The sequence below is a fragment of the Streptomyces sp. NPDC034670 genome, assembly GCF_055574875.1.
Genome location: NZ_JBVITR010000054.1, coordinates 1 through 44,634 on the forward strand (window position 1 = coordinate 1; position 44,634 = coordinate 44,634).

Below are 44,634 nucleotides of genomic sequence, written 5' to 3' on the forward strand. Positions count from 1 at the left end.
GCGCGATCCGCTCCCGCGCGGTCAGCTTGCCCTTGGCGTGCTGCGCCGCCGTCGCCCTCTCCCCCGGCCCGGCCAGCGCCTGCCGGCGGATCCCCCGCAACTCCGCCACCCGCCCACGCGCATCGGCCGGCTCCTCCGGTGCGGCGTGCGCGGCGGGGGCCGTCGTCCTCGACATCTCCTCGGGTCCTTCCTGCCCGCCGGGCCGACCGGTCAGCGCCAACTGGACGGTGCGGTGTAGGGCTTCAGTCCGTGCCACCACCGGGGCCGGCCGGACGGCCGGCCGGCCGCGGGCGTCCGGTCCGGCGTCCCGGCCCTCGCCGCGAGCAGCACGAGGGCGAGCGCGGCCAGTTCCGCCTCGTCCGCCCGCCCGTGCTCGACCCGCAGGCGGAGTTGATCGCGGTCGCCGTCGCCCATCGCGCCTCCCTCGGTGCGTCCCCCACACCGTCGGGCACGCCGCTCGAGTCCCGCTTCAGCGCCGCTCGCGGGCGGGGCGGCCCCGGGTCACCCGGGACCGGCGGCCGTGGTGTGCGGGGAGGCGGAGGGCGGCGAGGCCGCCACCCGGGGGAGCAGGAAGGACCAGAACTCCTCCAGGCGCTCGGGAGTCAGCCAGTCGTCCTCGCGGTCGGCCAGCTCCTCGAGGCCGACCGTGGCCGCGACGACGGCGACGGTGGCGGCCCGGGGCGAGACGTCCTGCGCCAGTTCGCCGTCCCGGTGCGCCTGCGCGATCAGGTCGTGGACCCAGGAGTGCCACCAGCCCCGGAGTTGCGCGCCCTTCTTGCGGGAGGGGTCGCCGCTGAGCTGGAACCCGGCCCGCACCACGGGATCGGAGGCGGCGGCGAGCAGCAGGCGGCACATCATGGTCGTCAGCAGGTGCAGGGAGTTCCGGGCCGTCGAGCGGCAGTGCCGGGCCAGTTCCTCGGCGTGCGCCACGGCCGCCCTCTCGACCTCCCCGGCCAGCGCGTCCTTGCTGGCGAAGTGGAAGTGCAGGGCTCCCGCGCTGACACCGGCCCGTCTGCTGATGGCGGGCAGGGAAGCCAGTGCGTACCCGTCGTCGGCGAACGCCTCGGCGGCCGCGCGGATGAGTGCCTGCCGCGTCTGTGCCGCCCGCTCCTGTTTGACCATCACGCCCTCCCTCGGGACCCCGCGCAGAAGCGGAACCGCTTCGTACGCCTCCCCGGGTACGGACATCCTCAGTCCGCACAAAACCGCACGCCGGGTATTTTTCATACCAACGGCGAGGACCGTCCCCTGTCGTCATCCACTGCCTTACCGTCCACCCTTCCCCCTGTCACCCCCCTGACCGGCCAATCAGGTCGCGGGCGCCGGCGGACGGGCGCGCCGGCGGGGAACGGATCGCCGTGCCCCGGCCCCGGCATCCGGTGATCTTAACAAACCGTCCGCGTGGTTTGTCATGCCCCTGCCAAGAGGCTCTCTGCAGGCCCGCCCCGGGGCCGGGAGCCGCCGGAGGCCGCGTCCCACCATGCGGAACGCCGGGCTCCACCATCCATGGTAGGACGGTGGAGCCCGGCGACGGGCGGGAAGGGCGCCGTACGGCTCACCCCTCGGGGCGCGGCACCGTACGGCTCAGCTCCCGGGGCGCAGCACCACCGGAAGCGCGCGGTGTCCGTTCATCAGGAAGGTCGGCAGGGGCTCGAGTTCCTGCGGGGCACAGGCCAGCCGGAGGTCGGGGAACCACTCGAAGAGGGCCGAGAGGGCGGTGCCGGCCTCCACCTGGGCCAGTTCCGCCCCCAGGCACCGGTGCGGCCCGTGTCCGAAACCCAGGGTGTCGCGGTCGGTGCGCAGCACGTCGAAGCGGTCCGCGTCCTCGCCGTAGCGCGCGGGGTCGAGGCCCCCGGCGGCGAAGGAGACGAGGATGGGGTCCCCCTTCCGGATCGTCACCCCGTCGAGGTCGATGTCCTCCACGGCGAACCGCATCGGGGAGTACGCCCCCGGCGTGTGCGCCCGCATGGTCTCCGCGACGACGTCGTCCCAGGTGGCGCGCCCCTCGCGGACGTGCCGGAGCTGGTCGGGGTGGCACAGCAGGGCGCCCGCGGCGTTGGTGATGAGGGTGGCCGTGGTGTCCTGGCCGCCGGCGATGACGAGGAACAGGGTGCCGAGCAGTTCCTCCTCGGTGAGCCGGTCCTCCTGGTCCCGCGCCTCGATCAGCGAGGAGGTCAGGTCGTCGCCGGGCCGCCGGCGCTTCGCCTCCACGAGCGCGGCCAGCATCCCCAGGGCTTCCTGACGCGCCGTCGCGATGTCCCGCGCGGGCAGCGTGGTGCTGAACATCTTGTGCAGCGCGGCGCACAGGGCGTCGGTCCGCTCGCCCTGCGGAACGCCGAACAGTTCGCAGATGACCCGCATCGGCAGCAGTTCGGCGAACGACGTCCGCAGGTCGGTGGTGGCGCCGGGCGGCAGGTCGGCCAGGGTGCCGAGCAGGTCCGCGCAGATCTCCTCCACCCGGGGCCGCAGGGCCCTGGAGCGGCGTGCGGTGAACGCGCCCGCCACCAGCCGGCGCAGTCGGGCGTGGCTCTCCCCGTAGGAGAAGAGCATGTTGCGGTTGGCCACCCACGGGTACAGCGGCCAGTCCTCGGTGATCTTCCCCTCGATGAACGCCGGCCAGTGCAGACGGGCGTCCTTGGAGACTCTCGGATCGGTCAGCAGCCGTTCGACGTCACGCTGCCGCACGACGGCCCAGGCGGTCACTCCCCCGGGCAGTTCCACCTCGCTCGCGGGCCCCTTCTCCCGCAGCATCGCGGCCTCCCCGGCGAGGTCGCGACCCGTCACGTCCAGGGCATAGGGGCAGGCGGTCTTGTTCATGAGTGCGCTCCATGGGTAGGTCCTGCGTCACCTTCGATTGCGACGTGCCCATGGGGAAGGTCCCGGCTTCCCACCGCCTCCGGCGCCCGCGCGGGACGCCGGGGCGCCCACCGGTCAGCCCGCGGTCCCGGCCGCCTCCGCTGCCCGGCTCAGTTCCTTCATCTCCTGGTGGACGCGCTCTCCCCGGTCCGCTGCCATGTCCAGTCGCACGAGCACCGCCGGGACCGCGACGCTCGCCATCAGGTGACGCTGCAGATCGGCCACCCGATCCGCCAGATCGGCATGGTCGGTCATCACCTTGGACAGCACCTGCACTCCGGTGAACGCGCCGACGAACATCTTCGCGGCCGCGTCGACGTCGACCTGGGGCAGCAGCTCGCCGTTGTCCCTGGCCGCCGAGAGCGTGGCGGCGTTGTGCTCGATCCACGCCGCCATCGGCACGCGCCGGTCCAGTCCGTCCCGCGGTGCTCCCTGTTCCACGGTGAGGCGGACGCTGCCCCGCACCAGGGGGTCGCCCTGCTGCAGCAGGTGGGCGAGGAGGAACGCCTCGTCCAGGCCCTGCTGGAGCTTCAGTTCGCGCGGTGGGGTCGGCGGCATGCCGGTGAGCTGATTGGCCAGCACCGCCTGGGCCAGCTCCTCCTTGGAGGAGAAGTGGAAGTACAGGGCCCCCTTGGTGACGCCGGCCCGGCGCAGGATCTCGACGATCGTCGCCGCCTCGTAGCCGACCTCGGCGAAGACCTCCGCGGCTGCGGCCATGATGGCCTGCCGGGTCCTGATCGCCCGTTCCTGCAGTACCACCGAACACCTCCGCACCCCGGGACCACCGCAGCTGCACCGTAAAACCAGCCCGGCGGTATGTCAACGCTCCCCCGGTGCCCGCGCATTAAGCGGAATCGATGCCCTTCAAATGGACAAGTGCCCTGCCACTTTCTCGCCGAGGGGTAAGCCAAATGCTGATGAAAGACCATCAAACACCGCGCACTTTTCGCCGACGGGGCTTGATGAGAAAACCGGTAGGTACGTATCTTCTGGCCCGGCGCATCCCACTCTTTCGGACTGCGATCTGGAGAGGGCCATGACCCTGCTGCGAACCCAGGAGTTCCCCGCACTGCTCACCCTCACCGCCGACCCCGGCGGCCGGCCGTCCGGCGATCCCGCACCGGTGATCGAAGACCTCACCCGTGACCGGATCCGCACCCCGCACGGCACGGTCGCCGGCGAGCTGGCGCACCTGCTCTTCGACCGTGACGACCGGGCTCGCCTGCACGGTCCCTGGCGGAAGCTCATCTGCGACGAAACGTTCCGCCACCGCCCGGGCCTGTCCCCCGAGGACCTCATCGCCCTCCCCTACGAACGGCTGCGCCTGGTCAACGACGCCGTGGGCGGCGACGCGGAGGGGCTGGCACGGGATCCGGCGCTGCTGGCGAGCCTGCACGAGTGGGCGGCCGTCGTGGACGGCGGCGGAAGCCTGTGCACGGTGGCGAGCATCCACTACAACCTCTTCCTCGGAAGCCTGCTGGACCACGAGGGGGGCGAGAGGCGCGACCTGTCCGACTTCGTGTCGCTGCGCCGCACGGGCACCTTCCTCTGCACCGAGCTCCAGCACGGCAACGACGCCTCGGCGCTGGAGACCACGGCCGCCTTCGACCCGCACACGGGCGGCTTCGTCCTGCACACACCGCACCCGGGCGCGCAGAAGTTCATGCCCAACACCAGCACCACCGGCGGCCCCAAGAGCGCCGTGGTGGCCGCCCGGCTCCTGATCGAGGGCCGGGACCAGGGCGTCTTCCTGTTCCTGACCCCGCTGAGCGACGAGCGGGGGCTGCTGCCGGGCGTGCGGGTGCGCCGGCTGCCCCTGCGCAGGGGCGCCCCCGTGGACCACTGCCTCACCTCGTTCGACCGGGTGCGCCTGGGGCGCGAGGCCCTGCTGGAGGCGGAGCACGGCCGGCTGTCCGCCGACGGGACGCTGCACAGCACCCTGGGCAACCGCCGCAAACGGTTCCTGCGGTCGATCGGCCGGGTCACCGTGGGCAAGCTGTGCATGAGCGCGGCCGCCGTCGGCGCCTCCCGGGCCGCCGTCGCCCTCGCGGTGCGCTACGGTCACCACCGCCTGGTCAGCGGGCCGAGGTCAGGCGAGCGCGTACCGGTGAACGCCCACCGCAGCCACCACGGCAGGCTGCTGCACTCGCTCGCCACGGTGTACGCCATGACGTTCCTGCACCGTCGGGTGCTCTCCCGCTTCCTCGACCCCACCGACGAGGACAGGGCCGGCGCGGAGCGCCTGGTGGCCGTCGCCAAGGGATGGATCACCTGGCAGGCCCGCGACATCACCCTCGAGTGCCGCGAGCGGTGCGGCGCCCAGGGGCTGTTCTCGGTGAACGCGCTGTCCGACTTCCCCGAGTACGTCGAGGGCACCATCACCGCGGAGGGGGACAACCTCGTCATCTGGGTGAAGGCCGCCGCCGAGATGGTCTTCGGCCACGACGGCGCCGACGCGGCGCCCGGTGCCCCGCGCGCGTCCTCGCTGGCCGACCCGCGGAGCGTGCGCGACCTGCTCGCCCGGGTGGAGGCCGTCTGGCAGGAACGCGCCCGCGCCGCCCTGCGCCGGGGGCCGTCCAAGGATCCGGTGGGCCGCTGGAACACCGCCTGCCCGGCCGCCCTGGAGATGGTCTCGGTCCACGCCGTGCTCCAGGCCGCCGACGCCTTCCTGGCCGCGGCGGCGCAGGCGGCCGGCCCCCGGACCCGGGAACTCCTCGAGCAGATGTGCCTGCTGTTCCTGCTGCAGAGGATCGCCCCGTACACGGGCGACCTGCTGGCCGACGGACACCTGTCCGACGCGCAGGTCCGCCGGCTGCCCGAGGTGCGGGAGGCGGTCGTCGCCCGCCTCGCCCCGCACATGATGACGCTCGTCGAGGCCTTCGACCTGCCCGCCGAGTTCCTCGACGCGATCCCCATCGCCACCGGCGGCTGCGTCCCGCTCGCCGACCACGCGGCCGGCGCCGGACGCTGACTCCCCTCCCGTGCCCGGGGCGGGGCCGCCGGGCACAGGACGCGGTCCCCGCGCCCGCCCCGCCCGCGAGCACCTCATTGACCGCCCGGGAAGGAAGGGCGTCCCAGGAACCCGACCTCATTGACGTGAAGTACATGAGGTGCGTTCGGCGGGACGCCTCAGGTCGCGCGCCGCAGCGCGACGACGACGTTCTCGCCGGTGGCCTTCGGGCTGAGCCGGTAGTACTTGATGTGGGCGAGGCGGTCGGACTCCTCCAGCCACCCGGCCTCGACGACCTGCCGGCGGGTCCGGGAGAACACCGACGGGGACATCCCGACCAGCTCCGCGAGGTTGGCCGCGGTCTCGACGACCGCCCCGGCCCGGTCGGTGGGATGCAGGGCGTACAGCATGACCACCAGGCGCTGGTTGGCGGTCATGCCCGCCGTGCGTCGCAGCAGGTCCAGGTTCCTGTGCTTGTCGTCGCTGGTCATTGAACCTCCCACCGCGCAGGGGTGTTGTCGTCGAATCCCGGGATGTCCGGCGGGTTGCAGGTCTTCACCGCTTCACGCTGCTCGGCCCCCGTCCCGTGGAAGGAGATGTACGGGCTGATGCGGTAGAAGTTGTAGTTGCCGATGCGCCCTCTGACGATCAGGATGCGGTGCTTGGCCAGCTTCCTGTTGATCTTACCGACGGCATCGGCGGACATGCCCACGCGCTGGGCGATGTCCGCTCCGGTGGCCCGCAGCGGCTCCATTCCTTCCGGTGAGACACCTATCCACCACAGGACGAGGAACTTCTGGCTGGGCGTGAACGCCTTGCTCACGGTGATCGCTTCGACGCGTGCCTTGTCCACCTGGGTGTGCCGCCCGGAGAAGGCGTACGGCACGTAGGGGACGGCCTCACCGGTGTCGGCATCCACCAATCTGCGTGCTGCTCCCAAGGGGTCCCCCGTAAGTATCGATGCGCAGCGCGTTGCCCACGGCTCTCCAGTCGACCACATGAACCTAACGCACATGTGCAGGGAGTCAATCTGCTCAGCCTGTCGTCCGTGTCCCTTGTTCCTCCGGTCATGAGCCGGGGCCCGGCGGCCGAAGTCCCACTCCCCCTTTCCTCATGTACCTCACGTCAATCTGGTGCTGTTCCAGAACAGTGGCACCCGGTTCCCTGGGACGTGGTGGCGGTTCCTGTGACCGCAGTGCCAAGACCCCAGGAACCGGGCACTCGGATCCACCGATCGTGCTCCACGACCGTACGATCTGGGTGCCAGATCGTACGGTCGTGGTCCGATCGGTCATCTCCGCAGGTCACAGGACTTATGGCGGAATCGCTCTCTTATGTAGTCCAGCAGCGCGCCGTCCGGGTGACCGGGCGACCGCGGAACTCGGTGAAGGTTCGTCACGCTCCTTGTCCCGGTGGGCCTTTCACGGGGTCGAACCCTTCCTGTGCCCCCTCCCCCGCCCGGCCACCCCCCGTCGACCCGGTCCGGCCCGCCGGGGGCGATCCGGGCCCGTCCCGCGTCCCACCGCGACGGGCGCGGACGGCCGGCACGCACGACCCCGTCGCTTCCCGGCGCGCACGGACCCCGGCACCGACGAAACGGGCGCGCGCCGGGAAGTGACGGGGCCAGCGGGGTCCAGGGGCCGGCGAAGGCCCCTGGTACCACGCCGCCCGGCCCACGGGGGTCACCCCGGACGGCATCAGGTGGGGAAGGAGGCGTACTTGCGGCGGCCCTGCCGGGGAAGGGGTGACCACCGGAGGACGCCCACCGGTCCGGGGGGACGGGCGGGTCGGCCCAGGCCCCGCGAGGAGACTCCTTTCCCCGGCTCCGTGATTTTCCTGGGTGTTGGAGCCCTGGTCTTCACGGCGTCCGTCTCGCGGGTGTTCCGTCGCTGCACCTCCCGGCCCCCGGTGCTCCGATGAGTTTTCCGCCCCGCGGGGGTCTCAACGGCAGCAGCACGCGTCATAGCAGTACGGCCCGCCCCCCATGCGAACGGGAGAGAAGGACATGTCAGCGACCCGAAGGCAGACGGCCGAGGCCGGCGCCCGCGTCGTCTCCGCCGACGGCACCGAGATCGCCTTCGAGAAGTCGGGCAGCGGGCCGGCCGTGGTCCTGGTGGCCTCGGCCCTGGCCGACCGCTCCGACACCGCCAAGCTCGCCGCGCTCCTCGCCGAGCACTTCACCGTGATCAACTACGACCGGCGCGGCCGCGGCGCCAGCGGCGACGCCGCCTCCTACGCCGTCGACCGCGAGATCGAGGACATCGCCGCCCTGATCGAGCACGCCGACGGCCGGGCGTCCCTGTTCGGCTCCTCCTCCGGCGCGGTCCTCGCCCTGCGCGCCGCGAACGCCGGCCTGGACATCGACCGCCTGGCCCTGTACGAGCCGCCCTTCGTCGTCGCCGACGGCGACGAGGGCCCGCCCCGGGACCTGGCCCGGCAGGTGGAGACGCTGCTCGCGCAGGGACGCGGGAGCGACGCGGTCAAGTACTTCATGACGAAGGTGCAGGGCATGCCCGGCGCGGCGGTCTTCTTCATGAAGCTGATGCCGAAGGTGTGGCGCAACCTCGTCGGGCTGGCCCCCACACTGCCCTACGACATCGCGGTCATGGGCGACACCCAGCAGGGCAGGCCGCTCGACGCCGCCGAGTGGAAGGGCGCGGGCATGCCCGTCCGGGTGCTGACCGGCGGCAAGAGCCCCGCCGCCTTCCAGCGCGCCGCCCGCGCCGTCACCGAGGTCCTCCCGCAGGCCGACCACCGCACCCTGCCCGGCCTCAACCACGGCGCGGTCGTCATGGCACCGAAGAAGATCGCCCCGCAGGTCGTGGAATTCCTCAAGGGCTGACCGGGCTTCGTCTTCCTCGCTCGTGGGCCCGGGCCCGGGCCCCGGAGGGTTTCGATGTCCGGGGTGCCCCAGGTGCCGGGCTGCCGTCGGACAGGCCACCGCCGGGCCGGCTGGACAGTCGTCCAGCCGACCCGGCGTTCGCGTCCCCGGCCTTCGTGTTCACGGCCGGTGCTTCGGCAGGCGCATCGCCATCGGTAGCGCCAGCGCCATCAGGCCCGCCCCGCACAGCAGCGTCGTACGGAACCCGTCCGTCGCCGTCAGCAGCAGGGCCGTCAGCGCCGTGCCGACGGACGCGGCCACCTGGGAGATGATGTTCAGCGCCGTGCTGCCGGCGGCGACCTCGGTGTCCGCGAGGCCGCGCGTGGCGGAGGCCATGACGGGCATGTTCGTCATGCCGACCCCGGTGCCCATCACGGCGAGGGAGGCGACCAGGCGCCAGTACGGGGCGTCGGGGCCGGCCTGGACGGCGAAGGCGAGGAAGCCCGCGACGGCGACCAGCACGCCGGGGACGACGATCGCGCGCGGTGCCACGCGGTCCGAGATCCGGCTGGCGACCTGCATCACGGTGCCGCTGCACAGGAACTGGGGGACCATCAGCAGCCCGGCCTGTGTGGCGGACAGACCGCGCTCCTGCTGCCAGTACAGCGGTACGAGCATCATCGAACCGAAGTACGCGGCCGAGAACGGCATCATGGTCGCCACCGCGCGGCCGACCGACGCTCTCCGCAGCAGCCGCAGGTCGAGCAGGGGCTGGTGCGCCCGCAGCGCCCGCACCGCGAAGGCGGCCACCAGCACCGTACCGGCGACGACCGGGACGATGACCCCTGCGGTGCCGAAGCCGCCGCGTTCACCGCCCAGCGTCAGCCCGTACAGCAGAGCGGCCAGGCCCGGGGAGAGCGTCAGCAGTCCGGCCAGATCCAGCGGGCGGCCGGTCCGCTCGCCGTCGTCGCGCAGGACCCGGGCCCCGAGCAGCAGGGTGAGAGCGCCGACCGGGACATTGACGAAGAAGATCCAGCGCCAGGACAGTGCGTCGGTGAAGACACCGCCGAGGACCGGACCCGCCATGGGGCCGATCAGGACGGGGATGCCGAGGACGCCCATCATCGTGCCCTTGCGTTCCGGCGGGGCGGCGCGCAGGACGACCGTCATCGCGACCGGCACGATCATGCCGCCGCCGAGTCCCTGCACCACGCGGAACGCGATCAGCGAGCCCGCGTTCCAGGCGAGGCCGGTGAGCCCCGAGCCGAGCGTGAAGAGCGCGACGGCGACGAGGAAGACCCGCTTGCTGCCGTACCGGCCCACCGCCCACGCGGTGACCGGGATGACGGTCGCCAGTGCCAGCGAGTAGCCGGTCACCGTCCACTGGACGACGGACAGGGGCGCGTCGAAGGCACGCGACAGGTGGTCCAGGGCGACGTTGACGATGGTCATGTCGAGCACCGTCATGAACGAACCGAGCACCACGACGCCCGCGAGGGCCAGGACGTGCCGGGGAACGGCGGGCAGGGACGGTCCCCCGCCTCCCCCGGCCCGCGCCGGCAGGGTGGTGCTCATCGTTCCGCGTACGGGGAGCGGGCGCGCCCGGCCCGCAGCGTCCGCCCCCACCAGCTCAGCTGGTCCAGCATCGCCTTGCCCGCCCCTTCGGGTACTTCGGGCCGCAGCAGTGAGCCGTCCTCGGCGAAGCTCTCCCACGCGTTGTGGAAGCTCACCGTGTCGCGCACCGTGACGGCGTGCAGTTCGGCGAAGACCAGCCGCAGCTGCTCGACCGCGCGCAGGCCACCGGCCAGCCCTCCGTAGGAGACGAAACCGACCGGCTTGGCCTGCCACTGCGTGTAGTGCAGGTCGATGGCGTTCTTCAGGGGTGCGGGGAAGCTGTGGTTGTACTCGGGGGTGATCACGACGAAGGCGTCGGCCGCCGCCAGACGCTCCGCGACCCCGGCGGCCTCGGGATGGGGCTCGGAGGAGGCGACGTCGGGCAGGGGGTGCTCGGCCAGGTCGACGGGGTCCCACTCGAAGTCGTCGCGCTGGGCGGCGAACCGCAGGAACCAGTCGGTGACGATGGGGGCGAAGCGACCCTCGCGGGTCGAGCCGGTCAGAACGGTGACGCGCAGGGGGGTGTTGGCCAAGGGATCGCCCACCGGGGCACCGGCCGTGAGGGAGGCGTTCGGGTGAGGAGAGGAGGCTGGTGGGTTCGTCATGCCGAGAAAGTACAACGCCCATGGCAATGAGTGCAACGGACGTTGTAATGCTCCTGGTCTGGATACCGTGACTGGCGACAGGAAGGGGCAGGACGCGTGAGACAAGGGCTGACGGAGAAGCGGCAGGCGATCGTGCGGGGAGCGCGCCGCGTCTTCGGGCGCGACGGCTACACCCGTGCCGGCATGGACGCCATCGCCAAGGAGGCCGGGGTCTCCACCCGCACGATCTACAACCACTTCCCGGAGGGGAAGGCACAACTCTTCCGCGTGGTCGTCGTGGAGGGTTCGGAGGAGGTCGTGCGGTCCCACCTCGACGCCATCGACCGGCGGCTCCACAAGGTCACGGACCTGGAGGCCGACCTCATCGGCTTCGCGCACGCCTGGATCTCACCGATGTACCGGTACCGCGACCACTTCGCCGTCGTCCGGCAGCTGCGGGCCGAGGTCGGCCACATCCCCCAGGACTTCCTGGACACGTGGCGCGCCGCCGGCCCCGACCGTGCCCTCAAGGAGGTGGCCGCCCGCTTCCGCGAACTGGCCGGGGAAGGACTGCTCGACGCCCCGGATCCGGAGCGCGCCGCGGTCCACTTCCTGCAGTTGACCGGCGGTGTGATCAGTGACCGCACCTATCAGGGAATCCTGCCCATGCCGGAGGAGGAGCGGGACGAGCTGATCGCCTCCGGGGTGCGCGCCTTCCTGCGGGGATACGAACGACGCTGAGACCACCCGCGCACGGCACCGGGACCGTGCCGGGACCGCGGCACCGCCCCGGCCGCCGCCACCAGCCGGGCGCCGCCACGAGCCGGGCGCCGGTCGGCCGGGTGCGCGGGTGCGCGCGCCGCTCGGGAGGTGTCCGCCGCCCGCCGATGAGGAGGTGGACTCCCCCGGCTCGTCGCCCGTGCCCCGGAGCCGCCGGAGCCGGGCGGGACGCCACGGTGCCGTGTCACGCCGCCCCGCAGCGACCGCGCAGGAGTTCCACACCGTCGCCCTCGAGGTCGTCGCAGTAGGCCGCGCGTCCGGTCATGGCCATCATCAGGGCCACGGTGGGGCCGGAGACGAGGGGTCCGGAACCGGTCGTGAACGGCCCGTCGTCCGCTACGAGTCTCAGCCCACCGACGCGTCCCTTGGCGACGACCACGAGGTCCGAGCCCCGGTAGTACTCGGCCGTCTCCGTGACGACCTCGATCGGATAGTCGCGGCGGATCCCCAGCGGGCGCCGGATCTCCTCCCCGTGCACGATCGTCTCGCCCAGCATGGCGATGGCGGGCAAGGGGGGCTTGGTCGTGCTCGGGACGATGCGCCGGAAGCGTTCCAGGGTCTCGCCCGGGGTCGCGCCGAGCTGCTCGGCCAGCCGCACGGCCACCTGCTCGTCGAAGTCGAACCGGCAGCGGATCACCCCCGCCAGCCAGCTCACGGCGTTGAGGCTGGCACCCGCGGTCAGGTGCGCCAGCACCTCACGCACCGTCAGACCGGCGCAGAGCGAGGGCGTGGCCCACTGCTCGTCCGTCAGGTTCGTGAGATCGGCCGCCAGCGCCGCTCGCTCGGCGCGGATCGAGGGCCAGACCCCGGTCTCGCGATTGCGGTCCGCGGTCGGTGCCGGATCAGTCATGCGGGCTGGACTCCTGTCGAGGATCGTGGTCTGCGTTGCTCCCGGCCGAGCAGTGCACGTCCGGCAGAGGGGCGTTTTCGAAGGAGACTCCTGCTCCGGAGCGAAGTCATCGCCCCGGTGCGAGGAGGGCGGGGACGTGCCGCGGTCCACTTCCCGCGGTTGACCGGCGGAGTGATCAAGGGTGGCACGCCCGCACCGTCGCCCGGCCGGCCCCGCTGTCAGCGCTCCGTGCCATCATGCGGACGCGTCCGGGGCAGTGGGCCCGGTGTCCTGACGAGGAGTTGAGGATGGGGGCGGGTACGGAGCCGGACGGTTCGTCCAGGTCCGACGAGGAGTGGGAGCGGTTTCTGCGCGAGTCGGTGGCGGGTGCCGCCGACGCGCCCGAGGAGCCGTCCGCGCGGGCCCGCGACGTGGCGAAGCGGCTGCGCGCGGAGCCCGACCGCGGCCCGGAGGGCTGGCGCAGTCACACGCCCGCGCGGCCCAAGCGGCGCACGGGCTGGTACGCGGTCGGGCTGCTGGCCTCGTTGGTGCTGCTGGTGGTGGCGCTCGAGCCGGGGCGGACGGTGGACTTCTTCGCCGGCGACGATTCCGACTCCGCGCCGCTGGCGGCCGAGACCGCCCGTCCGGCCCAGGCACCTCCGGCGGAGGCGGCCCGACGTCCCACTGCCGACGAGCCGTTCCGCGGCTCGCCGGCGGCGCGCTGGGCGAACGGGGCGGCGGGGATCACCGTGCCCGAGGCCGGTGCGGTCGGCTGGATGAGCACGGCCGAGGTGGAACAGGCCCTCGCCCGCAGCCGAGACTTCCTCGTCGCGTCCAGCCTGGACCGCGGGGTACTGCGGGGTGAGCGTCCCGAGAAGGCGATCGCACTGATCAACCCGCACCAGAAGGACGTCCAGGACCTCCTGAGAACCGCTTTCCGAACCCCGGGCGAAAGCAACGACCCCCTCCTCCTCTTCAGCCGCTTCCAGCCCTCCCGCACCCGCCTGGTCGGCGATGTGGTGAAGACCCGGGGCCGGCTCACCTACCGGGAGGGTGAGCGCGGCGCGCTCCAGGTGACCGCCGACGTCACCTTCGTCTACCCGGTCGCCCGCGCGGGCGCGGGGAGCGACGACGAGATCGTGCGCACGATCGTCCGGCGCGAGCTGGTCCTGAGCTGGGACGACCCTGACAAGGTGATCACGGAGCCGGGCACGTTCTCGATCGTCTCGTACAAGTACGACGTGACCAACGGCGGCTGCGGCGCCCCCACGGGCTACTTCACCCCGCCCTTCGGCACGGACGACCGGGCGGACGAGACCGGCCCGGAGATCGACCCGTACGACCGCAGTGCACCGGTCGGACGGAGCGGGTCCTCCGGGGACGAGTGCGCGAAGGCGACGCGTTCCTAGTGCCGCAGCAGGCGACGTGTGCCCGGTGACCGCCTGGGGCGTCAACTCGTGCTGAGTGGTGCGCTCGCCCCGGCGTGCCCCGGCGTCGAGCCGGTGGTCCGCCCGGACATGGCTTCCCGGAAGCAGGGCGGTGAACCGGGCCTCGAGACGTCGCCGTCTCCGCGAGCGAGCGCGGCCAGGTCACGGCTGCCCCGGCTCCGGGTCACCGGACCGCTTGAGCAAGTCCCTCTCGTCCACGGTCACGGACCCGTCCCTGGGCCATGGACCCGGCAGCCCGGTGGACACAGCGGGCTCGAACTTCAGGCCAGTCGGGACGAACGCCTTGCCGGTGAAAGTTCCCGTGGCTCTCACGCGCCGACCGTACCGAGGGATCTGACAACCGCGGCTGGACCATGGCCGCCCCCGGCGCCCGGGGGCGGCAGAATTCTTGAGGAACAAGCCGAGGGACCCTCCGCCCGCCGCCCGGCCCCTCGGGATTGATCGCCTAGTGCGGCTCTTCGTTCGTCTGCTGCACGCCGTCGAGATCGTCGGCGTAGTACTCGATCGCCCGCCGGTAGCCCTGCACCCGGCGGTCGCTGCTGGTGGCGGCCAACGTCTTCAGCAGCAGCCGCACCGCCTCGCGGCCCTCACCGTCGTTGTACAGCGCCATGGCCAGGAAGGTCTGCAGCGCCGGATCGTCAGGGAACTCCTCGAGCCCCTGCCGCAGGGTCCGCACAGCCGTCCCGTAGGAGCCCAGGACCCGGTGGGTGCTTCCCAGCCCGAGGAAGGCACCGTGACGTTCTTCCGGAGACAGTCCCGCACCGCTCAGGGCCCGCTCGTAGAACGGGACGGCCTCGGCCTCCAGGCCGAGGACATCGTGCACCCAGCCGGTCTGATAGGCGATGACGGCGTCCTCCGGATACCGCTCGGCCAGCTCCACCAGTTGCTCCCGGGCCTGCCCGGCCCGGCCCTGTTCCCGCAGCCGCACTGCTCGCGCCAGCGCCGCGTCCCTCTCGTGATCACCGTCCATGCCGCCCCACGTTGGCACACCGCGCCCGGTCGGCAAAGCGCCGGCCATCCCACCGCCGGCACCTCCGCCCACCGGCCCCGCTCGCCGCCGTGAAGGAGGGCGAGCGGGGCCGGTGGGCGGCTCTGCTCCTGGGCTGCCGGCTGCTGGGCCACCGGTGGGCGGCCCTGCTACGGGGCTCCCAGCTCGGCCAGCAGGGCCTGGTACTCGTCCGGGTACTGCTCCCGCAGGATGTCCATCCACACCCGGGCCCCCTGGACGAACGTCCTGGGCTCCATCTTCTGGTGGAGGTGGCGCACGCAGTAGAAGGCGTCGTCGTAGGGCAGCCGCTTCGGCTGCTTGGGCTGCGCCGCCTCCGCGTTCGCCGCCTGGGGCTCCCCTGCCCCGGTGCGCGGTTCCGGGATGGACTCGGGAGCCTGCTCGCGTCCGGCGGACGGCGGGGTCGCACCGGGTCGCACCGGAGGGGCCGGAGCGGTCGGCGGAGCGGCCGGTCCGTCGGGCGCCTCCGGGATTATCACGCCGTGATAATCGGCGGGACCCGCCGAACGCTCGACGGCCTCCTGCGGCCGGGCCTCCGCCTTCCTGCGGGCCGCCTCCGCCCGTTCGTCCGCCTTGGCCTTCTGCTCCTCGGGGGAGAGCTTGCCGAGGTTGCGGACGTGCTCCACCTTCCGCACCCCGGTCACCAGGTCCTTCTGGAGCTCGGGGGTGAGCTTCAGCAGGGACAGCTTGCTGGAGATGGTGTTCTGCGGGATGCCCAGCCGCTTGGCCGCCTTGGTCTGGGAACCGTAGTGGTCGACCAGGGTCTTGAGGGCGTGGGCCTCCTCCAGGTCCGTCATGTCGTCGCGGTGGTAGTTCGCGACGAACGCGGCCTCGAGGAGGGACTCGTCGGTGGCGACCCGTCCGTTGTCGACGCGGACCGGGATGGTGGCCATGCCGACGCGGCGAGCGGCCTCGAGGCGTCGGTGGCCGTCGACGACGATGTACTGCGCCCCGTCGTCGAGATCGCCGGCGCGCTCCGGCCGGTTGCGCAGGTAGGCGTCGACCGTGGCCACGGCGATGGGGATGATGATGCCGACCTCGCGGACGGTCTGCACCGTCTCGTCGAGGTTGCGCAGGTGGTTGCGCGGGTTGTCGGGGTTGTCGCTGATGAGGGTGACCGGCAGCTCGGTGATGGCCGCCGCGGTCGCCTCCTCGCCGGCGATGGTCTTGTCGATGAGGTTGCGCCGGGAGGACCGGGCGCCGCGGGCCGCGCCGAACGCGGGTGCCGCTCCCAGGGTGTCGGCCTTGCTCACCGGGTGGCTCCCCTCGCTACCTGCCGCATGGCTTCCGCCTGGTCGCTGTGGGGCGCGTAGGACAGCAGCGGCATCCGCTTGCGGACCGCCTCGCGCTGTTCCTTCAGGTCGCCGATGACGGCGAGGACCTTCGGGTCGCCGAGCGACTTCCAGTTCTCCAGGGACGAGGTGGCGACGTAACCGCGGCGGGAGTCGTACAGGTTGACGACCAGGCCGAGGTAGTCGATCTCCAGGGAGAGGTCCTCGCAGAGGTCCTCGATCTGCTGGGCGAGCATGCCGTAGGCGGTGGCGGAGGAGTCCTCGGCGAGTACGGGGATGATGACCCCGGAGACGCCGGCCGGCTCGCCGCGGCGTCGGCGCCCGTAGTAGAGGGCGGCGTCCATGGCGATGCCGAGGCTGGGCGGGCAGTCGACGATGATGACGTCGTAGTCGGCTTCCAGCGGGCGCAGGGCCAGTTCGAGGGCCGCTTCCTTCTGGAAGCCGCGCTTCTGCGTCGCCACGACGGCGATCTTCGCGTCGAGGAGGAACCCGTCGAAGCAGGCGGGCAGGACGTGCAGGCGCTTCTCGAACCGCGGATCGTCTATCACCACGACGAGGTCGCGCAGGTCTCCCCCGCCCTCGCCGCACATGTGGGAGACCAGGCTGTCGTGGTTGGGCTCGATCTGGGGAACGCCGAGCTGTTCGCTGAGGTGCCCCTGCGGGTCGAAGTCGACGACGAGGACGCGCTTGCCCGCCTCGGCGTAGGCCTCGCCGATGCCGGCGGAGAGGGCGGTCTTGCCGACGCCGCCCTTCTGGTTGCCGACGATCTTCCGCTCGGGGTCGGTGCCGCGGGCGCCGTGCCGGGGGGAGGGGTTCGCGTCGAGCCAGTCGCGGATCGACTGGGCGAGGCCCTGGGTGTAGGAGACGCCGCGGTCGGTGCAGGTCTCCTTGAACTGCTCGTACAGCCCGGGCGGAAGCCAGGTGGAGAACGACTTCGCACCGGCGGTGTCCACTTCGGTGCCGCCGCTCGTGTTGCCGCGCCAGTCGTGGATGGCCGCCTCGACCGCGTCCTGGATGTCCAGGCTGAGTTCGGCGGCGCGGACCTTGAGTGCTTGTTGGAGCGCCGAGGGCAGCTTGGACGCTACCTTTTCCCGGTCTCCGTCAGGGTAAGGGGAAGCCATGACGTCAGCATACTGACTTCTGACGGTCTCATGGCACCCACTTCGCAGGTTCTGACGCGGTTTCACCCGATGGGCCTCCTGCCGGGATTATCACGGCGTGATAATTGCCGCCCGGCGTGGCCGCGTCCGTGGGAGCGGGCGGTCGTCCGCGGGGAGCAGCTCGACCGGGGCGGGGCGTACGCAACGGGCCGTTCCTCCGCGGACCTCGGCACGACAAGGGAGCGCCCCTCGGGTTCATCCGGTGCGCCGCGAACCGATGTGGGCGAGCACCGGAGCGGCGCCGTCCTCTGCGGCGATGCGGGAGGCGAGTGCGGTCGCGCGGCGGCGGTGGGCCGCCTCGGACAGACAGGCCGTGAGGGCGGCACCGAGGGTTTCGGCGGTGAGGTCCCGGAAGGGCAGGGGCCGGGGAGCAACTCCCAGCCGGTGCAACCGGGATGCCCAGAACGGCTGGTCGGCCATGACGGGGACGGGCACGGCGGGCACGCCGGCCCGCAGTCCGGCTGCGGTGGTACCGGCCCCGGCGTGGTGGACGACGGCGGCGGTGCGGGGGAACAGCCAGTCGTGCGGGAGGTCGCCGACGGCCAGGACGTCGGGTCCGCAGCCGCTCAGTTCGGCCCATCCCGCCTGCACCACCGCGCGCACCCCCGCCCGCCTCACCGCCGCGGTCACCAGCTCGCTGAGCCGTTCCCCCTGCCCCGGCGCCATGCTGCCGAACCCGATGAACACCGGAGGCGGACCCGCCCGGAGGAAGTCGACCAGCTCGGCCGGGGGCTGCCAGCGGTGCGGTCACGCGGGCCACCAGTAGCCCGACACTTCGACGCGTCGGGGCCGGTGGTGTTCAGCGCAGGGTGAGCGGGGTCGCGGATGCCACGCGGGACAGCTTCTCCGGGTTGCGGACGTAGTAGAGGCCGGTGATGCGGGCGTCCTCGACACGGAGCGCCATGACGCCGTCGATCTCGCCGTCCAGGCGGACGAGGAGGGCCGGGTTGCCGTTGACCACGGTCGGTTCGGCGGTGAGCGTTCCTCCGACCTTGCCGATGCCACTGGCGAACATGCGGGCCACCCGCTCGGCGCCGGCGACCGGCCGCAGCGCGGCGTGCTTGATGCCGCCGCCGTCGCTCATCAGGACGACCTCGGGGGCGAGCACCTCGAGGAGGGCCTGCGGATCCCCGGTTTCGACCGCGCGCCGGAACGACTCCAGGACCGCCCGGCCCTCGTTCGAGGAGGCCGCCCGACGAGGGCGGCGGGCATCGACGTGCCGGCGGGCACGGTGGGCGATCTGACGGACGGCCGCGGGGCTCTTGCCGACCGCGGCCGCGATCTCGTCGTAGCCGATGTCGAAGACCTCGCGCAGCACGAAGACGGCGCGCTCGGTCGGTGCCAGCGTCTCGAGGACGAGCATCAGCGCCATCGACACGCTCTCGGCGAGCTCGACGTCCTCGGCCACGTCCGGCGCGGTGAGCAACGGCTCGGGCAGCCAGGGGCCGACGTACGCCTCCCGGCGGCGCTTCACGGTGCGCAGCCGGTTGAGCGCCTGACGGGTGGTGATCCGGACCAGGTAGGCGCGCTGGTCGCGCACCCGTCCCAGGTCGGCCTCGACCCATCGCAGCCAGGTCTCCTGGAGGACGTCTTCGGCGTCGGCCGCCGATCCGAGCATCTCGTAGGCGACGGTGAAGAGCAGGTTGCGGTGGGCGAGGAACGCCTCGGTCGCCGGGTCGGTGGCGTCGCCGCCCATCTCTCGCCCTTTCTCCTCGTCCTTGCGGTCCTTGCGGTCCTTGCGGTCCTTCACGGCCGGCCCGGCGGTCGGCCGTGTTCGCGCGTCCACGGCGGGGTCCTCGCGGCACGCACCGGTCAGGCTGCCCGGTCGGTGGCGGCCGGGGCCCCGGCGGGGTCGGCGCGCAGCAGCCGCCGACGCTTGGCGACACCTCCCGGGAGGCGGTGCAGGCGGTACGAGCCGGGCTTGTGCGCCTCCTCGGTCAGGTGCTTCGGGATGCCCTTGCAGGCGACTTCCTTGATCCTGGCACCGAGGCCGCCGCCGATGTGCGGCCACACCGCGACGTCGGACCTGTTGGCGAACTGGTAGATGCCCGCGCTTCGGCCCAGGCTGATGCACTGGGCGTAGAACGACTGGTGGAGGCCCTCCGGCTGCTCGCCCGCGAGGCGGCTGAGCACGGTGTCGGCGGCCCTCGCGCCCAGCGGCATCGCGTTCAGGCAGCTCATCCGCAGCGGCACGCCAGAGGGCGCCGCCGAGTCCCCGGCCGCGACGATGCGCGCGTCGTCCACGCTCGTCAGCGTCTCGTCCGTGAGCAGGCGGCCCACGGCGTCGGTGCTCAGCCCGCTGCGTGCGGCCAGGTCGGGGACGCCGAAGCCCGCGGTCCAGACGGTGACCTCACTCGGCAGCTCACGGCCGTCGGCGAGCCGCACGGCGTCCCGGGTCACCGCCGTCACCTTCGCGTCGGAGCCGTCGATGACCGTCACACCGAGCTCGGTCATCCGCTTCGCGACCGCGCGCCGACCCCGGGCGTGCAGGTACGGGCCGAGGACGCCGCCGCAGACCAGGGTCACCCGGCGGCCCCGCTCCGCCAGCTCGGCAGCGGTCTCGATGCCGGTGGGGCCGGCCCCGACCACCGTCACCGGGGCCGTCGCGGGAGCGGCGTCGATGACCGGGCGCAGTCGCCGTGCCGCTTCCAGGGTGGCGATCGGGTGGGCGAACTCGGCCGCCCCCGGCACGCTCGGTTCGGCGTTGCCACTGCCCACGGCGTAGACCAGGTAGTCGTAGTCGAGCGTGCCGCCGACCGCCAGTGCCACCCCGCGCTCGGCCGCGTCGATCCGGGTCACGGTGTCGACCACCAGCCGGACCCCCTCGGCCAGGACGTCCCGGTAGGCGACGACCGCGTCGTCGGACCCGCCGACCAACTGGTGCAGACGGACCCGGTGGACGAAGTCCGGGCGCGGGTTGATCAGCGTTACGGTCACGTCGTCGCGCAGTGTCAGCCGGTTCGCGGCCATCACGCCCGCGTATCCGCCGCCGATCACGACCACGTGCGTGTTCCCGGTCATGGTGCCTCCTCCGTTTCCAGGGATTCGGCCTCAAGACACCGCGTCATCGGTCGCTGTGACAGCTTGTGGTCCAGATCACTCCGCTGGTGCTGGGCTGGAGCTGTGACCGCAGGGGTCCGCCGGGGCGGGGGAGGACTGCGGCTGCGAGGCCGCGTGACGCCGGGACCGGATTATCACGCCGTGATAAGTGCCGGCGTCGCGTGACGCCGGGACCGGGTTATCACGCCGTGATAAGTGCAGGCGTCGTCTCGTCCGCGGGCGAGACGTGGCCGACGCGAAGCCGCCCGCGTGCACGTCAAGGGCTGCTGGACCGAGCTGGTCCGGCAGGGTCGGACCCGTCCGGGGCAGGGGCCGCGGTGCTGGTCCTTCGGCCCGGGGGCACCCCCATGACGCCGGCGTCAAGACCTTCTGTGGTGCTGGCACGACTTAACCGGTAGACTAGATTCCGAAACCTAGACACATCGAGGCCCCCGCTCCGGCGGGGGCCTCGATGTTGTGCCGGTCGGTCACGGGCGGGACGGCCTCCGCCGCGACCGGTCGCGGGCCGTGGAGAGGCTCAACACCTCCGCGGTCCTCTCGTCGGCGCTCCTGGGCGGCTTCGAGCGGCCGGGCGAACTCCTGCGGCCCAGACGCTTCTCCTTCTTCTCCTGCTCGGCCTGGGCGACGGCGGCGTCGTACCGCTCCTGGTAGTCGTCGACGTCGAGACGGTCCGCGGGGTCGAGCGCCCCGATGGCCTCCAGGTGCTCGGTGACGCTGCGCGCGCCGCTGATCATCGGGTTGAGGAAGTAGATGCCCTTGGCCTGGCGGAACACCAGCTTGGCGAGGATCAGGGCCTGCAGGCCCCGCCCGACCATGGAGCGGTGCACGTCCAGGGCCTCGGCCAGTTCCTCTTCGGTGACCAGGCAACGGCCTCCCGGCTCCTGGGTGCCCAGGAGCCGGAAGAGCACCCGGTAGGCGATGCCCGGCATCGCGGGCATGTACGCGAAGCCGTTGAAGGTGCCGTACGTCAGCTCCGGCGGCTCCGGGTTCGCAGACGCTGCAGTCCTCATCCTCACTCCTCCGGCTTCTTCGCCGTGCGCTTGCGCTTGCGCGTCCTTGCCGACGGCCTGGGCAGTTTCGCGCCCGGAAGGGCCATGCCCCTGAACTCTTCCGGGACCTCGGGGTCGAGCACGAACTCGTTGAGCAGGCTCAGCTGTTCCACCTGGACCTTGACTCTCTTGGCAACTGCCCCGCGAACGGGTTTCTCCACCGTTCGGTACCCTCCGCGAAGGGTCACCGCGGGCTGGAGCTGGATCGACCCCTTCTTCGGAGAGTAGGCCAGCCCCAGCTTCTTCAGCTTGGACTGGGCCCTCGACACCTGGGCGGGGTCCATGTCCAGTTCGGCGGCGATCTCGGTCTGCTTGAGCTCGACCGCCCCTCCGACCTCCTGGCTCCCCATCATGTAGAGCAGGACGCACAGGGTCACGTTGTCGTCCCGGAAGTACCTGGCGGCCCAGCGCAGGAACTCCAGGCTGTCCTGGGCGAAGTACTTGCCGACGAAGTCGCCCGCGGTGACCGGGGGCTTGACCTCCGCGCTGTGGCCGACGGGCAGCTCGACGAGGTTCTTCCTCGGACCGAGCGTTCCGGCGTACGGGCTGCTGGGGCTCGGTGCCCGGGGTGGGGACGAGCCGGGGGCCCGACGCGGGTCCCCTTGAGGCTGTGCGGGCATGGCGCTGTGTGCTCCTCAAGATCGAAACCTAGACGCGGAGCACAGTAGTGATTGCGCATATAGATAGCAACGACGCGACCTATCTGCGCGTTGCGCGTGTTGAACATGACCTGGGAGTCATGTTCGCGACCACTCTGACACCTGTCGCGGGATTGCGCAGATAGGTCGCAATGGATACGGGCCACCTTGACCCCGGAAGCAATTTCCGCGGGCGAAAAATGACCTGGGAGTCATGTTCTGAGGCCTCGTCACCCCCTCTGACCTGCGACGATGCGATCCGCTCTATTCTCTATAAGTGCGGGTCCGTCTCGGTGACGCCCATGTGGCTGATGCTGGGAGTCATCTCAAGGCCGTCCTCGGTGAGGCTGGTTGAGGCCGGTGGTACCAGGGGCCTTCGCCGGCCCCTGGACCCCGCTGCCCCCGGCACTCCTCGACGCGCATCCGTATCGTCGTGGCGCGCACCGTTCGCGTCGAGGAGCACCGGGGTTGTGGTGCGATGGTCCGCCTCTTGCCCGCACGCCTCACGTGCACCGCGCCCATTTCCACCGCCGCAGCGTCGGGCTGTGCTTTCGGAGGGAAGGCCGTGGGACCAGGCCAGGAGGAAAGCCAGCAGCAACAGCACAGCAGTGGTTGATCTGCTCGTCATGGTGCAGGTACCGAGGTGGGCTGAGGGGGCGTCGGAGGCAAGGGAGGGGCGGGGGCGGGGGCGGGGGCGGGGGAGTCATCCGCACAGGGGTCAGGAGCTCGGGAAGGTGGGGGGATCCGACCGAGTGCGGTCTCGGCTTCTCGGTCGTGTCAGCCGCTCGCTGCTCATTGTTCGTCGGTTGTGCCGAGCTCGGGGGAGTGGTGAACCAGGAGCGGACCAGAATCGATGTGTGCTTCAGGCGTCGGCCGGGCCGGTGCGGAGCACCGTCGTGCGGTTGCGGCCTGAAGCACATGACTTGACGCTCACGTCACACCTGACGCCCACGTGACCGACGAAACGCCTGCTTGCGGATACCCGCTGTGATCGGGTCACACGGAGGGGAAAGCCTGCCGCTCGTGTTCGACGTCTTGTGGAGTGAGGGCAGTGTCGAAGAGCTGTACCGGCGCACGTCGCCGTGGACAGCGGTGCGGCTGCGGGTGGCGTCCTGGATGCTGCTGCCACCCGGCACGGCGGAGGGCACCTGGACGGCCCTGGTCCTCGCGGTCGTAGGCACCGCGGACTGCGCCGTCGCGGGACCGGGGCGGTAGTCGGCGCGGGCGATGCTCCGGTCCGGGGCGCCGGGAAGTCCGCATCTTCGAAGTAGTGAACCCGGAACGCGGATTCCTAGCCTGCTGGTCGGCGCGGCCAGTCGTGCGCGCCGTCCGTATCCGGAGCCACCGAAGGAGCGCTCGTGGATCACAAACCCGGAATGCATGAGATGGGCGGCTCCGTGTCCGCCGTGGACACCGCGGGTGCCGTCCTCTTCATCGGACTGACCGTGGTGATGTGGGCGGCAGTGGCCGTGCTCGCCTACGCCAACCGGGGGCCGGTGCGGCCGTGGCTGTACCGGACGGCGGTGGCACTGATCGGCGTGGGTGTCGTCGGACAGATCGGCCACTTCCAGGAGCACATCGCACAGGCGATCTACTGGATAGCCAACCCGTACTCCGAGGCGTGGATGACCCCCTGGGCGAACAGTTTCGCCAGGGGGATGGGCCAGGTCGACGCGACCAAGCCGTCGCTCGGCATGGAGGTGCTCCACCTCACGGGCAATCTCATCTTCCTCGCCGGCCTGGTCGGCATCATGCAGATCACCCGGAGGGTCGCCAGCCGGCTGGAGTCGCGCAAGTGGGCCAGGATGGGGGTGTGGATGCAGGGCATCCACGGCGTGGAGCACCTCGTCCTGACCCTGTCCGTGGCGCTGGGAGCCAGCCGGGCCGTCGGTCTGTCCACCTGGTTCGGCGCGATCGAGCCGGGCGTCGCGCTGACCACGTACCGCGTCTGGTGGCACTTCGTCGCCAACCTCGTCGGAACGGCCATCCTGGGACTCGCGATCTTCCACCTGTGGAAGGAGAAGCGCAGCGTCCGGGCGGCCTACCGGCCGGAGCCGGGCGGCGGCGTCCCGCCCCTTTCCGACGGGGGGAGCCACGAGGACGTGCCGCGAGAGCCCGTCCTGGCCGGCGGGGAGCGGCCGGTCACCGCGACAGCGAGGGAGTGACGTCGTCGCCCAGCTCCGCCCGTGCCGGTGCCGGAGCTGCCGCTGAGGTGCCCGCGGCCTCCGCACGGCGCCGCCGGCGCGGGCCGTGGAGGGCCCGTCCGGGAGCAGGTTCCGCCCCGGCCGCGGCAGCGGTCCACCACGACGGGTCCCGCCGCCTCCGGTGGTGCCCGGGCCGTCCGTCCGGTGCCGTCCCGCGCCCCGCGGGGCGGCACCGTCGTCGTATCCGCCGGGTGCGGGCGGCCGCACCCGGCGCGATGCGGGCGGCCGCACCGATCCGAACTGCCGCGCCCCGCACAGAAACCACCTCCCTTGCCAGGGCGTTGACCGGGTAAAGCCGCCCCGTCGCGAGCCGGAGGGCAGGGCCGGGTTCGCCGGCCCCGGCTCCCGTGCCGCGTACGGGTGGGTTCGCCCCGCACCGCACAGCGCTGCGGGAGGGCCTGCGGCGGGCATCGGGGACGACAACGGAAGGTGGAGCGGGATGACGCAGGCCGAGGTGGGTGGGCCGGACGAGCGGGTACCGGGGCGTCGGTGGACGGTGCGCCTGGACGCCGTCGACCGGAGCAGTACGGCGGTGCGCGTCTCGTGCAGCCGCCCCGCCTGCGCCGAGCAGCGCCTGCCGTCCGCGGCCGCCGGCCGTGCGGCCGCGGAAGCCCACCTCAGGGCCCATCTGCGCGCCACCCCCGTCCCCAGAGCCGAGGCGTACTGTGCGTGCAGGGCCGAGGGCTGCCGCACCCATCTGCCCGACACCGGCCGCCTCACGCGCGCCGAACCCTGGCGGTGCGGCGGTCCGGTCGTCTTCGCCGTCCTCACCGACCGGGAAGGACGCTGGTGGCAGGCCATGGAGTGCTGCTCGCGGTGCGCGGCCGCCACCCCCGGGGCGAGGACCGTCGCCACCTTCCGGGCGCCCGGCCCGCGGACCACCGGACGCCCGGCCCCCGCGGCCACGGGGACGGGCGCGGGCGCGCCGCTGTTCTCCGACCACCAGGCCGCCGCCGGGACGAGGGCTCCGGCTCCCCGCTCCGCACCCGCGCGGCGCCGTCCACCGCAGGCGAGGATCGCCCAGCGGGTCATCCCGCACGACCTGCGGCCCGTCGCCCTGCGGGACGAACTCGTCGAACTCGGTGACCTCTTCCGCGCCTACCAGCGGCGCGAGCAGCCCGACCTGGCGCTGCTGGCCGACCTCCAGGAGCGCAAGGCCCGTGCCTTCACCGCCTGGGCCGACGTCACCTGCGACGGCGCCCTGCGGTGGGAGGCCCGGCGCGCCGAGCAGGCAGCCGCCGTCGCCCGCCTCCAGCACCAGCGGCGCACCGGCGGCGTCGCGGTCGGCGACGGGCCGGCCGTGACGCGGCTGCTGACCGTACCGACACAGTGGGAGCACGTGCGCTCCGTCCTCGCGCACGTGGCCGAACACGCTCCGCTGCCCGGACCGGAAGCACGGCTGCTGGTACTGATGCTGACCCTGCGCACCGCGCACACCGGCACCGGCAACCTCGTGGGCCAGGACCTCACCGCGCTGGGCCTGACCGATCCGGGGGACCTGGTCGAGCGGCTGGCCGGGTGCGGCTGGCTCACCCTGCCCGGCACCGTCGACGACCTGCTCGCCTCCCGGCCGGAGAACCCCACCCCGATCACCGTCCCCTCCCTGGTGCCCCGCGAGGACGGGACGGGCCCGTTCACGTTCGGCAGGAAGACGCGGCCCAAGCTCTCCGGCTGGGCCCAGAGGGTCGTCTCGGACAAGAAGCTCCGCAAGGCCAAGGCCACCGCCTGCACCCGGCTGCTCGCCCTGACGCTGGCCGCCGGGACCGACGGCTCGGGACGCCTCGGCCCCGGCGGCCAGGGCATCGCCCCGGACGTTCTCACCGCCCGGGTCCCGGTCGACGCCGACGAGCTGCGGCACCTGATCGACCGGCTGACCGCAGCGGACTGGCTCACCGACGCCGCTCTCACCGACGCCACCCTCACCGGACGGCTGACCGAGCGCGTCCTCCCCCTCACCTGCCCCCACGTCTGATGCCGTGGCCGGACTTTCACCGGTCCGGTCGTCGTCGGCCGGATCCCCGGGGACTTCCAGGGCGCGGAACGTCGGCATGTGCTCGGGGCCGCACCCGCCACGGCGACGGCCCCCACGGTCGGCCACGTACGAACGGCTACCGGCCGGGGGAGTTCCGGACGGAGAGCCCGGACACGGGGGCGCCGCCCGCCTCAAGCAGCTCGAGGGCCACGGCGTCGCCGTCCGCCGCGCCCTGCCCCACCCCGACCGGGGCGTCGTCTACGAACTCACCGACCACGGCCGGGAACTCCAGTGGGCCGTGACCGCCCTCGGCCGCTGGGGCGCCCGGACCATGACCGCGCCCCGCCCCGGTGAGATCACCACCGTCGAAAGCCGGGCCCTGTCCTTCCACACGGCCTTCCGCCCCGAAGCCGCGGGCGGGGACGCCCTCCGCTACGAGGTGCGCATGGCGGACGCCACGTTCCGCCTGTCCGTCGACGGCCCCTCCCTCACCGTCGGACACGGCCCGCCCCCCGACCCGGACCTGGTCGTCGAGACCCTGGCCGGCCGCCCCGTCCTCGACCTCATGCGCGGCACCCTGCCCCCCGACGAGGCCCTCGCCTCCGGCCGCCTCCGCGTCGAGGGCCCGCCCGCCCTCCTCACCCGCTTCGCCGAGATCTTCCGCCTCTGATTCCCCCGCCGGCCCGGCCGTCCGCCACGCCGGGACCGGCCCTCCGTCCGGCCGCGGCCCCGCGCGGGGCCGGTCAGGAACCGCAGCAACCACCGGCCGGGGCGTCGGTCGCCACCGGTGCGGCGGCCGGGGCGCCGAGCTGGACCAGCTGCGGCGCGGGGGCGCAGCAGCCTCCGCCGCCCTGGTCGGCTTCGGGCGCGTCGAAGAGTCCGGCGCCGCCGCAGACTCCCGTCTCGGGCAGGACGAGCTCGACGCGGTCGGCGGCTTCGAGGTCGCCGGCGATCGCGGCGGCGACGGAGCGGACCTGCTCGTAGCCGGTCATCGCCAGGAACGTCGGGGCGCGGCCGTAGGACTTCATGCCGACCAGGTAGACGTCCTGCTCGGGGTGGGAGAGCTCGCGGTGGCCGTGCGGGTAGACGGTGCCGCAGGAGTGCTGGTTGGGGTCGATCAGCGGTGCGAGCGCGACCGGGGCCTGGAGGCGCTCATCCAGGTTCAGGCGGACCTCGGACAGGAAGGACAGGTCGGGACGGAAGCCGGTCAGCACGATCACCTCGTCGACCGGGTCCGGGCGGCGCCCGTCCTCGCCGACGAGGACCAGGCGGCCGCCGGCGGTGCGCTCGATCGCCTCGGTGCGGAAGCCGGTGACCGCGTCCGCGTGGCCGCCGTCGACGGCGGCCTTCGCCGCCAGGCCCAGGGCGCCGCGCGCCGGGAGCCGGTCGGCTCCGCCGCCGCCGAAGGTGGAGCCGGAGACGCCCCGGCGCAGGATCCACACCGCCTTGGTGCCCGCGCCGCCGTCGGCCCCGGCGAGGTCGGCCAGGTGGGCGAGGGCGGTGAAGGCGGAGGCGCCGGAGCCGATCACGGCGGTGCGCTTGCCGGCGTACCGGGCGCGGACGGCGGGGTCCTTCAGGTCGGGGACGCGGTAGGTGATCCGGTCCGCGGCGGCCTTCTCGCCGAGGGCGGGCAGACCGCTGCCGCCGGCCGGGGACGGGGTGGCCCAGGTGCCGGAGGCGTCGATCACCGCGCGGGCGAACAGCCGCTCCTCAGCTCCGTCGGCGTGGGCGACGTGCACGACGAACGGCTGGGCCTCGCGGTCGGCGTCGACGATCCGGTCCCGGCCGGCCCGGGAGACGCCGGTCACGGTGGCGCCGGTGCGCACCCGGCCGCCGAGGGCGTCGGCGAGCGGCCGCAGGTACTGCTCGACCCAGTCGCCGCCGCGGGGGTAGGTCGCCGCGTCGGGCCGCGTCCAGCCGGTGGGGGCGAGGAGCTTTTCGGCGACGGGATCGACGACCTCGCCCCAGGTGGAGAACAGGCGCACGTGCGCCCATTCGCGCACCGCGGCGCCGGCGGTGCGCCCGGCCTCCAGGACCAGGGGCTCGATGCCCCGGTCGACCAGGTGGGCGGCGGCGGCCAGACCGATCGGTCCGGCTCCGATCACGACGACGGGCAGCTCGGCGGTGGCGGGCGCGATCACGGCGACTCCTTGCGTGTTTCGACATCTGTCGATGGCTTGCGCGACTCAGTGTGGCACCTGTATTGATAAGCGTCAACATAGGAGTTCATCTAATCAAGAGGAGGGGGGTGCCGATGGAGCGCATCGATGTCGCCGTCATCGGTGGTGGCCAGTCGGGACTGGCGACCGCCCGTGCCCTGCTGCGCCGCGGGCTGCGGCCGGTGGTGCTGGAGGCGTCCGGCCGCGTGGCCGGGTCCTGGCCGCGCTACTACGACAGCCTCACCCTGTTCTCGCCCGCCCGGTACAGCTCCCTGCCCGGGGTGCCGTTTCCCGGCAGTGAACCGGACCGCTACCCGCACCGCGACGAGGTCGTCGCCTACCTCACCGCCTACGCCGACCGCCTGGGTGCCGAGATCCGCACCGGCCGGCGCGTCACCTCCGTGCGCCGGACCGGTCCCGGGTTCGAAGTGGTTCTCGAAGGAGACGACCGGCTCGCGGCACGCGCCGTCGTCGCGGCCTCCGGCTCCTTCGGCCGACCGCACCGGCCGGCGCTGCCGGGGCTGGACGAGTTCACCGGCCGGGTGCTGCACGCCGCCGACTACCGCAGCCCCGCCCCGTTCGCCGGCCGCCGCGTGGTCGTGGTCGGGGCCGGGAACTCCGCCGTGCAGATCGCCGCCGAGCTCGCCGGGACCGCTCACGTCACGCTCGCGACCAGGAGGCCGGTGGCGTTCGCCGCGCAGCGCGTTCTCGGCCGGGACCTGCACTTCTGGCTGACGCGCACCGGACTGGACACCGCACCGCTCGGCCGGCTCCTCCCACGCCCTCCCTCGCAGCCGGTCCTCGACGACGGCCGGTACCGGGCGGCGCTGGCCGCCGGGCGGCCCGAGCGGCGGCCGCTGTTCACCGGTGCCGACGGAAGCGGACTCGTCTGGCCGGACGGGGGGCGGGAGAAGGTCGACGCGATCGTGCTCGCCACCGGCTACCGGCCGGATCTGCCCTACCTCGCCGATGTCGACGGCGCCCTGGACACGACAGGGAACCCCCGGCACCGCGAGGGGATCGCCACCGGGGTGGCGGGACTGGCGTTCGTGGGACTGGAGTGGCAGCGCAGCCTGTCGTCCAACTCGCTGCGTGGGGTGGGCCGGGACGCGGACCGCGTCGCCCGGCACCTGGCCGCTCGCCTCGCGCGCCGGTGACGGGCCTGGCCGCACTTATTCGACATGTGTCAACATAGTCGTATGTCGAAGTAAGGTGCGGAGGTGCCGCCGTTGCTCGGAAACGACGGTCGGGGGGCGGCGCCGTGCTGCCCGCCGCTGACCGAGCGCCCGTTCACCGCGCAGGAGGCCGAGACGGCCGCGCGGATGTTCAAGGCTCTGGGCGACCCGGTGCGGCTGCGGCTGTTCTCGGCCGTGGTCTCGTACGAGGGCGGCGAGGCGTGCGTGTGCGACGTCTCCGACGTCGGCGTCTCCCAGCCGACCGTGTCCCACCACCTGAAGAAGCTCAAGGAGGCCGGACTGCTCACCTCCGAGCGGCGCGGCACCCGGGTGTACTACCGGGCCGAGCCGTCCGTCCTCGCCGCCATGGGCAAGCTGCTGGCCCTGCCCACCGCGGCCTGACGGTCGCCGCGTCGGCCTCCAGGACGGTGAAGTCACCTCCAGGACGGTGAAGTCGGGTGCCGGTGGCGCAGGTGGTGGCCGGTGGCGAGCCCCGCCCGGCCGCCGGCCACCACGTCCGTGTGCCGCGTCACGGAGCCGTCGTCACCGCGCCGGCGCCGAACTTCCCGCGCCAGGCGAGCGCGACGTGAACCAGGCCGATCAGCACCGGGACCTCGATGAGCGGGCCGACGACACCGGACAGCGCCTGGCCGGAGGTGACGCCGAAGGTGGCGATGGCGACCGCGATCGCGAGCTCGAAGTTGTTGCCCGCCGCGGTGAAGGCGAGGGTCGCGGTGCGGTCGTAGGCCAGCCCCAGGCCCTTGCCGAGCAGGAAGGTGCCGAAGAACATGACCGCGAAGTAGACCAGCAGCGGCAGCGCGATCCGGGCGACGTCCAGCGGCTGGGAGGTGATGGTCCTGCCCTGCAGGGCGAAGAGGACGACGATCGTGAACAGCAGCCCGTACAGCGCCCAGGGGCCGATCCTCGGCAGGAACCCGGTCTCGTAGGCGGCGCGGCCGAGCCTCCTCTCACCGAGGCGGCGGGTGAGGAAGCCGGCGACGAGCGGGACGCCGAGGAAGATGACGACGTTCAGCGCGATCTCCCACGTCGAGATGTCCAGGTGCTCGCCCTCGCCCAGGCCGAGCCACCCCGGCAGCAGGTCGAGGTAGAACCAGCCCAGCAGGCCGAACGCGAGGACCTGGAACACCGAGTTCAGCGCGACGAGGACGGCGGCGGCCTCGCGGTCGCCGCAGGCCAGGTCGTTCCAGATGATGACCATGGCGATGCAGCGGGCCAGGCCGACGATGATCAGGCCGGTGCGGTACTCGGGCAGGTCCGGCAGGAAGATCCACGCGAGGGCGAACATCACTGCCGGGCCGAGGACCCAGTTGACCACCAGTGAGGAGATCATCAGCCTCCGGTCCCCGGTGACGGCGTCGAGCCGGTCGTAGCGGACCTTGGCCAGCACCGGGTACATCATGACCAGCAGGCCGAGCGCGATCGGCAGGGAGATTCCGCCGACCTCCACCTTCGCCAGGGCGTCGTCCAGGCCGGGGACGAGCCGGCCGAGCCCGAGGCCGACGGCCATCGCGGCCAGGATCCACACCGCCAGGTAGCGGTCGAGGGTGGAGAGCTTGGCGGCGACCGGGGAGTCCCCGGCGGCCGGGGCGGTCGTGGCGGACTCGGTGGAGGTCACGGGCAGGCCCTCTTGTTCCCGGCGGCGGTGCGGGCGGCGGCGGCGAGTTCGGCGAACTGCCCGGACAGGCCGGCCAGGACGTCGGGCTTGAGCTTGTAGTAGGTGAAGCGGCCGCACGGCTCGGTCTCCACCAGCCCGGCCTCGCGCAGCACCTTCATGTGGTTGGACAGGTTGGTCTGCCTGGCCCCGGTCTCCTCCACCAGATGCGTGGTGCACAGCGTCTCGCGCGCCAGCAGGGTCACGATCCGGAGCCTGAGCGGGTCGCCCAGTGCCCGGATCACATCAGGATCGACTGAAGTCAGCATGCGCTGATACTTTCACATCATTGTTCGCTGACATCAGCGAATACTCATGTCATGAGTGGTGTGCCGCCACCGTGAGACGAAAGAGCCTTCCATGCCCGAGACCGCCGACCGCAAGCCGTCCGTCCTGTTCGTCTGCGTCCACAACGCCGGCCGCTCCCAGATGGCCGCCGCATGGTTGGCCCACCTGGCCGGGGACCGCGTCGAGGTCCGCTCCGCCGGCTCCACCCCGGGCACCGAGGTCAACCCGGCCGCCGTCCGGGCCATGGCCGAGGTCGGCATCGACATCTCCGCCGAGACGCCGAAGGTCCTCACCGCGGACGCGGTGAGGGAGTCCGACGTGTGCATCACCATGGGCTGCGGGGACACCTGCCCCGTCTTCCCCGGCAAGCGCTACCTGGACTGGGAGGTGGCGGACCCGGCCGGCCAGGGCGTCGAGGCCGTCCGCCCGATCCGCGACGAGATCAGAACCCTGGTCGAGGGCCTGATCGGCGAGATCGCCCCGGCGAGGCCGGAAGCGACGGCCTGAGCGGGATGCGCGGGGTCGTCACCAGCGGCCCCGGCCCCGCCGCGCACACGTCGCCCTCCGCGGTGGCCGGCCCGGCTCGTCCTGCCGTTCGCACGGCGGCGCGGTCCTCCAGGGCGGCGGAGCACTTGATCGACGGGGTGGGACGGGGACGCGCGGACCCGGTCCACGAGGTCTCCGGCCCGGCCGCGGCCGGCCCGGACCCGCCCTTGCCCGTGACGGCCGCGGTGACGCCCCGCCGGTCCGGCGGAGCGGCCGCGTCCGCCGCCACCTGCGCCCGGTCCGGCCGCCGGGAGCACGGCCCGCGCGGGTCCCGTACTGGTCCGCCCGACACGGTGCCCTGCCGGTCAGGCGAAGTCGGGCGTCATGGCGGCGGCCATCCTCAGGTGCGGAGCGGCCCGGTCCTCCTCCCCCAGGCGCTGGAGGGTGCGGCCGAGCATGAGCCTCGCATAGGCGTCGTCCGGCGCGTCGGCCGTCAGCCGCTCCAGCAGGCCACGGGCCCGGGCCAGTTGGGCGGAGTGGAAGTAGCCCCGGGCCGCCGCGCGACGGACGTTCAGGTCCTCCGGGTGCTCGTCGAGCAGCGGCTTCAGCAGGGCGAGAGCGCCGAGCGGGTCACGCTGGTCCAGCAGGGACTCGGCCCAGCGCAGCCGCCGTACCTCCTCCGGCATCCCGCGCCCGTGGTCACCGCCGGCGAGGAAGTCCGCGATGATCTCCGGCGGCTGGGCGCCGGCCAGGGCCCGGTCGCCGACCACGATCGTGGGCGACGTCGCGATGCCCCGCGCCTTGCCGATCAGGAGGAACTCCCGGACCCCCCGGTCGCCCGCGTCGGTCTCCAGCAGCTCCGCCCCCTCGGCGAACCCGGAGCGGACGGCGACCGCGCGCAGCCGGCGGCGGTCGCCGATGTCGTCGCCGTCGATGAAGTGCGCCCGCATCACCTGCTCGGCCACCTCGTTCTGCAGCGCGGCGCCACCGTGCTCCCGGGCCAGGTGGAGGAGGCGGTGGGCGTCGTGGCTGGCGACCCGCCAGGCCGCGCCCCACCGCGGGCCCAGCCCTTCGTCCGCCGCGATCCGGGAGATCCGGACCCGGTTCTCCGCCGGGGACAGCCCCGGCGCGCACCGTCGCAACGCCGCGTCCACCAGCGGGTCGCGCCACGCCTCCTCGAGGGGGACCGCCCGGTCCGGCGCGGTCGGGTCGATCCGGAAGGGGCGCCAGACCACCTCCGCCCCGGCACCGGCCGGACCGGTCAGGGCCTTCTCCAGGCGCCGCTTGCCGATGTACGCCCATGCGCAGACCACGTCCGCCCAGATCTCGATTCGCATGACCGGCACACTAACCGACATCTGTCGATTAGTTAAGCGACAGATGTCGGTTAATGTGGGGGCATGAATCCGGACGACCCTCGGGCCCGACGCAGCCGGGCCCGGCTGCGGACGGCGATCCTGGCACTCGCCGCGGCCAAGGATCCCGCCGCGATCACCATGGCGGAGGTCGCCCAGCACGCCGGTGTGAACCGGGCCACCGTCTACCAGCACTTCCCCGACGTGGACGCGCTCGTGGCGGACGCCATGCAGGACGCGGTGGCGCAGGTGGCGCGCGCGGCGGCGCTGTGTCCCCTCGACGCCCCCCGGGACAGGGCGCCCCAGCCGCTGAACACCTTGTTCCGGCACGTCCTCGACCACGCGGCCCTGTACCGACGCATGCTGGGCCCGCACGGAAGCGCGCTCTTCGCCGCGCGCCTGCGGGAACGGCTGACCGCCGAACTCGCCGCCTCCTTCCGCGACGGCCGCCGCCCCGCCGGATGCGACGACGTACCGGACGAGGTGCACGCCGCCTACCTGGCCGGCGCCCTGACCGGTGTGATCGCCACCTGGGTCGCGGAGGACGACCCGGCCCCCGCGCCGGCCATGGCCCTCGCCTTCTGGGCCCTGTTCCGACGCTGACCCCGCACGCCCGCGCGGCACGTCCGCGCGCGGCCCCGACAGCCACGCCGCACGCCGGCGCCCCGACGGGTGACCGCGGCACCCGTGCGGCCGAGCCCGCGACCCACCGGCCCTCTACGGTGCCCCGCCCCGCCCGGGCCCGCCGTGCCGCGGGTGCCGGGGGAGGGGGCCGGGGAGGGGAGGGACACCGGCCCGCGCCGGTTCCGTACCGCCGCGGTCCGTCACGCCGGTTCGACGGGCAGCCACAGCTCGCAGGTCGCGGTGCTGAAGTCGTCCGCGCGCTCGAGGACCGCGACGATCGAGGGCCCCGGCCGCAGGCGCCACGGGTTGGAGGGGAACCACTCGGTCGCGGTCGCGGCCCAGGCCGTCTGCAGCGCCTGCGGATGCGGTCCGGCGGTGCGGAAGACCGCCCACGTGCCGGCCGGCACCTCGATGGCGTCGAGGTCGTCCGGGGCCGGCGTGTCCCCGGAGACGGCGACCCCGTGCAGGTAGGTCAGTTCGCTCCCCTCCGTGCCGTCGGGGTCGAGGTCGTCGCAGACCTGCAGCAGGCCCCCCGGTTCGGTGTCCGCGAGGGACTTCAGCCGCAGGTGCTCCGCCTGCGGCAGTGCGGCGATGTGCCGCTGGATGTGCGGGTTGACGCCCCGGTGGATGAGCGGGACCCGGGCTGCGTGTCCGACCAGCCGGAACGCGGGGCGGTCGACGAGGCGGGTGTCCATGGGGGTGCTCCCTTCGACGGTCAGGTGGAACCTGAGCTGCGGTTGCGTGCGCAGGGGGCCTCCGTCGCGGCGCACCTCGCCGGGACCGGCGCCGTGGACCGCGCGGAACGCGCGTCCGAACGCCTCGGTCGAGCCGTATCCGTGCCGGACGGCGATGCTCAGCAGATCGTCCTCACCCCGGACCACGTCGGCCGCGGCGACGGTCATGCGGCGCCGGCGCACGTACTCCGACAGCGGCATGCCGGCCAACGACGAGAACATGCGGCGCAGGTGGTACTCGGTCGTGCCGAGCCTCCCGGCCAGTCCGCGGACGTCGAGGAACTCCTCGGCGAGGTGCTCCTCGACGAGATCGACCAACTGGTTGAGTGCCGAGATCACGAGGCCTCCTTTCGACGACAACCCTGCCGGGCGGACCCCCGGCCGGACCCGACCGCTGCGGTCCGATCCGATCACCCGCCCGGACGGGCGCGAAGCCGGCCACGCCCACGGCCCGTACGGCCGGGCCTGCGCCCGCTCGTGGTCACCGGGGCCGGTAGGCGGTGGCCAGCACGGAAACGGTGACCCGATCGGGCAGCAGACCGTCGTCGTTCACGTCCGCGCGGCTCACGTGGCGTGCGTTCGGCGTCATCGCCACCAGATCCAGGGCACTCTGCCCGGTCAGGGGCGCGGGATATTCCACCTGTTCGGTGACGACGGCCTCGAAGAAGGGGCTCAGCACCCGGTGCAGGCGCTGTTCCTTGGCCGGGTCGACCGCGACCGTCGCGGGCAGCCGACCGCGCAGCTCGGCCAGGTGCCGCCCGGTGGGACGGACCACGACCAGCCGGCCGGTCGGGCGCAGGACACGGTGGAACTCGGCCGGGTTGCGCGGGGCGAACACGTCCAGCACGACATCGGCCACCCCGTCGGCCAGCGGAAAGGGGCGGAAGACGTCCCAGGCCACCGCGGCGGCTCGGGCGTGGGCACGGGCTGCCGAGCGCAGCGCGCGCACCGATGTGTCCAGACCCAGGCCGTGGGCGCCGGGCAGCCGGTCGAGTACGCCGGCCAGGTGGTAGCCCGTGCCGCATCCCACGTCCACGACCGTGGCCCGCTCGGACACGGCGTCGGCAGCCAGGCGGGCCCCGACGTCGCGGATGGGCGCGTAGCTGCCGGTGGCCAGGAACCGGTCCCGGGCCCGGACCATGGCCGCGTCGTCGCCGCTGGTGGCGCGGGTGCCCGTCAGCAGACCGGCGTAGCCGTGGCGGGCGATGTCGAAGGTGTGACCCGACGGGCAGCGCAGTGCGCCGCGGTCGGGGTGCAGGCGGTGCGTGCGGCACGTCGGGCAGCGCAGCAGATCGAGGGACAGTGCGAGGGCAGGGGGAGAGGCACGGGCACGAGGCACTCCGGGCAAGGGGTGAGGGGAAGGGACCGTGCCTGCACGTGCGCTCGGAGCGTCACTGCCGCAGGAAGGTAACGGGCAGCGTCGGAGCCGTGGTTCACGGAGCAGGCACACCGAGGAGGGCGACGCCGTCCGGTGTCGCCCTCAGAGCCTTCCGATCACAGGAAGCAGTGGTGCGGGGTGCTCGTGAATGCCACGCCAGGAGTCTACGAGCACCAGCGAAGCCCGTCGGACCCGGGCGAGGTCCCGGCCCGAGCGGGGACGCGCGGGGTGTCAGGGTCGCGCCATGCCGCGTACGGACAGGGCGTCGAGGGTGATCGCCGCGTCACCCGACCGCGTCCGGGTCGCGCTCGTCGATCGCGAGGCGCTCACGGCATGGCTCCTCCGGCCGGCATGGCCGGCCGGTTCGAGCGGTTCGACGCCCGGCCGGGCGGGTCGTACCGGTTGGTGCTGACCTCCTCCGACGCGTCCGGCTCACCCGGCAGGACGACCGCGGACTCCGACGTCGTCGAAGCGCGTTTCGTCGACGTCGCCCCCGGCGTGCGGGTCGTCCAGGCGGTGGACTTCGTCTCCGACGAGCCTGCCCACGCCGGCACGATGACCATGACCTGGGAGGTCACCGCCGTCGAAGCGGGGACGCGCGTCGACATCGTCGCCGAGGACGTCCCGGACGGCGTCTCCGCGGAGGACCACGCCACGGGGTCCGCCTCCTCCCTCGCGAACCTCGCCGCCCACGTGGAGCGGTAGCCCGCGCTGACGCGTGCGGACGGCGCACGGCACCGGGCACGGGGCCGGTGCGGCAGCGGGTCGACCCCCGGGCGCCGGGGTCGGGGCACCTGGGCGCTGCCTGGCATCACATGGCGCCAAGTGGCGCCATGTGATGCCAGGCCGCGTCTCCAAAAGCATGTGGTCATGTGCGGCTCCACCATTAATCAGGTTGCTCTCCTCGTGTTTTCGCAGGTCAGAAGGCTCGCTTCTGCACGTGCCCCGCATGAGGTCCCCTTCGGGCTTGCATAGACGCCATTATGGCGCCATGATGGCGTCATGGACCTCACCCCGTACGTCGACACCCTCCGCCGCGAACTCGCGGTGGCCGCCGAAGCCGGCGGTGACGAAGCCCGCGAGCTGGCCGAGCGGCTCACCGCTCCCCTGGAGTCGGCGACCCGGCTGACCCTGCTCAACGTGCTCTCCGCCGCGATGGACGAGATCACCCGCGAGCTCGCCCCCGGCTCGGTCGACGTACGGCTGCGCGGGCTCGACCCCGACTTCGTGGTGACGCCGCCGCCCGCGGGGGGCGGCGCCCCCGCGGAGCAGGCCGCGCCCGCCGGACCGCCCAGCGCCCCGGCTCCCGCCGAGGGTGACGAGGGCGGCACCGCCCGCGTCAATCTGCGGCTGCCCGCCCACCTCAAGGCGCGCGTCGAGGAGGCCGCGAACCGCGAGGGCCTGTCGGTCAACGCCTGGCTGGTGCGGGCCGTGTCGGCCGCGGTCGACGGCGGCGCCCGGCAGCGCACGGCGGAAAGGACCCGGACCGTCGGACAGAGCTTCACGGGCTGGGTGCGCTAGCCGCGCCCGCGCCCGCCCCACTTCAACCCACACCACGTCCCACCAGCGGGGACGCCCTGAAGACCCAAGAGGACGGGACAGCCATGCCTTCTTTCGACACCCTCGAACCCATCTCGGTCACCGCGCACGTGGAGGCCGGTTCCCTCCAGTTCACCGCGGGCGACCGCCCCGACACCGTCGTGCAGGCGCGTCCCCGCGACCCGAAGAAGGACCAGGACGTACGGGCGGCCGACCAGACCGAGATCACGTACGCGAACGGCGTCCTGACCGTCAGGACGCCCAAGCCCAACCTGTTCGGCCGCACCGGCACCGTCGACGTGACGGTCGACCTGCCCACGGGCTCGCGCATCGACGTGACCGGCGCCTGGGCCCAGGTGCTCGGCGAGGGCCGGCTTGGTGAGGTCCGCGTGAAGACCTCGTCCGGCGACGTCCGCCTCGACACCACCGGCCCGCTGAAGCTGACCGCGTCGCACGGCTCGATCACCGTGGACCGGGTCGAGGGCGCGGCCGAGATCACCACCAGCTCCGGCAGCCTGCGCGTCGGCCTCGTCGACGGCCCTGCCGTCCTGAAGAACTCGCACGGCACCACGACCGTCGGCGCCGCGACCGGCGCGCTGCGGGTGAGCGGCGCCAACGGCGACATCGACATCACGCGCGCCGGGGACTCGGTCACCGCCACCACCGCCCACGGAACCCTGCGCGTGGGCGAAGTGTCCTGCGGCACCGTTCAGTTGGAGACCTCCTTCGGTGCCATCGAGGTCGGTGTCCGCGAGGGCACCGCCGCCTGGCTCGACGTCAGCTCCGACTCCGGCCAGGTGCGCAACACGCTCACCGCGTCCGGGACCCCGGAGGGGACCGAGGACACCGTCAAGGTCCGCGCCCGCACCCGGCACGGCAACATCGACATCCGCCGCGCCAAGGCCTGACCCCGCGTCAAGTCCTGGCCCCGCGTCAATTTCTGACCCCGCGCGCCAAGGCCTGACCCCGGAAGAACCGGCTCGACTCACCCCTCTCCCCGCCCCCTTCAGTCTTCTCCAGTCTTCGAACGGGAGGGCTCCATGCCTTTTTCTGTCATGCCCATGTCCAATGAACGCGGTGGCCCCCCGTCACCGACCGCCGTCTCCGCCGTCGGTCTGCGCAAGTCCTACGGCGACAAGACCGTGCTCGACGGCATCGATCTGCGCATCCCGGAAGGATCCGTGTTCGCGCTGCTCGGACCGAACGGCGCCGGCAAGACCACCGTCGTGAAGATCCTGTCCACGCTCATCACCGCCGACGACGGGCAGGCCCAGGTCGCGGGCCACGACGTCGCCACCTCCCCGGACGGGGTGCGCGCCGCGATCGGCGTCACCGGGCAGTTCTCCGCCGTCGACGGGCTGATCACCGGCGAGGAGAACATGCTCCTCATGGCGGACCTCCACCACCTCCCCAAGCGCGAGGGGCGGCGGGTCACCGCCGAGCTGCTGGAGCGGTTCGACCTCGTCGAGGCCGCGAAGAAGCCCGCCCAGAGCTACTCCGGCGGCATGAAGCGGCGGCTCGACATCGCCATGACGCTCGTCGGCGATCCGCGGATCCTCTTCCTCGACGAGCCGACCACCGGCCTCGACCCCCGCAGCCGCCACACCATGTGGCAGGTCGTCCGCGAGCTCGTCTCCGGCGGCGTCACCGTCTTCCTCACCACCCAGTACCTGGAGGAGGCCGACGAGCTCGCCGACCGCATCGCGGTGCTGAACGACGGCAGGATCGCCGCCGAGGGCACCGCCGAGGAGCTCAAGCGGATGATCCCCGGCGGACACGTGCGGCTTCGCTTCACCGATCCTTCCGCCTACCACGGCGCCGCCACCGCGCTGCGCGACGTCACCCTCCCCCACGCTCGAACGGGCTCGCGCGGGGGGACCCCCACCGACGAGGCGCTCGTGCTGCGGATCCCCAGCGGCGGCAGCCAGCGCGAGCTGCGCTCCCTCCTCGACCGGCTGGACTCGGCCGGCATCGAGGCGGACGAGCTGACCGTGCACACCCCCGACCTCGACGACGTGTTCTTCGCCCTGACCGGCTCCACCGTGCCGAGCCGCCCCAAGGAGGATGTCCGATGAGCTCCCTCTCCCTCGCCGTGCGCGACTCGTCCACGATGCTGCGGCGGAACCTGCTGCACGCCCGCCGCTACCCGTCCATGACACTGAACCTGCTGCTCACGCCGGTGATGCTGCTGCTGCTGTTCGTCTACATCTTCGGCGACGCGATGAGCGCCGGCATCGGGGACGGAGGGGCGGACCGGTCCGCGTACCTCGCGTACCTCGTCCCGGGCATCCTGCTGCTGACCGTCGCCTTCACCGCGATCGGCAGCGCGGTGGCGGTCGCCATGGATATGACCGAAGGCATCATCGCCCGCTTCCGCACGATGGCGATCCACCGCGGGTCGGTGCTCGTCGGGCACGTCGTCGGCAGCGTGCTGCAGTGCGTGATGAGCGTGGTCCTCGTCGGGGCCGTCGCGGTGGCCCTCGGGTTCCGGTCCACGGACGCCACCGTCCTGGAGTGGGTCCTGGCGGTGGGGCTGGTGGCACTCGTCGCCCTGGCGCTCACCTGGATCGCGGTCGGGATGGGCCTGTCCAGCCCGAACCCCGAGGCGGCCAGCAACAACGCCCTGCCGCTGATGGTCCTGCCGCTCCTCTCCAGCGCCTTCGTCCCGGTCGACGCGATGCCGGGCTGGTTCCGGCCGGTCGCCGAGTACCAGCCGTTCACTCCGGCCATCGAGACCCTGCGCGGGCTGCTGCTCGGCACCGGGATCGGCCACCACGGATGGCTGGCCGTCGCCTGGTGCCTCGGGCTGACCGCGCTCGGCTGCTTCTGGTCGAAGTCGCTGTTCGACCGCGACCCGAAGTAGCCGGCGCGAGCGCGCGGACCACCTGCCCCTGCTCGTCCCGCCCCGGAGCGCCGTACGCCGCTGCGGGGCGGCGCCGTGGGTGGCCTTCCCGGGACCGGCCCGGCGCCGGCGGGGAGAGGTGTCAGTGGCGTCGGAGATGCTTGGTGGTTCACGTCACCCGGACAAGGAGCCTGCAGATGCCGATCCGCGTTGCCGGCCGTCGCCGTGCGAGGGCGTCGCTCACCGCCGCGTTCCCCGGCGCGGAGATCATCGATGTGACCTCCAGGGCACCGGAACCGTGGGTGCGGCTGAGCCCGTTCTATCCGCACGGCGGCATCCCGGTCCCCTACTGCGAGGAGGTGACCAGCCAGTCCGTTGAGGGGATCTGGCAGGCCCTCAAGGTCTTCCAGGACTTCGACGTCGATCCCGGCAGGCTCGGGATCACCACGATGAAGGGGCTGAAGCGGACGGTGCGCCGGTACGGCCCGGTCCGGGGCCACCGCACCGGTCTGCACGGTGACCGGCTGCTGCCCTATGAGACGGCCCGGCGCCGGATCTACCTGCCGGCCTACCGGTGGGTCCTCGAGCACCGCGTCGCCGACCTGGTCGAGCGGCTCCGCGGCATGGGGGATGTCGTCCTGCTGGACCACACCACCAACGGCGACGTCACCGATCCCACCAGCCCGCTCTCCCACGCCGCGCTCGTCCGGCTGTACGTCGAGGGCCGCTGGCCCCGGGAGGACGGCGCGGAGGTGTCCGGCGTGGTCGGTGACCGCGTGCGGTGAGCGGCCCGGTGCCGGGTGCGCCGGTCCCGGCCTCCCGCCGCCCCCAGGTGTCCGCGGCTTCTCGGTGTCCGTCCTCCCGGCGCACGCCCGTCCCGGCGACCGTGCGGCGGGACGGGGACGGGGACGGGAACGCCGCGGCGCGGGGCCCGGTCAGCCGGGGGCCATACGGCTGAGGTGCTCCCAGGATTGGTACAGGTCCGCCCGGGCCCGGTTCATCTCCAGGACGTGGTCGAAGGACCGGCTGCCGACTATCAGCCGTCGGGGCGGGTCCGGCAGGGCGGCCAGCTCCATGATGACCGGGGCGGCCGTCTCCGGCTCCGGGCCGGCGGAGTCGCCCCACATCGCCTCCATCTCGGTACGCAGGGACCGGTACTGCGCCAAGGGGGCGGTGGTCGTGGTGCCGACGGTGAACAGGCCGGTGTCGTAGCCGCCCATCTGCACGATGGTGACCTTGACGCCGAACCCTTCGACCTCCATCGCCAACGCCTCGCTGACCGAGTCCAGTGCGGCCTTGCCCGCGCCGTAGAAGCCGACGGTGGCCATGCCGCCGCCGCTGCCCATCGAAGTGACCTGGAGGAGCCGTCCCCCGCCCTGGGCGCGCAGGTGGGGAAGGACCGCCTGGGCCACCCACACGGCGCCGAAGAAGTTCACGTCCAGGTGCGCCCGGATCTGTTCCTCCGTGGCTTCCTCCACCATGCCGTAGAGCATCCCGCCCGCGTTGTTGACGACGACGTCCAGCCGGCCGAACGCGGCTGCCGCCCGCTCGACGCCGTCGAACACGGCCCGGCGGTCGGCGACGTCCAACGGAAGCGGAACCAGGCGGCCGGGGTGCTTCTCGGCCAGTTCCTCCAGGGGTTCGACATTGCGGGCAACGGCCACCACGCGGTCGCCGGCCGCCAGGGCGGACTCGGTGAACGCCTTGCCCAGGCCGCGGGACGCGCCCGTGATGAGCCAGACTCGTGCTTCCGTCATGCTTTCTCACTCTCGGTAAACGAAACGGTGCGTATCGGTTCGTCGTGAGCCTAGGGCGTCGCTTCCCGATTGGCAATACGAATCGTCTCGTCTCTTTGCCGGTTAGACTCGGCCCATGTCCAACGGAAAGGGGCCGGACCACTCCCGGCGCAGGGAACGGTCCCGGCAGGCGATCCTCGCGGCCACCCGCGCCCTGGTCGCGGAGGAGGCGTACGAGAAGGTCACGGTCGAAGCCATCGCCGCCCGTGCCGGCGTCGGCAAGCAGACGATCTACCGGCGGTGGCCGTCGAAGAGCGCGGTCGTCTTCGCTGCCCTGCTGGCACTGAGCGAGGAAGCGGGCGGCCAGGCGGTCGCGCTGCCGGACACGGGCGACATCGAGGCCGACCTCAAGCTCGTCATGCGTGCCACGGTGGAGGAGTTCGCCGACCCCGGCTTCGACAAGCTGATCCGGGCCCTCAACACCGAGATCGCCAACGATGCCGCGCTGGCGGCCGAGTACCGCGAGAAGCTGGCCCGGCCGCTGGACGAAGCGAAGAGGGCACGCTTGCGCAGCGCCCAGGAGGCCGGCCAACTCGACGCCGACGCCGACCTCGGCCTGGTCCTCGAAGTGCTCTACGCCCCCCTCTTCCAACGGTGGCTGCACCGCAGCGGTCCGCTGACCACCGCATACGCCGACTCACTCGTCGACGCGACCCTCAGGGCTTTCGGCCCCCGAACCCGAACCCGAGTGCACCCGCGCCCGCAGCGCTCGACCCGGTCGGCTCCCGGCTCCTGAACTCCCGTCACCAGGGGTTCCGGTCCGCGGATGTGCCCGCAGAGGGATGTCCGCGAGGGACGACGGCAGCCTCGCGCCGGGGTGCTCCCCCGGCGATTCACAGCAGGACGACGCACCCGCGTTCCTCCAGCCCCGTCAGCACGCGGCGGGGGAGCGTGCAGGCGTTCCAGCGGAGATCCAGCTTCTCCAGGGCGGGCAGCTGCACCACCCAGTCCGGAACCCGGACGATGTGGTTGCCGCGGAGGTCGAGGTGCCGGAGCCGGGGAAGGCCGGCCAGGGACTCGGGCAGTTCGGTGAGGTCGTTCTCCCGCAGGTCCAGGTGCCGTAGCTCCTGCAGATCGGTCACCGTGGAGGGCAGGGTCCTGAGTCCGTTCCCCCGCAGCCAGAGCTCGCGTAGCTTGCGGAGACGGCCGATGCTGCCGGGCAGTCCGGTCAGCCGGTTGTGCTGGGCTCGTAGCTCGATCAGTTCCGTCATCCGGCCGACGGTTCCGGGCAAGGCGGTGAGGGGGTTCTCGCCGACGTTGAGGTAGCGCAGCCGCGTCAGGTTGCCCAGCGTGTCCGGGAGCCGGGACAGGTCGTTGTCGTGCAGGTAGAGGCAGTCGCTGAGGCCGGTCAGGTCGCCCAGGGCGTCGGGGAGCGACGTGAGCCTGTTGTGGCCGAGGTCCAAAGTCGTCAGACGGCCCAGCTGTCCGATCCTCGGCGAGAGGGCCGTGAGGCCGTTGTCCGCCAGGATCAGCACGCGAAGCTCGGTGCGCTGCCAGACCGACTCCGGCACCTCCCCGAGCTGTTGGCGCCAGAGGTTGAGGGTGGGCTGCACGGCTTCGTCCCTTTCCGTTGACGGTCCGGACCGAGATTCTCGCGTGGAGCTCGAACCGGGGCCGACGTCCCCCGCCGGGACCCGTAGGACGTCGACCGTGTCCGGGACACCGTCGGCGTCGACCCCGGGCATGGCCTTGATCAGGCCGGACACCGGAGCCCGTGTCCCGGACAGCGGCAGGCGTTGTCAGCCGCACTTCCCTCACCCAGGCTTCTCTCTCGTCCGGACCGGGAGCACCCGGCGGTCTATCCGAGGAGTACGGAATGCGCATCACATCCAGAGTCGGCGTCGTCTTGGCGAGTGCGGCCCTCGCGCTGGGCGGCACCGCCGCCTACGCCCAGGCCACCCCGTCGGTCGAGCAGACCGTCACGTCGCTGCCCAGCTGGTGCACCGGCGGTGACGAGTGGGACGACGACTACACCTACGGAGCCACCTGCAGTGGCTCCCAGGTCTTCTACGCGCGGGTGACGTGCAAGAACGGATCGGGTACGACGTCGTACGCCCGCGGCACGGACGCCAGCTACGGGGGCTGGTCCTACGCCTACTGCTCCACGAAGGGCCCGGGCTGGAAGGCCGTCCCCTACACGGGCACCGTCCTCAAGCGCTGACCCGCCCGACGGCTGCCGCACCACAGGGCCGACGTCGACCCGTCGCGCCCTCCGGCACGGCGTCGGGGGACGGGGGGGGGGGGGGGGGGGGGAGGGGGGGGGGGGGGGGGGGGGGGGGGGGGGGGGGGGGGGGGGGGGGGGTGGGGGGGGGGGGGGGGGAGA

Annotated in this window: 45 protein-coding genes and 1 pseudogene; 20 read left to right on the top strand and 26 right to left on the bottom strand. The window is 72.7% G+C overall.

What is annotated here, in order from left to right; genetic code table 11:
• The 5 genes and pseudogenes from ACZ56B_RS27520 to ACZ56B_RS27540 form a co-directional block, all read right to left on the bottom strand.
• Positions 1-175 (bottom strand): annotated as a pseudogene (locus tag ACZ56B_RS27520) (methylmalonyl-CoA carboxyltransferase); the annotation flags it as partial.
• Between the two features lie 35 nt (positions 176-210).
• On the bottom strand, positions 211-414 hold the full coding sequence (locus ACZ56B_RS27525) for an acyl-CoA carboxylase epsilon subunit (protein WP_468796179.1): 204 nt from the start codon (positions 412-414) through the stop codon (positions 211-213).
• 87 nt (positions 415-501) lie between these two features.
• Positions 502-1,122, bottom strand: a complete 621-nt coding sequence (locus ACZ56B_RS27530; RefSeq protein WP_468796181.1) for a ScbR family autoregulator-binding transcription factor — start codon at positions 1,120-1,122, stop codon at positions 502-504.
• 462 nt (positions 1,123-1,584) lie between these two features.
• Complete coding sequence (locus ACZ56B_RS27535) at positions 1,585-2,817, bottom strand: cytochrome P450 family protein (protein ID WP_468796183.1); 1,233 nt, start codon at positions 2,815-2,817, stop codon at positions 1,585-1,587.
• 114 nt (positions 2,818-2,931) lie between these two features.
• Positions 2,932-3,615 (bottom strand): ScbR family autoregulator-binding transcription factor, encoded by a 684-nt coding sequence (locus ACZ56B_RS27540; protein WP_468796185.1) that lies wholly within the window; start codon positions 3,613-3,615, stop codon positions 2,932-2,934.
• A 277-nt stretch (positions 3,616-3,892) separates the two neighbouring features.
• Here ACZ56B_RS27540 and ACZ56B_RS27545 point away from each other — a divergent pair, with 277 nt between their 5' ends.
• Complete coding sequence (locus ACZ56B_RS27545; RefSeq protein ID WP_468796187.1) at positions 3,893-5,827, top strand: acyl-CoA dehydrogenase family protein; 1,935 nt, start codon at positions 3,893-3,895, stop codon at positions 5,825-5,827.
• 158 nt (positions 5,828-5,985) lie between these two features.
• Here ACZ56B_RS27545 and ACZ56B_RS27550 read toward each other — a convergent pair whose 3' ends face one another.
• On the bottom strand, positions 5,986-6,297 hold the full coding sequence (locus ACZ56B_RS27550) for a cyclic nucleotide-binding domain-containing protein (RefSeq protein WP_468796189.1): 312 nt from the start codon (positions 6,295-6,297) through the stop codon (positions 5,986-5,988).
• Positions 6,294-6,746 (bottom strand): MarR family transcriptional regulator, encoded by a 453-nt coding sequence (locus ACZ56B_RS27555; RefSeq protein WP_081241052.1) that lies wholly within the window; start codon positions 6,744-6,746, stop codon positions 6,294-6,296. Before ACZ56B_RS27555 ends, ACZ56B_RS27550 begins: the two co-directional genes overlap by 4 nt.
• 1,065 nt (positions 6,747-7,811) lie before the next feature.
• Between ACZ56B_RS27555 and ACZ56B_RS27560 the strand changes: the two genes are divergently transcribed.
• Complete coding sequence (locus ACZ56B_RS27560; RefSeq protein ID WP_468796192.1) at positions 7,812-8,648, top strand: alpha/beta fold hydrolase; 837 nt, start codon at positions 7,812-7,814, stop codon at positions 8,646-8,648.
• Positions 8,649-8,807: 159 nt separating this feature from the next.
• On the opposite strand, the gene ACZ56B_RS27565 is transcribed toward ACZ56B_RS27560, so the two are convergent.
• Positions 8,808-10,202: a DHA2 family efflux MFS transporter permease subunit gene (locus tag ACZ56B_RS27565; RefSeq protein WP_468796194.1), complete on the bottom strand. Its 1,395-nt coding sequence runs from the start codon at positions 10,200-10,202 to the stop codon at positions 8,808-8,810.
• Positions 10,199-10,846 carry an NADPH-dependent FMN reductase gene (locus ACZ56B_RS27570; protein ID WP_468796196.1) on the bottom strand — a complete coding sequence of 216 codons (648 nt, stop codon included), beginning with the start codon at positions 10,844-10,846 and terminating at the stop codon, positions 10,199-10,201. The genes ACZ56B_RS27565 and ACZ56B_RS27570 overlap by 4 nt, the downstream gene beginning before the upstream one ends.
• A gap of 96 nt (positions 10,847-10,942) precedes the next feature.
• Here ACZ56B_RS27570 and ACZ56B_RS27575 point away from each other — a divergent pair, with 96 nt between their 5' ends.
• Complete coding sequence (locus ACZ56B_RS27575; protein ID WP_468796198.1) at positions 10,943-11,566, top strand: TetR/AcrR family transcriptional regulator; 624 nt, start codon at positions 10,943-10,945, stop codon at positions 11,564-11,566.
• 223 nt (positions 11,567-11,789) lie between these two features.
• Here the strand turns inward: ACZ56B_RS27575 and ACZ56B_RS27580 are convergent, their stop codons facing one another.
• Positions 11,790-12,455: a maleylpyruvate isomerase family mycothiol-dependent enzyme gene (locus ACZ56B_RS27580; RefSeq protein ID WP_468796200.1), complete on the bottom strand. Its 666-nt coding sequence runs from the start codon at positions 12,453-12,455 to the stop codon at positions 11,790-11,792.
• 287 nt (positions 12,456-12,742) lie between these two features.
• On the opposite strand from ACZ56B_RS27580, the gene ACZ56B_RS27585 reads away from it, so the two are divergent.
• A complete protein-coding gene (locus tag ACZ56B_RS27585) occupies positions 12,743-13,843 on the top strand; it encodes a hypothetical protein (RefSeq protein ID WP_468796202.1) in 1,101 nt (366 codons plus the stop codon).
• 484 nt (positions 13,844-14,327) lie between these two features.
• Here the strand turns inward: ACZ56B_RS27585 and ACZ56B_RS27590 are convergent, their stop codons facing one another.
• From ACZ56B_RS27590 to ACZ56B_RS27625, 8 genes are all read right to left on the bottom strand, one after another.
• Complete coding sequence (locus ACZ56B_RS27590; RefSeq protein ID WP_468796204.1) at positions 14,328-14,852, bottom strand: tetratricopeptide repeat protein; 525 nt, start codon at positions 14,850-14,852, stop codon at positions 14,328-14,330.
• A gap of 167 nt (positions 14,853-15,019) precedes the next feature.
• Positions 15,020-16,141: a ParB/RepB/Spo0J family partition protein gene (locus tag ACZ56B_RS27595; RefSeq protein ID WP_468796206.1), complete on the bottom strand. Its 1,122-nt coding sequence runs from the start codon at positions 16,139-16,141 to the stop codon at positions 15,020-15,022.
• The gene (locus ACZ56B_RS27600) at positions 16,138-17,301 is read right to left on the bottom strand and encodes a ParA family protein (protein ID WP_468796208.1); all 1,164 of its coding nucleotides are present in this window, start codon (positions 17,299-17,301) and stop codon (positions 16,138-16,140) included. The genes ACZ56B_RS27595 and ACZ56B_RS27600 overlap by 4 nt, the downstream gene beginning before the upstream one ends.
• A gap of 234 nt (positions 17,302-17,535) precedes the next feature.
• Entirely contained in the window at positions 17,536-18,006 is a 471-nt protein-coding gene (locus ACZ56B_RS27605; protein ID WP_468796210.1) for a glycosyltransferase, read from the bottom strand.
• Positions 18,007-18,139: 133 nt separating this feature from the next.
• A complete protein-coding gene (locus ACZ56B_RS27610; protein WP_468796275.1) occupies positions 18,140-19,036 on the bottom strand; it encodes an RNA polymerase sigma-70 factor in 897 nt (298 codons plus the stop codon).
• Between the two features lie 116 nt (positions 19,037-19,152).
• Entirely contained in the window at positions 19,153-20,361 is a 1,209-nt protein-coding gene (locus ACZ56B_RS27615; protein WP_468796212.1) for an NAD(P)/FAD-dependent oxidoreductase, read from the bottom strand.
• 506 nt (positions 20,362-20,867) lie between these two features.
• Complete coding sequence (locus ACZ56B_RS27620) at positions 20,868-21,410, bottom strand: hypothetical protein (RefSeq protein WP_468796214.1); 543 nt, start codon at positions 21,408-21,410, stop codon at positions 20,868-20,870.
• A gap of 2 nt (positions 21,411-21,412) precedes the next feature.
• The gene (locus tag ACZ56B_RS27625) at positions 21,413-22,069 is read right to left on the bottom strand and encodes a hypothetical protein (protein WP_468796216.1); all 657 of its coding nucleotides are present in this window, start codon (positions 22,067-22,069) and stop codon (positions 21,413-21,415) included.
• 1,041 nt (positions 22,070-23,110) lie between these two features.
• On the opposite strand from ACZ56B_RS27625, the gene ACZ56B_RS27630 reads away from it, so the two are divergent.
• The 4 genes from ACZ56B_RS27630 to ACZ56B_RS27645 all read left to right on the top strand — a co-directional run bounded on the left by ACZ56B_RS27630 (position 23,111) and on the right by ACZ56B_RS27645 (position 26,933).
• Complete coding sequence (locus ACZ56B_RS27630) at positions 23,111-23,302, top strand: hypothetical protein (protein ID WP_468796218.1); 192 nt, start codon at positions 23,111-23,113, stop codon at positions 23,300-23,302.
• Positions 23,303-23,445: 143 nt separating this feature from the next.
• Positions 23,446-24,252 (top strand): DUF6008 family protein, encoded by an 807-nt coding sequence (locus ACZ56B_RS27635; protein WP_468796220.1) that lies wholly within the window; start codon positions 23,446-23,448, stop codon positions 24,250-24,252.
• Positions 24,253-24,730: 478 nt separating this feature from the next.
• Positions 24,731-26,263, top strand: a complete 1,533-nt coding sequence (locus tag ACZ56B_RS27640; protein ID WP_468796222.1) for a hypothetical protein — start codon at positions 24,731-24,733, stop codon at positions 26,261-26,263.
• Between the two features lie 76 nt (positions 26,264-26,339).
• Positions 26,340-26,933 (top strand): winged helix-turn-helix transcriptional regulator, encoded by a 594-nt coding sequence (locus tag ACZ56B_RS27645; RefSeq protein WP_468796224.1) that lies wholly within the window; start codon positions 26,340-26,342, stop codon positions 26,931-26,933.
• A gap of 73 nt (positions 26,934-27,006) precedes the next feature.
• On the opposite strand, the gene ACZ56B_RS27650 is transcribed toward ACZ56B_RS27645, so the two are convergent.
• On the bottom strand, positions 27,007-28,404 hold the full coding sequence (locus tag ACZ56B_RS27650; protein WP_468796226.1) for an NAD(P)-binding domain-containing protein: 1,398 nt from the start codon (positions 28,402-28,404) through the stop codon (positions 27,007-27,009).
• 113 nt (positions 28,405-28,517) lie between these two features.
• On the opposite strand from ACZ56B_RS27650, the gene ACZ56B_RS27655 reads away from it, so the two are divergent.
• A complete protein-coding gene (locus ACZ56B_RS27655; RefSeq protein ID WP_468796228.1) occupies positions 28,518-29,579 on the top strand; it encodes a flavin-containing monooxygenase in 1,062 nt (353 codons plus the stop codon).
• A 63-nt stretch (positions 29,580-29,642) separates the two neighbouring features.
• The gene (locus tag ACZ56B_RS27660; protein ID WP_468796230.1) at positions 29,643-29,999 is read left to right on the top strand and encodes an ArsR/SmtB family transcription factor; all 357 of its coding nucleotides are present in this window, start codon (positions 29,643-29,645) and stop codon (positions 29,997-29,999) included.
• A 127-nt stretch (positions 30,000-30,126) separates the two neighbouring features.
• Here the strand turns inward: ACZ56B_RS27660 and arsB are convergent, their stop codons facing one another.
• On the bottom strand, positions 30,127-31,233 hold the full coding sequence (gene arsB / locus ACZ56B_RS27665) for an ACR3 family arsenite efflux transporter (RefSeq protein ID WP_468796232.1): 1,107 nt from the start codon (positions 31,231-31,233) through the stop codon (positions 30,127-30,129).
• Positions 31,230-31,538, bottom strand: coding sequence for an ArsR/SmtB family transcription factor (locus tag ACZ56B_RS27670; RefSeq protein ID WP_468796234.1), 309 nt, complete (start codon positions 31,536-31,538; stop codon positions 31,230-31,232). Before ACZ56B_RS27670 ends, arsB begins: the two co-directional genes overlap by 4 nt.
• 91 nt (positions 31,539-31,629) lie before the next feature.
• Between ACZ56B_RS27670 and ACZ56B_RS27675 the strand changes: the two genes are divergently transcribed.
• Complete coding sequence (locus ACZ56B_RS27675; protein ID WP_468796236.1) at positions 31,630-32,064, top strand: arsenate reductase ArsC; 435 nt, start codon at positions 31,630-31,632, stop codon at positions 32,062-32,064.
• Between the two features lie 344 nt (positions 32,065-32,408).
• On the opposite strand, the gene ACZ56B_RS27680 is transcribed toward ACZ56B_RS27675, so the two are convergent.
• Positions 32,409-33,380 (bottom strand): DsbA family protein, encoded by a 972-nt coding sequence (locus ACZ56B_RS27680; protein WP_468796238.1) that lies wholly within the window; start codon positions 33,378-33,380, stop codon positions 32,409-32,411.
• A gap of 63 nt (positions 33,381-33,443) precedes the next feature.
• Between ACZ56B_RS27680 and ACZ56B_RS27685 the strand changes: the two genes are divergently transcribed.
• Positions 33,444-34,001 (top strand): TetR/AcrR family transcriptional regulator, encoded by a 558-nt coding sequence (locus ACZ56B_RS27685; protein ID WP_468796241.1) that lies wholly within the window; start codon positions 33,444-33,446, stop codon positions 33,999-34,001.
• 221 nt (positions 34,002-34,222) lie between these two features.
• Here the strand turns inward: ACZ56B_RS27685 and ACZ56B_RS27690 are convergent, their stop codons facing one another.
• The gene (locus ACZ56B_RS27690) at positions 34,223-35,095 is read right to left on the bottom strand and encodes an AraC family transcriptional regulator (protein ID WP_468796243.1); all 873 of its coding nucleotides are present in this window, start codon (positions 35,093-35,095) and stop codon (positions 34,223-34,225) included.
• A gap of 142 nt (positions 35,096-35,237) precedes the next feature.
• Entirely contained in the window at positions 35,238-36,104 is an 867-nt protein-coding gene (locus ACZ56B_RS27695; RefSeq protein WP_468796245.1) for a methyltransferase domain-containing protein, read from the bottom strand.
• A 363-nt stretch (positions 36,105-36,467) separates the two neighbouring features.
• Here ACZ56B_RS27695 and ACZ56B_RS27700 point away from each other — a divergent pair, with 363 nt between their 5' ends.
• The 6 genes from ACZ56B_RS27700 (at position 36,468) to ACZ56B_RS27725 (ending at position 41,300) form a co-directional block, all read left to right on the top strand.
• Positions 36,468-36,839, top strand: coding sequence for an SRPBCC domain-containing protein (locus tag ACZ56B_RS27700; RefSeq protein ID WP_468796247.1), 372 nt, complete (start codon positions 36,468-36,470; stop codon positions 36,837-36,839).
• Between the two features lie 297 nt (positions 36,840-37,136).
• Positions 37,137-37,655 (top strand): hypothetical protein, encoded by a 519-nt coding sequence (locus ACZ56B_RS27705; RefSeq protein WP_468796249.1) that lies wholly within the window; start codon positions 37,137-37,139, stop codon positions 37,653-37,655.
• A gap of 83 nt (positions 37,656-37,738) precedes the next feature.
• Positions 37,739-38,581, top strand: a complete 843-nt coding sequence (locus tag ACZ56B_RS27710; RefSeq protein ID WP_468796251.1) for a DUF4097 family beta strand repeat-containing protein — start codon at positions 37,739-37,741, stop codon at positions 38,579-38,581.
• A gap of 132 nt (positions 38,582-38,713) precedes the next feature.
• Positions 38,714-39,748: an ATP-binding cassette domain-containing protein gene (locus ACZ56B_RS27715; protein ID WP_468796253.1), complete on the top strand. Its 1,035-nt coding sequence runs from the start codon at positions 38,714-38,716 to the stop codon at positions 39,746-39,748.
• Positions 39,745-40,536, top strand: a complete 792-nt coding sequence (locus tag ACZ56B_RS27720; RefSeq protein WP_468796255.1) for an ABC transporter permease — start codon at positions 39,745-39,747, stop codon at positions 40,534-40,536. Before ACZ56B_RS27715 ends, ACZ56B_RS27720 begins: the two co-directional genes overlap by 4 nt.
• Before the next feature lie 176 nt (positions 40,537-40,712).
• On the top strand, positions 40,713-41,300 hold the full coding sequence (locus ACZ56B_RS27725) for a DUF6939 family protein (protein WP_468796257.1): 588 nt from the start codon (positions 40,713-40,715) through the stop codon (positions 41,298-41,300).
• Between the two features lie 150 nt (positions 41,301-41,450).
• On the opposite strand, the gene ACZ56B_RS27730 is transcribed toward ACZ56B_RS27725, so the two are convergent.
• Positions 41,451-42,272: an SDR family NAD(P)-dependent oxidoreductase gene (locus ACZ56B_RS27730; protein ID WP_468796259.1), complete on the bottom strand. Its 822-nt coding sequence runs from the start codon at positions 42,270-42,272 to the stop codon at positions 41,451-41,453.
• A 115-nt stretch (positions 42,273-42,387) separates the two neighbouring features.
• Here ACZ56B_RS27730 and ACZ56B_RS27735 point away from each other — a divergent pair, with 115 nt between their 5' ends.
• Positions 42,388-43,047 carry a TetR/AcrR family transcriptional regulator gene (locus ACZ56B_RS27735; RefSeq protein WP_468796261.1) on the top strand — a complete coding sequence of 220 codons (660 nt, stop codon included), beginning with the start codon at positions 42,388-42,390 and terminating at the stop codon, positions 43,045-43,047.
• Between the two features lie 97 nt (positions 43,048-43,144).
• On the opposite strand, the gene ACZ56B_RS27740 is transcribed toward ACZ56B_RS27735, so the two are convergent.
• Positions 43,145-43,864: a leucine-rich repeat domain-containing protein gene (locus ACZ56B_RS27740; protein ID WP_468796263.1), complete on the bottom strand. Its 720-nt coding sequence runs from the start codon at positions 43,862-43,864 to the stop codon at positions 43,145-43,147.
• A gap of 263 nt (positions 43,865-44,127) precedes the next feature.
• Here ACZ56B_RS27740 and ACZ56B_RS27745 point away from each other — a divergent pair, with 263 nt between their 5' ends.
• Positions 44,128-44,472 carry a hypothetical protein gene (locus ACZ56B_RS27745; protein ID WP_468796265.1) on the top strand — a complete coding sequence of 115 codons (345 nt, stop codon included), beginning with the start codon at positions 44,128-44,130 and terminating at the stop codon, positions 44,470-44,472.
• Positions 44,473-44,634: the final 162 nt, after the last annotated feature.

Coding starts and splice junctions, on each gene's coding strand:
- ACZ56B_RS27525 (WP_468796179.1), bottom strand. CDS start 414: ATGGGCGACGGCGACCGCGATCAACTCCGCCTGCGGGTCGAGCACGGG.
- ACZ56B_RS27530 (WP_468796181.1), bottom strand. CDS start 1,122: ATGGTCAAACAGGAGCGGGCGGCACAGACGCGGCAGGCACTCATCCGC.
- ACZ56B_RS27535 (WP_468796183.1), bottom strand. CDS start 2,817: ATGAACAAGACCGCCTGCCCCTATGCCCTGGACGTGACGGGTCGCGAC.
- ACZ56B_RS27545 (WP_468796187.1), top strand. CDS start 3,893: ATGACCCTGCTGCGAACCCAGGAGTTCCCCGCACTGCTCACCCTCACC.
- ACZ56B_RS27550 (WP_468796189.1), bottom strand. CDS start 6,297: ATGACCAGCGACGACAAGCACAGGAACCTGGACCTGCTGCGACGCACG.
- ACZ56B_RS27560 (WP_468796192.1), top strand. CDS start 7,812: ATGTCAGCGACCCGAAGGCAGACGGCCGAGGCCGGCGCCCGCGTCGTC.
- ACZ56B_RS27565 (WP_468796194.1), bottom strand. CDS start 10,202: ATGAGCACCACCCTGCCGGCGCGGGCCGGGGGAGGCGGGGGACCGTCC.
- ACZ56B_RS27570 (WP_468796196.1), bottom strand. CDS start 10,846: ATGACGAACCCACCAGCCTCCTCTCCTCACCCGAACGCCTCCCTCACG.
- ACZ56B_RS27580 (WP_468796200.1), bottom strand. CDS start 12,455: ATGACTGATCCGGCACCGACCGCGGACCGCAATCGCGAGACCGGGGTC.
- ACZ56B_RS27585 (WP_468796202.1), top strand. CDS start 12,743: ATGGGGGCGGGTACGGAGCCGGACGGTTCGTCCAGGTCCGACGAGGAG.
- ACZ56B_RS27590 (WP_468796204.1), bottom strand. CDS start 14,852: ATGGACGGTGATCACGAGAGGGACGCGGCGCTGGCGCGAGCAGTGCGG.
- ACZ56B_RS27600 (WP_468796208.1), bottom strand. CDS start 17,301: ATGGCTTCCCCTTACCCTGACGGAGACCGGGAAAAGGTAGCGTCCAAG.
- ACZ56B_RS27605 (WP_468796210.1), bottom strand. CDS start 18,006: ATGGCGCCGGGGCAGGGGGAACGGCTCAGCGAGCTGGTGACCGCGGCG.
- ACZ56B_RS27610 (WP_468796275.1), bottom strand. CDS start 19,036: ATGGGCGGCGACGCCACCGACCCGGCGACCGAGGCGTTCCTCGCCCAC.
- ACZ56B_RS27615 (WP_468796212.1), bottom strand. CDS start 20,361: ATGACCGGGAACACGCACGTGGTCGTGATCGGCGGCGGATACGCGGGC.
- ACZ56B_RS27620 (WP_468796214.1), bottom strand. CDS start 21,410: ATGAGGACTGCAGCGTCTGCGAACCCGGAGCCGCCGGAGCTGACGTAC.
- ACZ56B_RS27625 (WP_468796216.1), bottom strand. CDS start 22,069: ATGCCCGCACAGCCTCAAGGGGACCCGCGTCGGGCCCCCGGCTCGTCC.
- ACZ56B_RS27640 (WP_468796222.1), top strand. CDS start 24,731: ATGACGCAGGCCGAGGTGGGTGGGCCGGACGAGCGGGTACCGGGGCGT.
- ACZ56B_RS27645 (WP_468796224.1), top strand. CDS start 26,340: ATGTGCTCGGGGCCGCACCCGCCACGGCGACGGCCCCCACGGTCGGCC.
- ACZ56B_RS27655 (WP_468796228.1), top strand. CDS start 28,518: ATGGAGCGCATCGATGTCGCCGTCATCGGTGGTGGCCAGTCGGGACTG.
- ACZ56B_RS27670 (WP_468796234.1), bottom strand. CDS start 31,538: ATGCTGACTTCAGTCGATCCTGATGTGATCCGGGCACTGGGCGACCCG.
- ACZ56B_RS27675 (WP_468796236.1), top strand. CDS start 31,630: ATGCCCGAGACCGCCGACCGCAAGCCGTCCGTCCTGTTCGTCTGCGTC.
- ACZ56B_RS27680 (WP_468796238.1), bottom strand. CDS start 33,380: ATGCGAATCGAGATCTGGGCGGACGTGGTCTGCGCATGGGCGTACATC.
- ACZ56B_RS27685 (WP_468796241.1), top strand. CDS start 33,444: ATGAATCCGGACGACCCTCGGGCCCGACGCAGCCGGGCCCGGCTGCGG.
- ACZ56B_RS27700 (WP_468796247.1), top strand. CDS start 36,468: ATGGCTCCTCCGGCCGGCATGGCCGGCCGGTTCGAGCGGTTCGACGCC.
- ACZ56B_RS27705 (WP_468796249.1), top strand. CDS start 37,137: ATGGACCTCACCCCGTACGTCGACACCCTCCGCCGCGAACTCGCGGTG.
- ACZ56B_RS27710 (WP_468796251.1), top strand. CDS start 37,739: ATGCCTTCTTTCGACACCCTCGAACCCATCTCGGTCACCGCGCACGTG.
- ACZ56B_RS27715 (WP_468796253.1), top strand. CDS start 38,714: ATGCCTTTTTCTGTCATGCCCATGTCCAATGAACGCGGTGGCCCCCCG.
- ACZ56B_RS27720 (WP_468796255.1), top strand. CDS start 39,745: ATGAGCTCCCTCTCCCTCGCCGTGCGCGACTCGTCCACGATGCTGCGG.
- ACZ56B_RS27725 (WP_468796257.1), top strand. CDS start 40,713: ATGCCGATCCGCGTTGCCGGCCGTCGCCGTGCGAGGGCGTCGCTCACC.
- ACZ56B_RS27730 (WP_468796259.1), bottom strand. CDS start 42,272: ATGACGGAAGCACGAGTCTGGCTCATCACGGGCGCGTCCCGCGGCCTG.
- ACZ56B_RS27735 (WP_468796261.1), top strand. CDS start 42,388: ATGTCCAACGGAAAGGGGCCGGACCACTCCCGGCGCAGGGAACGGTCC.
- ACZ56B_RS27745 (WP_468796265.1), top strand. CDS start 44,128: ATGCGCATCACATCCAGAGTCGGCGTCGTCTTGGCGAGTGCGGCCCTC.